Origin of the sequence: Streptomyces sp. NPDC056503 (genome assembly GCF_042794995.1) — a bacterium.
In the GTDB taxonomy this organism is placed as follows: Bacteria; Actinomycetota; Actinomycetes; order Streptomycetales; family Streptomycetaceae; genus Streptomyces.
The window spans coordinates 1-45,951 of the sequence record NZ_JBHTST010000056.1 but is presented as its reverse complement, the minus strand read 5'-3'; the positions used below and the strand labels follow the sequence as shown (position 1 = coordinate 45,951).

Genomic DNA, 45,951 nt, shown 5'->3' with positions numbered 1-45,951 from the left:
CCACGAGGCGGCCCGGGCCGGACGCCTGCGCGCGCCCGCGGCCGTACGCCCGGGCCCGCCGGGGAGGCTCCCCGGGCGAGCCGTACGCCCCCGCCCGCGGGGGCCGCGTGCCCGCCCGGCCTGTCGGCGCGCGCCAGTAGGGTGGGCGCATGGCCGACCCCACCAGCTATCGACCCGCGCCGGGGCAGATTCCCGACGTCCCGGGTGTCTACAAGTTCCGGGACGAGCACCGGCGGGTGATCTACGTCGGGAAGGCGAAGTCGCTGAAGCAGCGGCTGGCCAACTACTTCCAGCCGCTCGCGAGCCTGCACCCGCGGACCGCCACCATGGTGACCACGGCCGCCTCCGTGGAGTGGACGGTCGTCTCGACCGAGGTCGAGGCGCTCCAGCTGGAGTACTCCTGGATCAAGGAGTACGACCCCCGGTTCAACGTGAAGTACCGGGACGACAAGAGCTACCCCTACCTCGCCGTCACGCTGAACGAGGAGTTCCCGCGCGTGCAGGTCATGCGCGGCCAGAAGAAGAAGGGCGTGCGGTACTTCGGGCCGTACGCGCACGCGTGGGCGATCCGCGAGACCGTCGACCTGATGCTGCGGGTCTTCCCCGTACGGACCTGCTCGGCCGGCGTGTTCCGGAACGCCGCCTCCGCCGGGCGGCCCTGTCTGCTCGGCTACATCGGCAAGTGCTCGGCGCCCTGCGTCGGCCGGGTCGACCCCGAGGAGCACCGCGAACTGGCGGACGAGTTCTGCGACTTCATGGCCGGCCGCACCGGCGCGTACATCCGCCGCCTGGAGAAGCGGATGACGGTGGCGGCCGAGGACATGGAGTACGAGAAGGCCGCCCGGCTCCGCGACGACATAGAGGCGCTGCGCCGGGCCATGGAGAAGAGCGCCGTCGTCCTCGCCGACGCCACCGACGCCGACCTCATCGCCCTCGCCGAGGACGAGCTGGAGGCCGCCGTCCAGATCTTCCACGTCCGCGGCGGGCGCGTCCGCGGCCAGCGCGGCTGGGTCACCGACAAGGTCGAGGCCGTCGACACCGCCGGGCTCGTCGAGCACGCCCTCCAGCAGCTGTACGGCGAGGAGAGCGGCGAGGCGGTGCCCAAGGAGGTCCTCGTCCCGGCCCTCCCCGAGGACGCCGAGGCCGTCACCCAGTGGCTCTCCGGCCGCCGGGGGTCCCACGTCTCCCTGCGCGTCCCGCAGCGCGGCGACAAGAAGGACCTGATGGCGACCGTCGCCCGCAACGCCCAGCAGGCGCTCGTCCTGCACAAGACCAAGCGGGCCAGCGACCTCACCACCCGCTCCCGGGCCCTGGAGGAGATCGCCGAGGCCCTGGACCTGGAGTCGGCGCCGCTGCGCATCGAGTGCTTCGACATCTCCCACCTCCAGGGCGAGGACGTCGTCGCCTCCATGGTCGTCTTCGAGGACGGGCTGCCCCGCAAGAGCGAGTACCGCCGCTTCCAGATCAAGTCCTTCGAGGGCCAGGACGACGTCCGTTCCATGCACGAGGTCGTCGGCCGCCGCTTCCGGCGCTACCTCGCCGAGAAGGAGAGGACGGGGGAGTGGGGCGAGGACGGCGAGGTCGCGGTCGACGAGGCCGGCGACGACGGCCGGCCCAAGCGCTTCGCCTACCCGCCGCAGCTCGTCGTCGTCGACGGCGGACAGCCCCAGGTCGCCGCCGCCCGCCGCGCCCTGGACGAGCTCGGCATCGACGACGTCGCCGTCTGCGGGCTCGCCAAGCGCCTGGAGGAGGTCTGGCTGCCCGGCGAGGACGACCCGGTCGTACTGCCCCGTTCCAGCGAGGGCCTCTACCTCCTCCAGCGGGTCCGTGACACGGCTCACGATTTCGCCATCCGCTACCAGCGCTCCAAGCGGACCAAACGGCTCCGGAGCAGCCCCCTCGACGCCGTCCCCGGTCTCGGCGACACGCGCAAGCAGGCTCTGATCAAGCATTTCGGCTCGGTGAAGCGGCTCAGGCAGGCGACAATCGAGCAGATCTGCGAGGTCCCCGGCTTCGGCCGGAAGACCGCGGAGGCGGTCGCCGTGGCCCTGGCCCAGGCGGCCCCCGCCGCACCCGCCGTGAACACGGCCACAGGAGAGATCATGGAAGACGACGGGGGCACCACCGGATGACCGACCGCCACCCCGGCGACGGGCACGGACAGCACGACACGGACCGCGCGCACCACCCGCGCGACGGGCACCCCACGCACGACGGGCACCACCGAGAAGACGGAGCAGGACACGTGAGTACGGGCACGAAGGAGACCGCGGGCGACAACGGCGCCGAGGCGGCCATCCCCGAGCTGGTGATCATCTCAGGCATGTCCGGAGCCGGCCGGTCCACCGCGGCGAAGTGTCTGGAGGACCTCGGCTGGTTCGTCGTCGACAACCTGCCGCCCGCGCTGATCCCCACCATGGTGGAGCTCGGCGCCCGCTCCCAGGGCAACGTCGCCCGGATCGCGGTCGTCGTCGACGTCCGCGGCCGGCAGTTCTTCGACGCCCTGCGGGAGTCCCTCGCCGACCTCGACGCCAAGCAGGTCACCCGCCGGATCGTCTTCCTGGAGTCCTCCGACGAGGCCCTGGTCCGCCGCTTCGAGTCGGTCCGCCGCCCCCACCCCCTCCAGGGCGACGGCCGCATCACCGACGGCATCGCCGCCGAGCGCGACCTGCTGCGCGAGCTGCGCGGCGACGCCGACCTGGTCATCGACACCTCCAGCCTCAACGTCCACGAGCTGCGCGCCAAGATGGACGCCCAGTTCGCCGGCGACGAGGAGCCCGAGCTGCGGGCCACCGTCATGTCCTTCGGCTTCAAGTACGGCCTGCCCGTCGACGCCGACCTCGTCGTCGACATGCGCTTCCTGCCCAACCCGCACTGGGTCCCCGAGCTGCGCCCGTACACCGGCCTCAACGAGGAGGTGGCGAACTACGTCTACAACCAGCCCGGCGCCAAGGAGTTCCTGGACCGCTACACGGAGCTGCTCCAGCTGATCGCCGCCGGCTACCGCCGCGAGGGCAAGCGGTACGTGACCATCGCCGTCGGCTGCACCGGCGGCAAGCACCGCTCCGTCGCCACCGCCGAGAAGCTCGCCGCCCGCATCGCCGCCGAGGGCGTGGAGACGGTGGTCGTCCACCGCGACATGGGGCGCGAGTGAAGCCTTACCGCCGGCGTCCCGCCTCCACCCTCTCGGTGAAGCGGACGCTCCGCAGACGCGGCGCCCAGCCGAAGGTCGTCGCCCTCGGCGGCGGCATGGGCCTCTCCGCCTCCCTCGCCGCGCTGCGGCGGATCACCGGCGACCTCACCGCCGTCGTCACCGTCGCCGACGACGGGGGCTCCAGCGGCCGGCTCCGGGAGGAGCTGGGCGTGCTGCCCCCCGGGGATCTGCGCAAGGCGCTCGCCGCCCTCTGCGGCGACGACGACTGGGGCCAGACCTGGGCCCGGGTCATCCAGCACCGCTTCCAGTCCAAGGGCGAGATGGGTGGCCACGCCGTCGGCAACCTGCTGATCGTCGCCCTCTGGGAGCAGCTGGGCGGCGACCCGGTGCAGGCCCTCGACCTGGTCGGCCGGCTGCTCGGCGCGCAGGGCCGGGTGCTGCCCATGTCCGCCGTGCCGCTGGAGCTCCAGGCCCTGGTCAGGGGGCACGACCCGGAGCGCCCGGACGACGTGGACACCGTGCGCGGACAGGCCACCGTCGCGCTCACCCCGGGCGAGGTGCAGTCCGTCCACCTGGTCCCGCACGACCCGCCGGCCGTGCCGGAGGCCGTCGCGGCGGTCCTCGACGCGGACTGGGTGGTCCTCGGCCCGGGCTCCTGGTTCTCCTCGGTGATCCCGCACCTGCTCGTGCCGGAACTGCTCGACGCGCTGGTCGAGACCAAGGCCCGGAAAGTGCTCTCGCTGAACCTCGCGCCCCAGCCGGGAGAAACAGAGGGCTTCTCCCCGCAGCGTCATTTGGAGGTTTTGGGACGACACGCCCCTAAACTCGCCCTGGACGTGGTGCTGGCCGACGAGGCCGCCGTGCCCGACGTGTCAGCCAGAGAACCCCTCGTCGACGCCGCCAAGCGGCTCGGCGCCGCGCTCGAGCTGGCGCCGGTGGCCCGCGCCGACGGCTCTCCGAAGCACGACCCGGAGCGCCTGGCCGCCGCGTACGACCGTATTTTTCGGATGCATGGAAGGATCGGCCCATGGCGATGACGGCAGCGGTGAAGGACGAGATCTCCCGGCTCCCCGTCACCCGGACCTGCTGCAGGAAGTCGGAGGTCTCGTCGATCCTCCGGTTCGCGGGCGGTCTGCACCTGGTCAGCGGCCGGATCGTGATCGAGGCGGAGCTCGACACGGCGATGGCGGCCCGGCGGCTGAAGCGGGACATCCTGGAGATCTTCGGGCACAGCTCGGAACTGATCGTGATGGCCCCCGGCGGGCTGCGGCGCGGCTCCCGCTTCGTGGTGCGCGTGGTGGCCGGCGGTGACCAGCTGGCCCGCCAGACCGGCCTGGTCGACGGACGGGGCCGCCCCATCCGCGGCCTCCCCCCGCAGGTGGTCTCCGGGGCCACCTGCGACGCCGAGGCGGCCTGGCGGGGTGCCTTCCTCGCCCACGGCTCGCTGACCGAGCCGGGCCGCTCCTCCTCCCTGGAGGTCACCTGCCCCGGCCCGGAGGCCGCGCTCGCCCTGGTCGGCGCCGCCCGCCGGCTCTCCATCGCCGCCAAGGCCCGCGAGGTCCGCGGAGTGGACCGGGTCGTGGTCCGTGACGGCGACGCCATCGGCGCCCTGCTCACCCGGCTCGGCGCGCACGAGTCGGTGCTGGCCTGGGAGGAGCGGCGGATGCGCCGCGAGGTCCGCGCCACCGCCAACCGGCTCGCCAACTTCGACGACGCCAACCTGCGCCGCTCGGCACGCGCCGCCGTCGCCGCCGGCGCCCGGGTGCAGCGCGCCCTGGAGATCCTGGCGGAGGAGGTGCCCGAGCACCTCGCCGCGGCCGGCCGGCTGCGCATGGAGCACAAGCAGGCCTCTCTGGAGGAGCTGGGCGCGCTGGCCGACCCGCCGCTCACCAAGGACGCGGTGGCCGGCCGGATCCGCCGGCTGCTCGCCATGGCCGACAAGCGGGCGCAGGACCTGGGCATCCCCGGCACCGAGTCGAACCTGACGGAGGAGCTGGACGAGAGCCTGGTCGGCTGAGCCCGGAACCCGGCCCGCACGGCCCCCGCCCCTCGGGGACGGGGGCCGTTCCCGTACCCGGGGAACCGCGAGCTCCGGCGCGCGGGAACCGTGGACTCCCGCGTGGGGGAACGGGTGGACCCCGGCGCGGGGAACCGTGGGCTCCGGCACGGGGAATCACGAACTCCGGCGGGGGAGAACGTTTCTGATGTCCCACCAGTGTCCTTCCGTCCCACGGCCGTTGCCGCGAGGCGCCCTTGACAGTCGCATGGACGCCCATGAGCCTGGCATCCGTTCTTCTTCGTGACGGATCACACCAAGGGGGGCTCATGAGACGAAGAGCGCGGGCGATCCTCGCCGCCGCTTCGCTGCTGATCGCGGGAATCGCGGCGGCACCCGCCGCCGGAGCGCGACCGGCGGACCCGGAGGGCGGCGACGTCCTCTCCGTATGGCGGGCCACGGTCTCCGAGGAGCAGGTGCCGCTGCTCCTCGAAGCCGGGGCCGACGGCCACGAACTCACCGAGCGGGTGCCCGAGCACGGCACCGCCACCGTCGAGCTGTACCTGACCGAGGCGCAGGCCGGCGCCCTGCGCGGCCGGGGCGTCACCCTCGCCGAGCACGACCCGGGGCCCGCCGCCGCGAAGCGCTCGGCCGCCGCGGGCGACGGGGTCTTCCGCCCCTACGGCGGCCCGGGCGGTCTCAAGGAGGAGCTCCTCGCCACCGCCGCCGACCACCCCGGCCTCACCAAGGTCGTCTCCCTCGGCAAGACCCTCAGGGGCCAGGACATCCTCGCGGTCAAGGTCAGCAAGGGGGCCAGGACGGCGAAGGACGGCAGCAAGCCGGCCACGCTGTACGTCTCCAACCAGCACGCCCGGGAGTGGATCACCCCGGAGATGACGAGGCGGCTGCTCCACCACTACCTCGACCACTACGGCACCGACGAGCGGATCACCCGGATCGTCGACTCCACCGAGCTGTGGTTCGTGCTTTCCGCCAACCCCGACGGCTACGACTTCACCCACGCCGACCCGGCCAACCGCCAGTGGCGCAAGAACCTCCGCGACAACGACGGCGACGGGACCGTCGGCGGCGCCGACGGCGTCGACCTCAACCGCAACTTCGCCTACAAGTGGGGCTACGACGACGAGGGTTCGTCCCCCGACCCGGCCGACGAGACCTTCCGCGGCAAGGGCCCCATGTCCGAGCCGGAGACCCGGGCCCTGGACGCCTTCCAGAAGCGCATCGGCTTCTCGTACGGGGTGAACTACCACTCCGCGGCCCAGCTGCTGCTCTACGGCGTCGGCTGGCAGGTCGCCACCGACACCCCCGACGACACCGCGCTCAGGGCGCTCGCAGGGACCCCGGAGAAGTCCGCCGTCCCCGGCTACCGGCCGCAGGTCTCCTCCGAGCTGTACATCACCAACGGCGAGGCCGACGGACACGCCGCCAACGTCAACGGCATGCAGATGTTCACCCCCGAGATGTCCACCTGCGCCACCGCCTCCCGCGTCGACCCCCACGACGCCTGGGAGGCCGCCGACTGCGCCTCCGTCTTCACCTTCCCCGACGACGAGAAGCTGATCCAGGCCGAGTTCGCCAAGAACATCCCCTTCGCGCTCGCCGTCGCCGAGTCCGCCGCCCGCCCCGACGACCCGGTCTCCCCGGTCGGCGCCGAGGCCCCGGCCCTCACCCCCGACCCCTTCACCACCTCCTACGCCGCCGCGGGCGAGGAGCAGCGGGTCGCCGTCACCGCGCGGAAGTCGCTGCGCGCCAAGACCCTCCACTACCGGATCAACGGCGGCCGCGCCCACCGCGCCGGGGTCGAGGCCTGGGAGGGCGGCGAGACCTACGGCGGCGAGGACGACCTGTACTACGACCAGTACCGCGGCGAGGTGCGCGGCGCCCGGCCCGGCGACTCCGTCGAGGTCTGGTTCACCGCCCGCGGCCGCGACGGGAGGACCACCGCCACCACCCCCTTCACGTACAAGGTCGCCGAACGCGCCCGCGGGGACGTCCTCGTCCTCGCCGAGGAGGGCGGTACGAGCGCCGCCCGGCACGCCGGCACGTACACGGGGACGCTCGCCGCGACCGGCCGGAAGGCCGCCGTCTGGGACGTCGCCACCCAGGGCGTCCCGCACGCCCTCGGCGTCCTCTCCCACTTCCGCGCCGTCGTCTGGTACACCGGCGCGGAGCGTCCCTCCGGCGCCGTCCAGCTCGCCGTCCGCTCCTACCTCAACGAGGGCGGCAAGCTCCTCAACGCCGGCGAGAAGACCGGCGGACTCACCCGGATCGGCCGGGCCGAGTCCAACGACTTCGCCCAGTACTGGCTCGGCGCGTACCACCGGGCCGGCCTGAACGGCCCGGCCTCCTTCGCCGGTTCCGGCCGCCTCGCCGGCCCGCCCACCGGGCTCGCCGCCGCCGACGGCAACCCGCTCGACAACGCCGGCGCCTACACCGTCACCTCCGACACCCTCGACCCGGAGGAGTACCCGCAGTTCGCCTCCAGCGCCCCGGCCGGCGACTACCCCGGCGTGCGCACCCCCTTCGAACCGGCCGAGGGGAGCACCTTCGCCGCCGTGAAGCACGGCGACGACGCCTGGGCCCGGCTCTCCCGGACCGTCGACCTCACCGGCACCACCGCGGCCGACGCCCCCCGGCTCGACTTCCAGGTCAGCCACGACACCGAGCCCGGCTACGACAACCTCGTCGTCGAGGCCCGCACCGTCGGCCAGGACGACTGGACCACCCTGCCCGACCGCAACGGCGGCACCTCGGCCGAGCCGCCCGCCGACTGCGGGGAGGGCTACTACCTGAAGCTGCACCCGGCCCTCGGCCGCTACCTCACCCTCGGCGAGGACGGCTGCGCGCCCACCGGCACCACCGGCGCCTGGAACGCCTTCACCGGCCCCTCCAACGGCTGGCGGCAGGCCTCCGTCGACCTCGCCGCCTACGCGGGCAAGCGGGTCGAGCTCTCCCTCTCGTACGTCTCCGACCCCGGCACCGGCGAGACCGGCGCCTTCGTCGACGACGTCCGGCTGGTCACCGCGGCCGGCACCGAGCACGAGGGCTTCGAGAGCTCGTTCGGCGCCTGGACCGTGCCCGGCGCCCCGGACGGCAGCCCCGGCAACACCACCGACTGGGCCCGCTCGCAGGCCCTCTTCCACTCCGTCGCCGCCGTCACCACCCGTGACACCGTCCTCCTCGGCTTCGGTCTGGAACACGTCGGATCGGCCGCCGAACGGCGGCGGCTCCTCGACCGCGCCCTCACAGCGCTCCGCCGCTGACGGAGAGTAGTGGGGACAAAGGTCCCAAGACGGCCCGTACCCGCTGGTAGGTACGGGCCGTCGGCCATTTTCCGGTCACTTTCCGGGCTCGAACGGCTGCGCTCGATGTCACTCGGGCGCCCCCGGAGGGGTAGGGTCGTAAGCGGTCGGGGACATCCCAAAAAAATCAAGATCTCGCCGGTGTGACATATCACCCGGCGTTCTCATACGAGGAGATCGGTTCGTGACGATCCGCGTAGGCATCAACGGCTTTGGCCGTATCGGTCGCAACTACTTCCGCGCGCTCCTTGAGCAGGGTGCCGACATCGAGGTCGTGGCCGTCAACGACCTGGGCGACACCGCGACCACGGCCCACCTGCTGAAGTACGACACCATCCTGGGGCGCCTCAAGGCCGAGGTCTCCCACACCGCCGACACCATCACCGTCGACGGCCACACCATCAAGGTGCTCTCCGAGCGCAACCCCGCCGACATCCCGTGGGGTCGGCTCGGCGTCGACATCGTCATCGAGTCCACCGGCATCTTCACCAAGCGCGAGGACGCCGCCAAGCACCTCGCCGGCGGCGCCAAGAAGGTCCTCATCTCGGCTCCGGCCACCAACGAGGACATCACCGTCGTCATGGGTGTCAACCAGGACCAGTACGACCCGGCGAAGCACGACGTCATCTCCAACGCGTCCTGCACCACCAACTGTGTCGCCCCGATGGCCAAGGTCCTCGACGAGAACTTCGGCATCGTCCGCGGTCTCATGACCACGGTCCACGCGTACACCAACGACCAGCGCATCCTGGACTTCCCGCACAAGGACCTCCGCCGCGCCCGCGCCGCCGCGGAGAACATCATCCCGACCACGACGGGTGCCGCCAAGGCCACCGCCCTGGTCCTCCCGCAGCTCAAGGGCAAGCTGGACGGCATCGCCATGCGCGTCCCGGTCCCCACCGGCTCCGCCACCGACCTGGTCGTCACCCTGGACCGCGAGGTCACCAAGGACGAGGTCAACGCGGCCTTCAAGAAGGCGGCCGAGGACGGCCCGCTGAAGGGCATCCTCTTCTACACCGAGGACGCGATCGTCTCCTCGGACATCGTCAGCGACCCGGCGTCGTGCACCTTCGACTCCTCCCTGACCATGGTCCAGGACGGCAACAGCGTCAAGATCCTCGGCTGGTACGACAACGAGTGGGGCTACTCCAACCGTCTCGTCGATCTGACCACCTTCGTCGGCGACCAGCTCTGAGGTACTAGGGTTCAGCAGGGCAGGCTTTCGATGTGAGCAGGGCTCGGGCAGCGCGACGAAGCGCTGTGCGGGCCCTGTCTCGTGTGCTCCACCGCGTACCAAGGAGTCAGTGAACAGATGAAGACGATCGACGAGCTTCTCGGCGAGGGCGTCGAGGGCAAGCGCGTGTTCGTCCGCGCCGATCTCAACGTGCCGCTCGACGGCACCACCATCACCGACGACGGCCGCATCCGCGCCGTCGTCCCCACGGTCAAGGCGCTCGCCGACGCCGGCGCCCGGGTCGTGGTCGCCTCCCACCTGGGCCGCCCCAAGGGCGCCCCGGACCCGGCGTTCTCCCTCGCCCCGGCCGCCGCGCGCCTCGGCGAACTGCTCGGCGCCGAGGTGGCCTTCGCCACCGACACCGTCGGCGAGTCCGCCCAGGCGACCGTCGCCGGCCTGACCGACGGCCGGGTGGCCGTCATCGAGAACCTGCGCTTCAACGCCGGCGAGACCTCGAAGGACGACGCCGAGCGCGAGGCCTTCGCCGACCGGCTGGCCGCCCTCGCCGACCTCTACGTCGGCGACGGCTTCGGCGCCGTGCACCGCAAGCACGCCTCGGTGTACGACCTCCCGGGCAAGCTGCCGCACGCCGCCGGCTACCTCATCACCACCGAGGTCGGCGTCCTCAAGAAGCTCACCGAGGACGTCCGCCGGCCGTACGCGGTCGTCCTCGGCGGCGCCAAGGTCTCCGACAAGCTCGGCGTGATCGACCACCTCCTGGAGAAGGCCGACCGCATCCTCGTCGGCGGCGGCATGGCCTACACCTTCCTCAAGGCCCAGGGCCACGAGGTCGGCATCTCCCTCCTCCAGGAGGACCAGGTCCCGGCCGTCCAGGAGTACCTCAAGCGGGCCGAGGACCGCGGCGTGGAGTTCGTCCTCCCCGTCGACGTCCTGGTCGCCACGGAGTTCCCGGACCTCAAGACCAAGGCCCCGGCCCACCCCACCACGGTCGCCGCGGACGCCATCCCGGCCGACCAGGAGGGCCTGGACATCGGTCCGGAGACCCGCAAGCTGTACGCCTCGAAGCTCGCCGACGCGGCCACCGTCTTCTGGAACGGCCCGATGGGCGTCTTCGAGCACCCCGACTACGCCGAGGGCACCAAGGCCGTCGCCCAGGCACTCGTCGACTCCCCGGCCTTCTCCGTGGTCGGCGGCGGCGACTCCGCCGCGGCCGTCCGGATCCTGGGCTTCGACGAAAACGCTTTCGGCCACATCTCGACCGGTGGCGGCGCCTCCCTCGAATACCTCGAGGGCAAGCAGCTTCCCGGCCTCGTCGCACTGGAGGACTGACCCCCTTATGACCACGCGTACCCCGCTGATGGCGGGCAACTGGAAGATGAACCTCAACCACCTGGAGGCCATCGCCCACGTCCAGAAGCTCGCCTTCACGCTCACCGACAAGGACTACGACGCCGTCGACGTCGCCGTCCTCGTCCCCTTCACCGACCTGCGCTCCGTGCAGACCCTGATCGACGGTGACAAGCTGAAGATCAAGTACGGCGCCCAGGACCTGTCGGCCCACGAGTCCGGCGCGTACACCGGTGAGATCTCCGGCGCGATGCTGGCCAAGCTGAACACCGCCTTCGTCGCGGTCGGCCACTCGGAGCGCCGTCAGTACCACGCCGAGTCCGACGAGCTGTGCAACGCCAAGGTGAAGGCCGCCTTCGCCCACGGCATCACCCCGATCCTCTGCGTCGGCGAGGAGCTGGACGTGCGCGAGGCCGGCAACGCCGTCGCGCACACCCTCGCCCAGGTCGAGGGCGGCCTCGCGGGCGTCCCGGCCGAGCAGGCCGAGACGATCGTCGTCGCCTACGAGCCCGTCTGGGCCATCGGCACCGGCAAGGTCTGCGGCGCCGGGGACGCCCAGGAGGTCTGCGGGGCGATCCGCGGCAAGCTCGCCGAGCTGTACTCGCAGGACGTCGCCGACAAGATCCGCATCCAGTACGGCGGCTCCGTCAAGGGCGGCAACGTCGCCGAGATCATGGCGCAGCCCGACATCGACGGCGCCCTGGTCGGCGGTGCCTCGCTGGACTCGGACGAGTTCGTCAAGATCGTCCGCTTCCGCGACCAGTGACGATGTAGAGCGGCGGAGGGGATCCGTCGTACCCTTGCGGGGGTCGGGCAGGTGCCCGGCCCCCGTCCCTTTTCAAGCTCCGAGGAAGTTGGTCCCGCCGTGGTTATGGGGTTCTCGATCGCCCTGATCGTCTTCAGCGGCCTGCTGATGCTGCTGGTGCTGATGCACAAGGGGAAGGGCGGCGGCCTCTCCGACATGTTCGGTGGCGGCATGCAGTCCTCCGTCGGCGGCTCCTCGGTCGCCGAGCGCAACCTCGACCGGATCACGGTCGTGGTCGGCCTGCTCTGGTTTGCCTGCATTGTGGTACTTGGTCTGCTCATGAAGCTCGACGGGTAACTCCGCACACTGGACGCGCGTTGGGCCTTCCGTAGACTGGGGCATCTTCGAGCACCATCACGCAGGGAGTTACGACCGTGGCAAGTGGCAACGCGATCCGGGGAAGCCGGGTCGGAGCGGGGCCGATGGGGGAGGCCGAGCGGGGCGAGTCGGCACCGCGCCTCCGCATCTCCTTCTGGTGCTCGAACGGGCACGAGACCCAGCCGAGTTTCGCGAGCGACGCGCAGGTCCCGGACACCTGGGACTGCCCCCGCTGCGGTTTCCCGGCCGGCCAGGACCGGGACAACCCGCCGGACCCGCCGCGCACCGAGCCGTACAAGACCCACCTCGCCTACGTGCGGGAGCGCCGCAGCGACGCGGACGGCGAGGCGATCCTCGCCGAGGCGCTCGCCAAGCTGCGGGGCGAGATCTGAACACAGGACGAACACCGGCCGAAGGGCCCTGGACGCGAACCGGCTTCGCGCACAGGGCCCTTCGCCGTGTCCGGGACCAGTGGCGCGGATCGCCCCGCGCGATCAATTAGGTTGGAGGAGCAGCGGGGCAGAAACGTACGAGAAGAAGTGGGCGATGTCCGAAATGACCACTGAAGGACGCATCAGGCTCAACCGGCTGCCCGAGTGGGCGGCCCTCGGCAAGCACCGGGAGCAGCTGGGCGACACCCATCTGCGCGAGCTGTTCGCGGCCGACCCGGAGCGCGGCACCGGCTACACCCTGCGGGTCGGCGACCTCCACCTGGACTACTCCAAGCAGCTCGTCACCGACGAGACCCTGGACCGCCTGCGCGAACTGGCCGTCGCCACCGACGTCGCCGGACTGCGCGACGCCATGTTCCGCGGCGAGAAGATCAACACCACCGAGGACCGGGCCGTCCTCCACACCGCGCTCCGCGCCCCCCGCGGGGCCGTGATCGAGGTCGACGGCGAGAACGTCGTCCCCGGGGTCCACGCCGTCCTCGACAAGATGGCCGGCTTCTCCGACCGGGTCCGCTCCGGCGAGTGGACCGGCCACACCGGCAAGACCATCAAGAACGTCGTCAACATCGGCATCGGCGGCTCCGACCTCGGCCCCGCCATGGCCTACGAGGTCCTGCGCTCCTACACCCGGCGGGACTTGACGTTCCGTTTCGTCTCCAACGTCGACGGCGCCGACCTCCACGAGGCCGTCCGCGACCTCGACCCCGCCGAGACGCTCTTCATCGTCGCCTCGAAGACCTTCACCACCATCGAGACGGTCACCAACGCCACCTCCGCCCGCGACTGGCTCCTCGCCGGTCTCGGGGCCGGCCAGGAGGCCGTGGCCAAGCACTTCGTGGCCCTCTCGACCAACGCCGAGCGGGTCGAGGAGTTCGGCATCGACACCGCGAACATGTTCGAGTTCTGGGACTGGGTCGGCGGCCGCTACTCGTACGACTCCGCCATCGGCCTCTCCCTGATGATCGCCATCGGGCCCGACCACTTCCGCGAGATGCTCGACGGCTTCCACCTCGTCGACGAGCACTTCCGCACCGCACCGCCCGAGGAGAACGCCCCGCTCCTCCTCGGCCTCCTCGGCGTCTGGTACGGCGGCTTCTTCGACGCCCAGTCGCACGCCGTCCTGCCCTACTCCCACTACCTGTCCAAGTTCACCGCCTACCTCCAGCAGCTCGACATGGAGTCCAACGGCAAGTCCGTCGACCGCCAGGGCGAGCCGGTCGACTGGCAGACCGGACCGGTCGTCTGGGGCACCCCCGGCACCAACGGGCAGCACGCCTACTACCAGTTGATCCACCAGGGCACCAAGCTGATCCCCGCCGACTTCATCGGCTTCGCCCGGCCGGTCGACGACCTGCTGCCCGGCCTGGTCCCCCAGCACGACCTGCTGATGGCCAACTTCTTCGCCCAGACCCAGGCCCTCGCCTTCGGCAAGACCCCCGACGAGGTGCGCGCCGAGGGCGTCCCCGAGGAGCTGGTGCCGCACAAGACCTTCCAGGGCAACCACCCCACCACCACCATCCTCGCCGACGCCCTCACCCCCTCGGTGCTCGGCCAGCTGGTGGCGCTCTACGAGCACAAGGTCTTCGTCCAGGGCGCCGTCTGGAACATCGACTCCTTCGACCAGTGGGGCGTCGAGCTCGGCAAGGTCCTCGCCAAGCGGATCGAGCCCGTCCTCACCGGTGACGGCGACACCGACGGCCTCGACAGCTCCACCGCGGCCCTCGTCACCGCCTACCGCGCCCTGCGTGGTCGGAGCTGAGTGATGGCGGGGGAGAGCGCGGTGCGGCTGCGGCCGCCCGGGAACGCGGTCGACCGCAGGGCGATCGGCTGGTGGAGCGCCCAGTGCCTCCTCGCCACCGCCGTCCCGGTCGCCGTCCTGGCCGTGCTCGGCGTCCTGGTCGAACCGGCCAGGACCTGGCTGTTCACCGCGGCCGGCGCGCTGGCCGCGGTCGGGCTGGCCTGCACCGCGTTCTTCCCCGCCTGGTGGTACCGGGTGCACCGCTGGGAGGTCACCGACGAGGCCGTGTACGTCCGCACGGGCGCCCTCTGGCAGGAGTCGCGGATCGCCCCGATGTCCCGGATCCAGACCGTGGACACCGTACGCGGCCCCCTGGAGCAGCTCTTCGGGCTCGCCACCGTCACCGTCACCACCGCCTCCTCCAAGGGCGCGCTCCGGGCGGAGGGGCTCGACCACGAGCTCGCCGCCGAGCTCGCCGAACGGCTCACCGCGCTCACCCGGGACACCCCCGGGGACGCCACGTGAGCGCCGGACCCGAAGGGGAGTGGCGACGGCTCGCCCCCCGCACCCTCCTCGTCAGCGCCGCCGTGTTCTGCGGGATCGCGGTCGGCGCCGGGGTGCCGGTGACCGCCGGACTCGCGGGCGGCCGGCCGCTGGGGGAGGCCCTCGCCTGGGTCCTCGCCGGCGCCCTCCTCGTCGTCGGCGGCGGCACCGCCGCCGACTGGGTCCGCTGCCGGCGCACCCGCTACCGGATCGGCCCCGACCGGGTCGAACTCCACACCGGTCTGCTCCTCCTCAAGCGCCGCTCGCTGGCCCGCGACCGGATCCGCACCGTCGACCTCACCGCCAACCCGCTCCAGCGCGTCCCCGGCCTCGTCAAGGTCCGCATCGGCACCGGCGAGTCCACCGGCGGCGGCGAGTCCACCCTCGAACTCGAACTCGTCACCCGCGCCGAGGGCGAACGGCTCCGCCGGGAGCTCCTCACCCGGCCCGAAGCCCCCGGCGGCGACCCCGCCCGCGACGGCACCCTGGCCGCCCTCGACCTCCGCTGGATCCGCTACGCCCCCGTCTCCTTCGTCGCCCCCGCCCTCGGCGGCGCCGCCGCCGGAGCGGTCATGCAGGTCAGCGAGTGGTTCGGCGCCCAGGCCGAGGTCATCGACTGGATAGGGGACCGCTTCGAGTCGGTCTCGCTGCCGTGGATGATCGTCGACCTGTTCCTCCTCGCCACCCTCGCCGGCGCGGTCGGCGCCCTCGGCCTCTGGGTCGAGATGTGGTGGGGCTTCCGGCTCGAACGCGAACCCGGCGGCACCCTCCGGGTCCGCCGCGGCCTCCTCACCGCCCGCTCGGTCACCCTGGAGGAGCGCCGGCTGCGCGGCGTCGAACTCGTCGAGCCCCTCGGCGTCCGGCTCTTCGGCGCCGCCCGGGTGGACGCCGTCGCCACCGGCCTGACCGAGGACGACGACGAGAAGCACACCGACCTCAGGTCGCTGCTGCCGGCCGCGCCCCGGGCCGTCGCCGACCGGACCGCCGCCGAGGTCCTGCGCGAGACCGAGCCGCCCACCTCCGCCCCGCTCGCCGCCCACCCCCGCGCCGCCCGGACCCGCAGACTGCGCTGGGCCCTCGGCGCCGTCCTGCTCCCCGCCGCCGTCCTCGCCCTCCTCGGGGCGCTCCTCACCCCGGTCCTGCTCCACGTGGCGGCCGGCTGGACCGTGGTGTCGGCGCCGCTCGCCGTGCTCCTTGCCCGGGACGCGTACCGCTCCCTCGGGCACACCGTCAGCGGCGGCTATCTGGTGACCCGTTCGGGCACGGTGCGGCGGGCCACCGTCGCCCTCCAGCGGACCGGGATCATCGGCTGGACGGTCAAGCAGTCGTACTTCCAGCGCCGCGCCGGGATCCTCACCGTCACCGCCACCACGGCCGCCGGAGAGGGCGCCTACGACGTCCTGGACGCGGGGGAGTCCCAGGGCCTCGCCCTCGCCGACCGGGCCGTACCGGGGCTGCTCGCGCCCTTCCTCGTACCGGTGGAGACGCCGGGAACGACGGAGGCCCGGTCCACCGAGCGGTGAACCGGGCCTCCGCGAGGGCCTAGGAAAGCTCCGAGGCCGCCGCCGTGTCCATCAGCCACAGCGTGCGCTCGGTGCCGCGGGCGCCGGACGCCGGGACGCTCGCCTCGTCCGCCTCGCCGGAGAGCGCGAGGGCCGCGGCCTTCGCCTTGTCCTCGCCGGCCGCGAGCAGCCAGACCTCCCGGGCCGCCCGGATCGCCGGGAGGGTCAGGGAGACGCGGGTCGGCGGCGGCTTGGGCGCGTCGTGCACCCCGACCACCGTCCGCCCGGTCTCCCGGACCGCCGGGAGCTCCGGGAAGAGCGAGGCCACATGGGTGTCCGGGCCGACGCCGAGCATCAGCACGTCGAAGGCCGGCACCCGGGCGCCCGGACCGGCCGCCGCGGCCAGTTCGGCCGCGTAGGCCGCCGCGGCGGCGTCGGCGTCGTCCCCGTGGGGGCCGTCCGAGGCGGGCATGGCGTGCACCCGGGCCGGGTCCAGCGGGACCCGGTCGAGCAGCGCCTCGCGGGCCTGGGTGACGTTCCGCTCCGGGTCGCCCTCGGGCAGGAACCGCTCGTCGCCCCACCACAGGTCGAGCCGCGACCAGTCGATCGCGTCCCGGGCGGGCGCCTCGCCGAGCGCGGCGAGCAGCCCGTTGCCGTTGCGGCCGCCGGTCAGCACGACCGAGGCGGTGCCCCGGGCGGACTGGGCGTCCACGACCGCGGTGATCAGCCGGGCCGCGGCGGCCTCGGCCATCAGTTCCTTGGACCGGTGGACCACCAGCCGCGGGGCGCTCACTTGGCGGCCGCCTTCTTCGCCGGGGCCTTCTTGGCGGGAGCCTTCTTCGCGGGCTCCGGGGAGGGCTCCGCGGAGGGCTCCGCCGTGACGTCCGGGGCGGGATCCTCCGGCGCGGGGGCGGTGGTGGCCGCCTCCTCGTCGAGCCGCTCCAGGCCGAACTTCAGCGAGGCCGCGTAGGTGTCGTCCGGGTCGAGCCGGCGCAGCTCCTCGGCGATCAGCTCGGCCGTCTCGCGCCGCTTGAGCGCCACCGCGCGGTCCGGCTGCCCCTCTATGGAGAGGGTCGCGAGCGAGCCGTCGGGCCGGTCGAGCACGATCGGTCCGGCGCTGGTCTCCAGCCGTACGGAGGTGAGGCCGGGGCCGGTCGACCGGGAGCGCCGCACCGGCACCTGCAGCCGCTCGGCCAGCCACATCGCGAGCAGTTCGACGCTCGGGTTGAACTCCTCGCCCTCCACGTCGGCCGAGGTCACCCTGCAGTGGACCTGGTCGAGCGCGGCGGCCAGCATCGAGCGCCACGGGGTGATCCGGGTCCACGACAGGTCCGTGTCGCCGGGGGTGTAGGTGTCCGCGCGCGCGGTCAGCTCCTCGATGGGCTGCTCGGCGGCGTACGTGTCGGTCACCCGGCGCTGGGCGAGGGCGCCCAGCGGGTCGTTCGCCGGATCGGTCGGCGCGTTCACCGGCCACCAGACGACGACGGGGGCGTCCGGGAGGAGCAGCGGCAGCACCACCGACTGGGCCTTGTCGACGACCTCGCCGTACAGCCGGAGGATCACCGTCTCACCGGAGCCGGCGTCGGCGCCGAGGCGGACCTCGGCGTCGAGCCGGGTGTTGGCACGGTCCCGCGGTGAGCGCGAGACCCGCTTGATCACCACGAGGGTCCGCGAGGGGTGCTCGCGGGACGCCTCACTGGCCGCCTTCAGCGCGTCGTAGGCGTTCTCCTCGTCGGTGACGATGACGAGGGTGAGCACCATGCCGACGGCCGGGGTGCCGATCGCCCGCCGCCCGAGCACCAGCGCCTTGTTGATCTTGGAGGACGTGGTGTCCGTCAGGTCGGTCTTCATGGCCGGCGCCAGCTCCTGCCGTCTCGTGCGAGCATCTCGTCCGCCTCGACCGGACCCCAGGTCCCGGACTCGTACTGGGCGGGCTTGCCGTGCTTGTCCCAGTACTGCTCGATCGGGTCGAGGATCTTCCAGGACAGCTCGACCTCCTCCACGCGCGGGAAGAGGTTGGAGTCGCCGAGCAGGACGTCCAGGATGAGCCGCTCGTACGCCTCGGGGCTGGACTCGGTGAAGGACTCGCCGTAGGCGAAGTCCATCGACACGTCCCGGATCTCCATCTGGGTGCCGGGCACCTTGGAGCCGAAGCGGACGGTGACGCCCTCGTCCGGCTGGACCCGGATGACGATGGCGTTGCGGCCCAGCTCCTCCGTCGACGTGTGGTCGAAGGGGGAGTGCGGGGCGCGCTGGAAGACCACCGCGATCTCGGTGACCCGGCGGCCGAGGCGCTTGCCGGTGCGCAGGTAGAAGGGGACGCCCGCCCAGCGGCGGTTGTCGATCTCCAGCTTGACCGCCGCGTAGGTGTCGGTCTTCGACTGGGGGTCGATGCCCTCTTCCTGGAGGTAGCCGACGGCCTTCGCGCCACCCTGCCAGCCGGCCGCGTACTGACCGCGGACGGTGGACTTCGAGAGGTCCTTGGGGAGCCGGACGGCGCCCAGCACCTTGGTCTTCTCGGCGGCGAGCGCGTCGGCGTCGAAGGAGGCGGGCTCCTCCATCGCGGTCAGCGCGAGCAGCTGGAGCAGGTGGTTCTGGATGACGTCACGGGCGGCGCCGATGCCGTCGTAGTAGCCGGCGCGGCCGCCGATGCCGATGTCCTCGGCCATGGTGATCTGCACGTGGTCGACGTACGACCGGTTCCAGATCGGCTCGAAGAGGGTGTTGGCGAAGCGGAGCGCCAGGATGTTCTGGACGGTCTCCTTGCCGAGGTAGTGGTCGATGCGGAAGACCGCCTCGGGCGGGAAGACCTCGTGGACGACCTCGTTGAGCTCCTTGGCGGAGGTCAGGTCGTGGCCGAAGGGCTTCTCGATGACGGCGCGGCGCCAGGAGCCGTTCTTCTGGTCGGCCAGGCCGTGCTTCTTCAGCTGCTGGACGACCAGGGGGAAGAACTTCGGCGGCACGGACAGGTAGAAGGCGAAGTTGCCCCCCGTGCCCTGCGCCTTGTCCAGCTCCTCGATGGTGTCCTTCAGCTGCTCGAAGGCCTCGTCGCTGTCGAAGTCGCCCTGGACGAAGCGCATCCCCTGGATGAGCTGCTGCCAGACCTCCTCGCGGAAGGGGGTGCGGGCGTGCTGCTTGACCGCGTCGTGGACCTCCTGCGCGAAGTCCTCGTCCTGCCACTCCCGGCGGGCGAAGCCGACGAGCGAGAAGCCCGGCGGCAGCAGGCCGCGGTTGGCCAGGTCGTAGACGGCGGGCATCAGCTTCTTACGGGACAAATCGCCCGTGACGCCGAAGATGACCAGGCCCGACGGCCCCGCGATGCGCGGGAGCCGTCGGTCGGCGGCGTCACGGAGCGGGTTGGCTCCGTCGACGGTGCTCACAGTGGTCAGGCCTCCGAAGGGACGCGGCGCGCGAGCTCCGCCTCGGTCGAGCCGAGCAGGTCGTTCCAGGACGCCTCGAACTTCTCGACGCCCTCGTCCTCCAGGAGCTGGACGACCTCGTCGTAGCCGATGCCCAGCTTCTCGACGGCCGCCAGCTCGGCGCGGGACTGCTCGTACGTGCCGCGGATGGTGTCGCCGGAGACCTCGCCGTGGTCGGCGGTGGCCTCCAGGGTGGCCTCCGGCATGGTGTTCACCGTGCCGGGGGCGACCAGGTCCACGACGTACAGCGTGTCCTTGTAGGCCGGGTCCTTGACGCCGGTCGAGGCCCACAGCGGACGCTGCTTGTTGGCCTGCGCCTTGTCCAGGGCGGCCCAGCGCTCCGAGGAGAAGACCTCCTCGTACGCCTCGTAGGCCAGACGGGCGTTGGCCAGGGCGGCCTTGCCCTTGAGCGCCTTGGCCTCGTCGGTGCCGATGCCGTCCAGGCGCTTGTCGATCTCCGTGTCCACGCGGGAGACGAAGAAGGACGCCACCGAGTGGATCTTCGACAGGTCGAGGCCGCGCTCGCGGGCCTTCTCCAGGCCCGCCAGGTAGGCGTCCATGACCGCGCGGTAGCGCTCCAGGGAGAAGATCAGCGTCACGTTCACGCTGATGCCCAGGCCGATGACCTCGGTGATCGCCGGCAGGCCGGCCTTGGTCGCCGGGATCTTGATGAGGGTGTTCGGGCGGTCCACCAGCCACGCCAGCTGCTTCGCCTCGGCGATCGTCGCCGCCGTCTCGTGGGCGAGCCGCGGGTCGACCTCGATGGAGACCCGGCCGTCCTGGCCGTCGGTCGCGTCGAAGACCGGGCGCAGGATGTCGGCGGCGTCACGGACGTCCGCCGTCGTGATCATGCGGATGGCCTCGTCCACGGTCACCTTGCGGGCGGCCAGGTCGGCGAGCTGCTGCTCGTAACCGTCGCCCGAGGTGATCGCCTTCTGGAAGATCGACGGGTTGGTGGTCACACCGACCACGTGCGACTGGTCGATCAGCTCGGCCAGGTTGCCGGAGGTGATCCGCTTGCGCGACAGGTCGTCCAGCCAGATCGCGACGCCTTCGTCGGAGAGGCGCTTGAGAGCGTCTGTCATGAGAGTTGCATCTCCAAAAAGTCGTACGTATCCGCGTCAGCGCGCGGCGGCGGCGATCGATTCCCGGGCGGCGGCGGCCACGGCCTCCGGCGTGAAACCGAACTCACGGAAGAGGACCTTGGCGTCGGCCGAGGCGCCGAAGTGCTCCAGCGAGACGATCCGGCCGGCGTCGCCGACGTACTTGTGCCAGGTCAGGCCGATACCGGCCTCGACCGCGACACGAGCCTTCACCGACGGCGGCAGGACCGCGTCCTTGTACGCCTGGTCCTGCTCCTCGAACCACTCCACGGACGGCATCGAGACCACCCGGGTCGGGACGCCCTCGGCCTGGAGCGCCTCGCGGGCCTCGACGGCCAGGTGCACCTCGGAGCCGGTCGCGATGATCACGACCTGCGGTTCGCCGCCCTCGGCGTCGAACAGCACGTAGCCGCCCTTGACCGCGCCCTCGTTCGGCGCGTAGGTCGGCACGCCCTGACGGGTCAGCGCCAGACCGTGCGGCGCGCCCTTCAGGTACTCGCGGGTGTGCCGCTTCATGATCTCGCGCCAGACGATCGCCGTCTCGTTGGCGTCGGCCGGGCGGACCACGTTGAGCCCCGGGATCGCGCGCAGCGCGGCCAGGTGCTCCACCGGCTGGTGGGTCGGGCCGTCCTCGCCGAGACCGATCGAGTCGTGCGTCCACACGTAGGTCACCGGCAGGTGCATCAGGGCCGACAGGCGCACCGCGTTGCGCATGTAGTCCGAGAAGACCAGGAAGGTGCCGCCGTAGATGCGGGTGTTGCCGTGCAGCGCGATGCCGTTCATCTCCGCGGCCATGGCGTGCTCGCGGATGCCGAAGTGGATCGTGCGGCCGTACGGGTTCGCCTCCGGCAGAGGGTTGCCCTCGGGGAGGAAGGACGACGCCTTGTCGATCGTCGTGTTGTTCGAGCCCGCGAGGTCGGCCGAGCCGCCCCACAGCTCGGGGACGACCTCGCCCAGCGCCTGGAGCACCTTGCCCGAGGCGGCGCGGGTGGCGACGCTCTTGCCCGCCTCGAAGACCGGGAGCTTCTCCTCCCAGCCGGCCGGCAGCTCGTTCGCCTGGATCCGGTCGAACTCGGCGGCCCGCTCCGGGTTGGCCGTACGCCACTCGGCGAGCTGCTTCTCCCACGCGGCGCGGGCCTCGCGGCCCCGGTCGCCCAGCGTGCGGGTGTGGCCGATGACCTCGTCGGTGACCTCGAAGCTCTGCTCCGGGTCGAAGCCCAGGACGCGCTTGGTGGCCGCGACCTCCTCGGCGCCGAGCGCCGAGCCGTGCGCGGCCTCGGTGTTCTGCGCGTTCGGCGCCGGCCAGGCGATGATCGAGCGCATCGCGATGAAGGACGGACGCCCGGTCTCGGCCTCGGCGGCGCGGATCGCCGCGTACAGCCCGGCCGGGTCGAGGTCGCCGTTGGCCTGCGGCTCCACGCGCTGCACGTGCCAGCCGTACGCCTCGTACCGCTTCAGCGTGTCCTCGGAGACGGCCGTCTCGGTGTCGCCCTCGATCGAGATGTGGTTGTCGTCCCACAGCAGGACCAGGTTGCCGAGCTTCTGGTGGCCCGCGAGCGAGGACGCCTCGGCGGAGATGCCCTCCTGGAGGCAGCCGTCGCCGGCGATCACGTAGACGTTGTGGTCGAAGGGGGAGGTGCCGGGGGCCGCCTCCGGGTCGAAGAGGCCACGCTCGTAACGGGCGGCCATCGCCATGCCCACCGCGTTCGCCACACCCTGGCCCAGCGGACCCGTGGTGGTCTCGACGCCGGCCGTGTGGCCGTACTCGGGGTGACCCGGGGTCTTCGAGCCCCAGGTGCGGAACGCCTTGAGGTCGTCCAGCTCCAGACCGAAGCCACCCAGGTACAGCTGGGTGTACAGGGTCAGGGAGGAGTGGCCCGCGGAGAGCACGAACCGGTCCCGGCCGACCCACTCGGGGTCGGACGGGTCGTGGCGCATCACCTTCTGGAAGAGGGTGTACGCGGCCGGCGCGAGGCTCATCGCCGTACCGGGATGGCCGTTGCCGACCTTCTGTACGGCGTCCGCGGCCAGGATGCGGGCGGTGTCGACGGCCCGCTGGTCCAATTCGGTCCACTGGAGGTCTGTGGTGGTCGGCTTAGTGCTCACCCTGGGTCAGGGCTCCTCTCCACATGTCTGTAGCCGGTGACTGAGGGTGTACCGGCGTTGTCGAGCCTACCCCCGAAAAAGCACCCTCTTTTCGTGTCCATGCCCCTCAAATGAGCGGACAGAGCAAGAGTGCCGGTGGCCGTGGCGGTTCGCCTCCCGAACGGCGCGCCGAACCGTGTCCGCCCCTTGATACGAGAAGGGATGCGCGCCCACGGGTGAGCCCCGCCAACACGACCCCACCCCCGCGAAGATCGGCGTCTGGGCAACGTCTACAGTGGCGTGGTACGCGCAAGTTTCACCCCGCCCTTATGCGGGGAACTTGCTGGGAATTTCTCTGTCAGGGGTGTGCGTGACGGCCGTCGAGTCCCGACCCGCAGGGGTCGTCTTGGCTACCGGCCCGGGGGGCCATCGGCCGTTCGGGGCCCGCGCCAAGGCATTCGTGGCGCTGACCAAGCCGCGGATCATCGAGCTGCTGCTCATCACCACCGTTCCGGTGATGTTCCTCGCGGAACAGGGCGTGCCCGATCTGTGGCTGGTGCTCGCCACGTGCTTCGGCGGCTACCTGTCGGCGGGCGGCGCCAACGCGCTCAACATGTACATCGACCGCGACATCGACGCGCTGATGGACCGCACCTCGCAGCGACCGCTGGTCACCGGCATGGTCTCGCCGCGCGAGGGCCTGGTCTTCGGCATCACCCTCGCCGTCGTCTCCACCCTCTGGTTCGGCCTGCTCGTCAACTGGCTCTCCGCCTGGCTCTCCCTCGGCGCGCTCCTCTTCTACGTGGTCGTCTACACGATGATCCTGAAGCGGCGCACCGCGCAGAACATCGTCTGGGGCGGCATCGCCGGCTGCATGCCCGTCCTCATCGGCTGGTCCTCGGTCACGAACTCGATGTCCTGGGCCGCCGTCATCCTCTTCATGGTCATCTTCTTCTGGACGCCGCCGCACTACTGGCCGCTGTCGATGAAGGTGAAGGAGGACTACGCGCGCGTGGGCGTGCCCATGCTGCCCGTCGTCGCCTCCAACAAGGTCGTCGCCAAGCAGATCGTCGCCTACAGCTGGGTCATGGTCGCGGTCTCGCTGCTGCTCACCCCGCTGGGCTACACCGGCTGGTTCTACACCGCCGTCGCCCTGGCCACCGGCGGCTGGTGGCTCTGGGAGGCGCACGGCCTGCTCAACCGCGCCAAGGCCGAGGTCACCGGCGCGAAGCTCAAGGAGATGCGCCTCTTCCACTGGTCCATCACCTACGTCTCGCTGCTCTTCGTGGCGGTCGCGGTGGACCCCTTCCTGCGCTAGCGCGATCGTTCCCGGTGACGGCCGGGTCGTGTGGGCTGTCCCACGCGGCCCGGCCGTCGTCAGTCGATCTACCCCTGGGTAGCATCCTTCTCATGGCAGACACCAAGGAAGACACCACGGCCGTGTCCCCGCGCGCCGAGCGCAAGGCGGCCAAGCTGGCCAAGGAGATCCGCGCCTTCGGCAAGGAGCACGGCGGCGTCGAGGGCCAGCTCGCCCACATCGGCCAGGCCGGCACCCGGATCGTCCTCGTCGGCGAGGACGGCGGCTGGGGCGACCTGGTGGCCCCCACCGACGCGATCGCCCGGCAGGCCGCGGAGAAGGCCGAGCTGACCCTGCACGACGAGTTCGACGGCGAGTTCGCCGCCAAGGTCGTCACCGGGCCCTACGAGTGGACCCGGATGGCCGGCATCCAGCTCGGCGGCCCCGCCAACCGCTGACCCCGGCGCCACCGCCACCGCCTCCGCCACCACCAGGCGCGGAGGCGCGGAGGCGCGGTGGCGCGGAGGCAACAACCTCACACGGGGCTCACCCGTTAGGACGTGTGGAGACACGCCCACACAGGGAGCCCCCGAGATGATCGACACGCCGCGCCTGGTGGACCAGTACTGCCACGGGGTGCTCCGGACGGAGCTGGGTCTCGGCACCTTCGAGGCCCACCTGGGCCCGGCCGCCGTCCTGCCCGCCTCCGGCACCACCTTCTTCGACACCCAGACGGGCTTCGCCGTACGGCGCTGGTGCCCGCCGCTCCTCGGCCTCGAACCGCACTGCCCGCCCGCCCGCTACCTCGCCCGGCGCCGCGAGCTCGGCGTCGCCGAGACCGGACGCCGGCTGCTGCGGGGCGCCGGCATCGCCACGTACCTCGTCGACACCGGCCTCCCCGGAGACCTCACAGGACCCGCCGAGCTGGCCGCCGCCGGCGAGGCGCGCGCCCACGAGATCGTCCGCCTGGAACCCCTCGCCGAGCAGGTCGCCGACACCTCGGGCACCGTCGACTCCTTCCTCGCCAACCTCACCGAGGCCGTCCAGGACGCCGCCGTGCGCTCGGTGGCCTTCTCCTCGGTCTCCGCCGCGCGCTGCGGCCTCGCCGCCGACGCGGAGCCCCCCGGGCGCGCCGAGACCCGCCGGGCCGCCGGGCGCTGGCTCGCGCAGCGGACCGCCGGCGGGCCCCTCGACTCCCCGGTGCTGCTGCGCCGGCTGCTGTGGATCGCGGTGGGCGCGGGCCGGCCGCTCCAGCTGCACACCGGGGACCGGGACCCGTCGGGTCTGGCGGGCTTCGCCGCCGCCACCGCCGGGCTCGGCGCCGACCTCGTCCTGCTGCACGGCTCGCCGCACCACCGGACGGCCGCGCGGATGGCGGCCGTCTTCCCGCACGTCCACGCGGATCTGGGCGCCGCCCTGGCGCACACCGGGGCGCGGGCGGCGGACGTCCTCGCCGAGGTCCTCGAACTGGCCCCGTTCGGCAAACTGCTCTACTCCAGCGGCGCCCGCGCGCTGCCCGAGCTGCACGTGGTCGCCGCCAGCGCCTTCCGCGCCGCCCTCGGCCGGGTGCTCGGCGCCTGGGTCCTGGACGGCGCCTGGTCCCGTGCCGACGCGCAGCGGGTCGCCGCGATGATCGCGGCGGGGAACGCGGCGCGGGTCTACCGGCTGGGGTGAGCCGGGATCACGCCGCGGCGAGCTCCGGGTCCGCCTGGGCCGGGATCTCCGCCGTGGGCAGCGGGCGCTCGCGCAGGCTCAGGGCGAGGCGCAGCACCGCGATCCACATCAGCGAGGAGCCGAGCATGTGGGCGGCGACCAGGAGCTCGGGGACGCCCGTGAAGTACTGGACGTAACCGATGCCCCCCTGGGCGACCAGCACGATCAGCAGGTCGCGGGCGCGGGCGCGGGTGTCGTCCGGGGCGTCGACCACGCGCAGCACCAGCCACATCGCCACGGCGAGGGCGCAGACGGCCCACGCGGCGATGGCGTGGAGGTGGGCGGCGTCGGTCCAGTCCCACGGCATGCGGGGCACGTCGCTGCTGTCGCCCGCGTGCTTGCCGGCGCCGGTCACCGTGGTGCCGAGCGCGATCAGCAGGGCCGAGACGATCGTGATCGCCCAGGACAGCTTCCGGACCGGACCGGGCACGCGCGGGCGGGGGGCGGTGTCGCCCTCGCCGGTCCGGTGCCAGGTGATCACGGCGACGGTGAGCAGCGCGTTCGCGGCCAGGAAGTGCCCTGCCACGGTCCACGGGTTGAGGCCCATCCAGACCGTGACGCCGCCGATGACGGCGTTGCTCATCACGATCCAGAACTGGGCCCAGCCCCACCGGGTGAGGCCGCGCCGCAGCGGCTTCGTCGAGCGGGCGGCGATGATCGCCCAGCCGACGGCCGCCGACAGGACGTAGGTCAGCATGCGGTTGCCGAACTCGACGAAGCCGTGGAAGCCCTGCTCGGCGGTGACGATCAGGCTGTCGTCCGTGCACTTCGGCCAGGTGTCGCAGCCGAGACCGGAACCGGTCAGCCGGACCGCCCCGCCCGTGACGATGATGAGCACGCTCATCACGACGGCGGAGAGCGCGGCGCGCCGGAGGATCCGGGGAGACGGGGTCCAGCGCTGGGCGATGAAGGCGAGGGGGGTCTGCACGGGCCCTATCGTAGGCGGGGGCTTGTGCACGCTTTCACGAGGGGTGGCTTGTCGGGAAACGTCACCCTCTGAACCCCCTCGGCTACTCCCAGCGGAAGAACCTCGCCGCCGCGCCGAGCCCCAGGACGGCCCAGGCGGCCAGGATCCCGGCATCGCCCCACGGCATCCCCGCGCCGTCCCGCAGGACGTCCCTGAGGCCGTCGGAGAGGGCGGAGATCGGCAGCAGCGCCAGGACGTCGCCGGCCGCGCCGAACTTCTCCAGCGGGACGATCACCCCGCCGCCGACCAGGAGCAGCAGGAAGACCAGGTTGGCGGCGGCGAGGGTCGCCTCCGCCTTGAGCGTGCCGGCCATGAGCAGCCCGAGCCCGGAGAAGGCGGCGGTGCCGAGGACCAGCAGGAGCAGGACGGCGAGCGGGTTGCCGTGCGGGGACCAGCCGAGGCCGAAGGCGATGGCGGTCAGGAGCACGATCTGGAGGACCTCGGTGACCAGGACGGCGAGCGTCTTGGCGGTCATCAGGGCCTGGCGGGGCAGCGGGGAGGCGCCGAGCCGCTTGAGGACGCCGTAGCGGCGCTCGAAGCCGGTGGCGATGGCCTGGCCGGTGAAGGCGGTGGACATCACGGCGAGGGCGAGGACGCCGGGGGCGAGGAAGTCCACGGCCTCGCCGCCGCCGGTGTCGACGATGTCGACGGTCGAGAAGAGGGCCAGGAGGAGGGAGGGGATGATCACCGTGAGGAGGAGCTGCTCGCCGTTGCGGAGCAGCATCCGGGTCTCCAGGGCGGTCTGGGCCGCGATCATCCGCCCGACGGGGGCGGCCCCCGGCTTCGGCGCGTACGTACCGCCGCTCATGCGCGCAGCTCCTTGCCGGTCAGTTCGAGGAAGACGTCTTCGAGGGTGTGGCGCTCGACCGCGATGCGGTCCGGCATCACGCCGTGCTGGGCGCACCAGGTGGTGACGGTGGCGAGCAGCTGGGGGTCGACGCCGCCGGTGATCCGGTAGGTGCCGGGGAGCGGCTCGGCGGCCTCGGTGCCGTCCGGGAGCGCCTTGAGCAGGGAGCCGAGGTCGAGGCCGGGGCGGCCGGTGAAGCGGAGGGTGTTCTCGGCGCCGCCGCGGCAGAGCTGCTCGGGGCTGCCCTGGGCGGCGACGCGGCCGGCGTCGACGATGGCGACGTCGTCGGCGAGCTCCTCGGCCTCCTGCATGAAGTGGGTGGTGAGGACGGTGGTGACGCCGTCGGCGCGCAGCTCGCGGACGAGGTCCCAGGTGGCGCGGCGGGCCTGCGGGTCGAGGCCGGCGGTGGGCTCGTCGAGGAAGACGAGCTCGGGGCGGCCGACGACCGCCATGGCGAGGGCGAGCCGCTGCTGCTGGCCGCCGGAGAGCCGCCGGTAGGTCGTACGGCCGCAGGAGCCGAGACCGAGGCGTTCGATCAGGGCGTCGACGTCGAGCGGGTGGGCGTGGAGCTTCGCCATGTGGCGGAGCATCTCGTCGGCGCGGGCGCCGGAGTAGACGCCGCCCGACTGGAGCATCACGCCGACGCGGGGGCGGAGGGCGGCGGCGTCGGCGAGCGGGTCGAGGCCGAGGACGCGGACGGTGCCGGCGTCCGGCCTGCGGTAGCCCTCGCAGGTCTCGATGGTGGTGGTCTTGCCGGCGCCGTTGGGGCCGAGGACGGCGGTGACGGTGCCGGTGCGCACGTCGAGGTCGAGGCCGTCGACGGCGGTCTTGGTGCCGTACCGCTTGACCAGGCCGCGGACGCGGACGGCGGTGTCGGCGGACTCGTTCTGCATGCCGGGAAGTCTAAGGACCCACCGGGACGGGCCGGGCCTCGGCCCCGGCGGGGCGCCTTCTGCCCGGAGGGGGCGGACGCGTACGTCCGTTTCCACGACGATCCGGGGGGTCGAGGCGCCCCGTGACGCGACTGTTTTCCGGGACCCGATGAGCGCGGCGGGGAGGCCGGTGGCCGTGCCGGCGGTAGTCCCGGAAGAAGGGGAACCGGCTGGTCAGGACGGCCTTGATTCATCCCACCAATGATCCTTTTCGCAGGTCAGGTAAGCCTTGCCTGAGTGATGCACGCCATCGTCACCGCTTCGGGCGCCGCTTGTCACTGCCTGATTAATTACGCAACAATGGCGTTGTGAAAAACCTTGGCGCGGCTCCTGTGGAGGAACTCGCGACCCGAGAGCGGTCGACACGCAACCGGGTCGCGCGCTCCATCCTGGATCACGGGCCGTCGACCGTCGCCGACCTCGCGGAGCGGCTCGGCCTCACCCAGGCCGCCGTCCGCCGGCACCTCGACGCGCTCGTCGCCGAGCAGGTCGTCGAGGCCCGCGAGAAGCGCGTCTACGGCACCCGCACCCGGGGCCGCCCCGCCAAGGTCTTCGCCCTCACCGACTGCGGGCGGGACGCCTTCGACCAGTCGTACGACTCCCTCGCCGTCGAGGCGCTCCGCTGGATCGAGCGCAACGCCGGAGGAGAGGCGGCCGTCGCCGCCTTCGCCCGCGACCGGATCGAGGCCCAGGCCGAGACCTACCGCGAGGCCGTCGAGTCGGTCGAGCCCGAACGGCGGGCCGAGGCGTTGGCCAAGGCCTTGACGGCGGACGGGTACGCTGCCACTGCGCGCAACGCGCCGGTCGGCGAGCAGCTCTGCCAGCACCACTGCCCGGTCGCCCACGTCGCCGAGCAGTACCCCCAGCTGTGCGAGGCGGAGACGGAGATCTTCTCCCGCCTCCTCGGAACGCATGTCCAGCGCCTGGCCACCATCGCCCACGGCGACGGCGTCTGCACCACGTTCATTCCGCACAGCACCCCGCAGACCACTGAGACAGCATCCGTAAGCACGGCCGGGAGGAAGCCCGCATGACCACCGAGATCAGCCACCCCGAGCTTGAGGGCCTGGGTCGGTACGAGTACGGCTGGGCCGACTCCGACACCGCCGGCGCCACCGCCAAGCGCGGCCTGAACGAGGACGTCGTCCGCGACATCTCCTCGAAGAAGAACGAGCCCGAGTGGATGCTGAAGCTCCGTCTCAAGGGCCTCCGTCTCTTCGGCAAGAAGCCCATGCCGACCTGGGGCTCCGACCTCGGCGGGATCGACTTCGACAACATCAAGTACTTCGTGCGGTCCACCGAGAAGCAGGCCGAGTCCTGGGAGGACCTGCCGGAGGACATCAAGAACACGTACGACAAGCTCGGCATCCCGGAGGCGGAGAAGCAGCGCCTCGTCGCCGGTGTCGCGGCCCAGTACGAGTCCGAGGTCGTCTACCACCAGATCCGCGAGGACCTGGAGGAGCAGGGCGTCATCTTCGTCGACACCGACACCGCGCTGAAGGAGCACGAGGAGCTCTTCAAGGAGTACTTCGGCACCGTCATCCCGGTCGGCGACAACAAGTTCGCCTCGCTGAACACGGCCGTGTGGTCCGGCGGCTCCTTCATCTACGTGCCGAAGGGCGTGCACGTCGAGATCCCGCTCCAGGCCTACTTCCGCATCAACACGGAGAACATGGGCCAGTTCGAGCGGACGCTGATCATCGTCGACGAGGACGCCTACGTCCACTACGTCGAGGGCTGCACCGCCCCGATCTACTCCTCCGACTCGCTGCACTCCGCGGTCGTCGAGATCATCGTGAAGAAGGGCGGCCGCTGCCGCTACACGACGATCCAGAACTGGTCGAACAACGTCTACAACCTGGTGACCAAGCGCGCCGTCGCCTACGAGGGCGCCACCATGGAGTGGGTCGACGGCAACATCGGCTCCAAGGTCACCATGAAGTACCCGGCCGTCTACCTGATGGGCGAGCACGCCAAGGGCGAGACGCTCTCCATCGCCTTCGCGGGCGAGGGCCAGCACCAGGACGCCGGCGCCAAGATGGTCCACCTGGCCCCGAACACCTCGTCGTCCATCGTCTCCAAGTCGGTGGCGCGCGGTGGCGGCCGCACCTCCTACCGCGGCCTGATCGAGATCGGCGAGGGCGCCCCCGGTGCCAAGTCGAACGTCCTCTGCGACGCGCTGCTGGTCGACACGATCTCCCGCTCCGACACGTACCCCTACGTGGACGTGCGCGAGGACGACGTGACCATGGGCCACGAGGCCACCGTCTCCAAGGTCTCCGAGGACCAGCTCTTCTACCTGATGCAGCGCGGTCTGACCGAGCAGGAGGCCATGGCGATGATCGTCCGCGGCTTCGTCGAGCCGATCGCCAAGGAGCTGCCGATGGAGTACGCGCTGGAGCTGAACCGGCTGATCGAGCTGCAGATGGAAGGCGCGGTCGGCTAAGCGCCCCCGCCCCTCCGTACCGCAGCGAACGATTCTTTACGCAGGAAGAGAGCAAGACGACAGCCATGGCTGAGGCTCAGAACATCCCCGCGGGCTCCACCACCGCGGGCTCGATCGCGGTGGCCGCCGAGTCCACCGTCGCCACCCGCATGAGCGCGCCGCCGTCCTTCGACGTCGCGGACTTCCCCGTGCCGCACGGCCGCGAGGAGGAGTGGCGCTTCACCCCGCTCGCCCGCCTCCGCGGTCTGCACGACGGCACCGCCGTCGCCACCGGCGAGGGCGTCCGGGTCGAGATCGAGGCCCCCGAGGGCGTCACCGTGGAGACCGTCGGCCGCGACGACGCCCGCCTCGGCAAGGCGAAGCCGGTCGACCGGGTCGCGGCCCAGGCGTACTCCTCCTTCGAGAAGGCCGGCGTCGTCACCGTCGCCAAGGAGGCCGTGCTCACCGAGCCGATCCGGATCGCCGTGCACGGCGAGGGCGGCGTCGCCTTCGCCCACCAGGTGATCGAGCTCGGCGCCTTCGCCGAGGCCGTCGTCGTCATCGACCACACCGGTGACGCGGTGCTCGCCGCCAACGTCGACTACGTGCTCGGCGACGGCGCCAAGCTCACCGTCGTCTCCGTCCAGGACTGGGACGAGAAGGCCGTCCACGTCGCCCAGCACAACGCCCTCGTCGGCCGCGACGCCTCCTTCAAGTCGGTCGTGGTGACCTTCGGCGGCGACCTGGTGCGCATCCACCCGCGCGTCGAGTACACCGCCCCCGGCGGCTCGGCCGAGCTCTTCGGCCTGTACTTCACCGACGCCGGCCAGCACCAGGAGCACCGCCTCCTGGTCGACCACAACACCCCGCACTGCACCTCGAACGTCGCCTACAAGGGCGCGCTCCAGGGCCAGGACGCGCACGCGGTGTGGATCGGCGACGTCCTCATCCAGGCCGCCGCCGAGGGCACCGACACCTACGAGCTCAACCGGAACCTCGTCCTCACCGACGGTGCCCGGGTCGACTCCGTGCCGAACCTGGAGATCGAGACCGGCGAGATCGCCGGCGCCGGCCACGCCTCCGCCACCGGCCGCTTCGACGACGAGCAGCTCTTCTACCTGATGGCCCGCGGCATCCCGGAGACCGAGGCCCGCCGCCTCGTCGTCCGCGGCTTCTTCGCCGAGCTGGTCCAGCAGATCGGTCTGCCGGACGTCGAGGAGCGTCTGATCGCCAAGGTCGAGGCCGAGCTGGAGGCTTCCGTCTGATGGCCTTCGTCCGAGTCTGCGCGCTGGGCGAGCTGGAGGCCGACACCCCGAAGCGGGTCGAGGTCGACGGCACGCCGGTGTCGGTCGTCCACACCGAGGGCGAGGTGTTCGCGATCAACGACATCTGCTCGCACGCCAACGTCTCCCTCTCGGAGGGCGAGGTCGAGGACTGCGCCATCGAGTGCTGGCTGCACGGTTCCAGCTTCGACCTCCGTACCGGCAAGCCGTCCGGCCTTCCCGCGACGCGCCCCGTCCCCGTGTACCCCGTAAAGATCGAAGGGGACGATGTGCTCGTCTCCGTCACCCAGGAGTCCTGAGTCACCCATGGCAACGCTCGAAATCCACGACCTGCACGTCTCCGTCGAGGCGGAGAACGGCCCCCGCGAGATCCTCAAGGGCGTCGACCTGACCATCAAGCAGGGTGAGACCCACGCGGTCATGGGCCCCAACGGCTCCGGCAAGTCGACCCTGGCGTACTCCCTGGCGGGTCACCCCAAGTACACGGTCACCGGCGGCACCGTCACCCTCGACGGCGAGGACGTCCTGGAGATGTCCGTCGACGAGCGCGCCCGCGCCGGCGTCTTCCTCGCCATGCAGTACCCGGTCGAGGTCCCCGGCGTCTCGGTCTCCAACTTCCTGCGCACCTCCGCCACCGCCATCCGCGGCGAGGCCCCCAAGCTGCGCACCTGGGTGAAGGAGGTCCGCGAGGCCATGGACAAGCTGTCCATGGACCCGGCCTTCGCCGAGCGCAACGTCAACGAGGGCTTCTCCGGCGGTGAGAAGAAGCGCCACGAGATCCTCCAGCTGGAGCTCCTCAAGCCGAAGATCGCGATCCTCGACGAGACCGACTCCGGCCTCGACGTCGACGCCCTGCGCATCGTCTCCGAGGGCGTCAACCGCGTCCGCGAGTCCGGTGAGGTCGGCACCCTCCTCATCACCCACTACACGCGCATCCTGCGCTACATCAAGCCCGACTTCGTGCATGTGTTCGCGAACGGCCGCATCGTCGAGTCCGGCGGCGCCGAGCTCGCCGACCAGCTGGAGAACGAGGGCTACGACAAGTACGTGAAGGGTGGCGCATCCGCGTGACTTCCGCCCATCAGGGGCTGACCGGCCTCCTCGACACCGAGGCGATCCGCAAGGACTTCCCGCTCCTGGATCGCACGGTCCACGACGGCAAGAAGATCGTGTACCTGGACTCCGCGGCCACCTCGCAGAAGCCGCGCCAGGTCCTCGACGCGCTCAACGCCTACTACGAGCGGCACAACGCCAACGTCCACCGCGGCGTCTACACGGTCGCCGAGGAGGCAACCGCGCTGTACGAGGGCGCCCGCGACAAGGTCGCCGCCTTCATCAACGCGCCGAGCCGCAACGAGGTGATCTTCACCAAGAACGCCTCCGAGTCGCTCAACCTCGTGGCCAACATGCTGGGCTGGGCCGACGAGCCCTACCGCGTGGACCACGAGACCGAGATCGCCATCACGGAGATGGAGCACCACTCCAACATCGTCCCGTGGCAGCTGCTCTCGCAGCGCACCGGCGCGAAGCTGAAGTGGTTCGGCCTCACCGACGACGGCCGTCTCGACCTGTCGAACATCGAAGAGGTCATCACGGAGAAGACGAAGATCGTCTCCTTCACGCTGGTCTCCAACCTGCTCGGCACCCAGAACCCGGTCGAGACCATCGTCCGGCGCGCCCAGGAGGTCGGTGCGCTCGTCTGCATCGACGCCTCGCAGGCGGCCCCGCACCAGGTCCTGGACGTGCAGGCGCTCCAGGCCGACTTCGTGGCCTTCACCGGCCACAAGATGTGCGCCCCGACCGGCATCGGCGTGCTGTGGGGACGGCAGGAGCTCCTGGAGGACCTCCCGCCCTTCCTCGGCGGCGGCGAGATGATCGAGACCGTCTCGATGCACTCCTCCACCTACGCCCCGGCCCCGCACAAGTTCGAGGCGGGTACGCCCCCGATCGCCCAGGCCGTCGGCCTCGGCGCGGCCGTGGACTACCTGTCGGCGATCGGCATGGAGAAGATCGCGCGCCACGAGCACGCGATCACCGAGTACGCCGTCCGCCGCCTCCAGGAGGTCCCGGACCTGCGGATCATCGGCCCCAACACGGCCGAGGACCGCGGCGCGGCGATCTCCTTCACGCTCGGCGACATCCACCCGCACGACGTGGGCCAGGTCCTCGACGAGCAGGGCATCGCGGTCCGGGTCGGCCACCACTGCGCGCGGCCGGTCTGCCTGCGGTACGGAATTCCTGCGACCACGCGGGCGTCGTTCTATCTGTACTCCACCCCGGCCGAGGTCGACGCCCTGGTCGAGGGTCTGGAGCACGTCCGGAACTTCTTCGGCTAGGGGACGCTGTGAAGCTGGATTCGATGTACCAGGACGTCATCCTGGACCACTACAAGCACCCGCACGGGCGGGGCTTGCGGGACGGCGACGCCGAGGTGCACCACGTCAACCCGACGTGCGGCGACGAGATCACGCTTCGCGTGAAGTACGACGGCGAGCGCATCGAGGACGTGTCGTACGAGGGCCAGGGCTGCTCGATCAGCCAGGCCTCGGCCTCGGTCCTCAACGACCTGCTCGTCGGCAAGGAGCTGTCCGAGGCGCGGAAGATCCAGGAGACCTTCCTGGAGCTGATGCAGTCCAAGGGGCAGGTCGAGCCCGACGACGCCATGGAGGAGGTGCTGGAGGACGCGGTCGCGTTCGCCGGCGTCTCCAAGTACCCGGCCCGGGTGAAGTGCGCGCTGCTCAGCTGGATGGCGTGGAAGGACGCGACCGCCCAGGCCCTGGGCGGAGACGACCAGAAGTCTGTGAGGAAGTCGGCATGACCGAGAACGCGACCGAGAACGCCGAGGCGGCCACGATGAAGCCGGCCTCCGAAGAGGAGATCCGCGAGGCGCTCTACGACGTCGTCGACCCCGAGCTGGGCATCGACGTCGTCAACCTCGGCCTGATCTACGGCATCCACATCGACGACTCCAACGTCGCGACGCTGGACATGACGCTGACCTCGGCGGCCTGCCCGCTGACCGACGTCATCGAGGACCAGGCCCGCTCCGCCACCGACGGCATCGTCAGGGAGCTGCGGATCAACTGGGTCTGGATGCCCCCGTGGGGCCCGGACAAGATCACCGACGACGGCCGCGAGCAGCTGCGCGCGCTCGGCTTCAACGTCTGAGCGGTGACCGTACGAGGAGAGGCCCCCGGCAGTGTGCCGGGGGCCTCTTCCCGTGCCGGGGTCAGCCCCGCGCCGCCGTCCGGGCCAGGACCGGGCCCAGGTTCTCCTTGCGGATGCGCTGGTCGACGTAGAGGAGGCCGGAGGTCAGGGGCTGGAGGGGGCCCAGGAGCGCCTGGGTCAGGAGCTGGAGCAGGCCGGAGGTGGCCGCCATGGTGCCGACGGCCGCGAAGACGGTGCCGGGGGTGGCGTGCTGGGCGAGCGGGGTCGCGAAGACGGAGACCTGCGTCACCAGGGAGACGGACATCTGCACCACGAACGTGATGCCGCCGACGATCAGCAGCATCACCAGCGTGTAGCCGAAGACCCGCCACCAGGAGCCGCGGACCAGCTGCGCCGAACGGCGCATGGCGGTCAGGGCGCCGGCCGACTCGACGACGGCGGCCGTCGGGGCGAGGCTGAACTTCACCCAGATCCAGATGGCCAGCGGCATCGTCCCGAAGGCGAGGAGGAGGACGAGCAGGCCGGTGAGGGCCCATCCGGTCCCGTTGTCGGCGTGGCCGCCCTGGTCCGCCCCGATGCTCGCGATCATCGCGCCCAGCATGAGGCAGAGGCCGACCAGGAAGAGCAGCACCGGCACGAGTCCGGCCAGGGCCGACAGGACGACCGAGCCGAGCACCGAGCCGAGCCGGGACCACGCCCGGCGCCACACCGTCCCGAAGCCGACCGGACGGCCGAGCACCGCCTCCTGGACCACGACCGCGACGGCGGCGTGCAGCAGCCCGGTCGCCAGCAGCAGCCCCACCGAGCAGGCCAGCCAGAGGGCGCCGAGGACGAGGAAGAACGGCATGAGGTCCCAGAGGTCGGGATCCCCGGGGGCCGGGGTGGCCGTCCACCGGTCGGCGAGGGCGGCCCACGCGGCCGCGCCCAGCCCGACGACCACCACGGCGGCCACCGCGTAGGCGGCCACGGTGATGCCCAGCAGGACCTTCCAGTGACGGCGGTACGCGACGAAGGCGCCCGACAGGACGTGGTTCAGGTCGAGCGGCGCCAGGGGTATCACGCCGGGCTTGGGCGGTGGCGGGGCGGGCGCGTAGCCGTACCCGTACGGCCCCGGGGCATAAGTCATGCGCCATACGGTAACGGCAGCCGTTGCGTACGCCCGTACACAGTCATGTGTACCCTCGTCCGCATGGGTTACGGACTCCTCGCCGGGGCCATCGCGGCCGAGATCATCGCCACCACCTCCATGAAGTACAGCGAGGGCTTCTCCAGGCTCTGGCCCTCGCTGATCACCGGGGCCGGGTACGTCATCGCCTTCGCGCTCCTCGCCCAGGCCCTCAAGACCCTCCAGGTCGGCACCGCCTACGCGATCTGGTCCGGGGTCGGCACCGCCGCCGTCGCCGGCATCGGGGTCCTCTTCCTCGGCGAGACCCTGAGCCTCGCCAAGATCGCCGGCATCCTCCTCATCGTCGGCGGGGTCGCCGTGCTCAACCTCGGCGGGGCGCACTGATGGCGCGCCCCCGGCGGTACGACCCCGAGCGCCGGGCGCGGCTCGTGGACGCCGCCCTGCGGGTGGTGCGGCGGGACGGGATCGGCGGACTGAGCCACCGCACGGTCGCCGCCGAGGCCGATGTGCCGCTCGGCTCCACCACGTACCACTTCTCCTCCCTCGACGAACTCCTCGTCGCCGCCCTGCGCGAGCTCGACGCCGGCTTCGCGGACGGGCTGCGGACCGGCGCCGCCCTCGCCGGGGACGACCTGGCCGGCGGGCTCGCCCGGCTCCTGGGGGAGTGGCTCGGGGCCGAGCGGAGCCAGGTGGAGCTGGCCTACGAGCTCTACCTCGCCGCGCTGCGCCGCCCCGCGCTGCGGCCCGTCGCCGCCGAATGGACCGAGGAGGTCGTCACCGCCCTCGCCCCGCGCACCGGACGGGGCACCGCCCGCGCCCTGGCCGCCCTCATGGACGGCATCGGCCTCCAGGTCCTGCTCACCGGCGCGCCGTACGACGAGGCGTACGCCCGCGAGATGATCGCCCGGGTCCTGAACGAAGCCCCGAAGGAGCGGGCCGGGGGCTCGTCGGAAGCTCCGGAAGGCCCGACCGGCACCTGAGACCGGTTGGCCCGCGCGCCGCCCGGCCCGTTAGGTTTTCCGTCATGACCACCACTGCTCCTCGCACCACCGGCGCCGTCGCCGCCGGCCTCGCCACCATCGCCGGCGACGGCACCGTCCTCGACACCTGGTTCCCCGCCCCCGAGCTCACCGAAGAGCCCGGCCCGGCCGGCACCACGCGGCTCTCCCCGGACGAGGCGGTGAACGCCCTCGGAGAAGGTGCCGCCAAGGCCCTCGGCGTGGACGCCCGCCGCGGCGTCGAGGTGGTCGCCGTCCGCACCGTCATCGGCTCCCTCGACGAGAAGCCGCTCGACGCCCACGACGCGTACCTCCGCCTCCACCTGCTCAGCCACCGGCTGGTGAAGCCGCACGGCCAGAGCCTGGACGGCGTCTTCGGCCTGCTCGCCAACGTCGCCTGGACCTCGCTCGGCCCCGTCGCCGTCGACGACATCGAGAAGGTGCGGCTCAACGCCCGCGCCGAGGGCCTGCACCTCCAGGTGACCTCGATCGACAAGTTCCCCCGCATGACCGACTACGTCGTGCCCGCCGGCGTCCGCGTCGCCGACGCCGACCGCGTCCGTCTCGGCGCCCACCTCGCCGCCGGCACCACCGTCATGCACGAGGGCTTCGTCAACTTCAACGCCGGCACGCTGGGCACCTCCATGGTCGAGGGCCGCATCTCCGCCGGTGTCGTCGTCGGCGACGGCTCCGACATCGGCGGCGGCGCCTCCACCATGGGCACCCTCTCCGGCGGCGGCAACGTCGTCATCTCCATCGGCGAGCGCTGCCTGATCGGCGCCGAGGCGGGCGTCGGCATCGCGCTCGGCGACGAGTGCGTCGTCGAGGCCGGCCTGTACGTCACCGCCGGCACCCGGGTGACCATGCCCGACGGCCAGGTCGTCAAGGCCCGTGACCTCTCCGGCGCCTCGAACATCCTCTTCCGCCGCAACTCGGTCACCGGCGCCGTCGAGGCCCGCCCGAACAACGCGGTGTGGGGCGGCCTCAACGACATCCTGCACAGCCACAACTGACGCCCCGACCGCCCCCCGGCCGCCCTCAGACGGCCGGGAGGGCGGTCAGCCGTTCCCCGTGGAGCGCCATCAGGCGCGTGCCCGCCGCCGCGACGTACCACTGGTCGAGCGCCTTGCTGCCGTCGTTGTACCGCCAGCGCAGCTCCCCGTTCCGGGCGTCGAAGGCGAGGATCCCGCCCTTGTCGTCCAGCTCCGTCGCCGCGTAGAGCGTGTGGCCCACCGTGGCGAACTGCCCCGGGTAGGCCACGTCCAGGAGCGCCTCGGTGCGCCAGCTCTCCCGGCCCGTCGCGGCGTCGACCGCCCGCACGACGTGGCCCGAGTCGGCGGCGTACAGCACCCCGTCGGCGACCCCGATGCCGTGGAAGCGGGTGAACTCCCCTGACGCCAGGGACCACTTCTCCGCCCCGTCGGCCAGCGCGAACGCGCGCAGCCGCCCCGCGTCGGCGACGATCACCCGTCCGTCGTGGACGGCGAGCCGGCCGCTGTTGGAGCGCCCGATCTTCTTCGTCCAGAGCTGACGGCCGGTGTCGGTGGAGCGGACCGTCACGTTCTCCCGGTAGTCCGTGTAGACGAGGTACCGCCCGACGGCGTCCGCGGCGATCCCGAACTCCTCCGTCCCCGCGTCGCGCAGCTCCTGCCAGGCCACCTTGCCCGTCGAGGCGTCGATCGCCGCGATGACGTTCCTCCCGACGCGGAAGTCCTTCTCCAGGATGCCCGCGAGGACGTACACCCGGTGCTCGTCGGCGGCGATCGGCCGCGGCTGCGCGAACCGCTTGCCGAGCCGGCTCCGCCAGGTCTCCCGGCCGGTCGCCGGATCGAGGCCGACGACGTCCCCGTCGTACTCGGCGCTCGCCAGGTAGAGCGTGCCGCCGCGCACCAGCATCCGCGCCCCCGGCACGGCGGCCTCCTCGCGCCGCCAGCGTTCCGCGCCGGTGGCGGTGTCCCGTCCGATCAGCGGGTCGTTCGAGACGAGGACCACGTCGCCCGCGACGGCGAGCGCGTCCATGCCGAGGGTGCCCTTCGCGGTGCGCTGCTGCCACAGCGGCTCCGGGGCGGTGCCGGGCGGCGGGGTGGTGAAGGCGTCCCCGCCGCCGGCCGGCGACCCCGACGGGGCGTTCGACGGGGCGGAGGGCGCGGCCGCACCCGGGTCCTCGACCGGACCGCAGCCCCAGGCGCCCGCGCCGAGGGCCGCGAGGCCCAGCCCCGTGCCCGTCCGCCGCAGCACCGTCCTGCGGGAGACCCCGCGCCCCTCGTGCAGCCTCATCCGTCCGCCCCGCCCCTCACCTGGTCCGATTGCCTGTTCGACGGCGGGGAGCCTAGCGACCCGGCCGGGCGGCGCCCGGCTTCGGGACACGACGGGGACAGGACCGTGAACCTCGTGACGACACGGCAACCCTTTTGATCACGGAGCGTTGTCACGGGGGGCGCAGTGCTCCACAGAGAGACGAGGCGAGGAGTCGACATGAGGACGAAGCCCATGGTCGCCGGGGTGCTCACCGCGGCGGCCGTGCTGCTGCCGGCGGGCGCCGCCCGGGCGGACGAGACGCACACGCACAACGGGCCGGCGGTGACCAACGGCCCCAGTCTCAACCTCCACACCGGGCAGATCGACGATCCCCTGGAGGACGTCCTGGAGCACGCGGCGATCCTGGGGCGGACTCACACCACCGATTCCGCCTGAAGCAGCTCCAGGAGCGCCCGCAGTCCGTCGGCCGTCTCCCGGTCGGCGGGCCGCAGCGGTTCCCGGACCGGACCGCCGAGCAGCGCCTTCGCGGTGACCGTGCCCGGCAGGCCCGCGGCCATCATCCCCTCGACGAGCGGGAGCGTCCGGGCGTGCAGCCGGGCGGCCAGGGCCGTGTCGCCGGCGTCGTACGCGTCGAGGACGGCGGCGAGCGGGCGCGGCGCCACGTTGGCGACCGTGCTGACGTAGCCGGCGCCGCCGACCGCGTACAGCGGGAGGTTCAGCTCCTCGCTGCCGGAGTAGTACGCGAGGGGGGTCTCGGCGATCAGCCGGGCGGCGGTCAGCAGGTCGTTCGAGCAGTCCTTCACGGCTGTGATCCGCGGGTGTTCGGCCAGTCGGCGCATGGTGTCGGGCTCGACGCGGGTGCCGGTGCGGCCGGGGATGTCGTAGACCATCAGCGGCAGGCCGGTGGCGTCCGCGACCTTCAGGAAGTGGGCGGCGACGGCGTCCTGCGGCGGGCGGCTGTAGTACGGGGTGACGACGAGCAGCCCGTCGGCGCCGGCCGCCTCGGCCCGGCGCGCGAGTTCCGCGGTGTGCCGGGTGTCGGCGGTGCCCACGCCCGCGACCAGCGTGGCCGCCGGGCCGACCGCCTCCCGCACCGCGCGGACCAGCGCCGCCTTCTCGGCGTCCGTGGTGGTCGGGGACTCCCCGGTGGTGCCGTTGAGGACCAGACCGTCGCAGCCGTCCCCGAGCAGCCGGGCGGCCAGCTTCCCGGCGGCGTCGAGGTCGAGGTCGCCGGAGTCGGTGAAGGGGGTGACCATCGCGCAGAGGGAGCGGCCGAAGGGCCGGTGCGTGGCTGGAGTGCTCATGAGGGCAGTCTGGGCGGGTTCCATCGTTCAGGTCCACTTAGATCTGCTTGGCCGGAACGTTCAGTTCGGGTGAAGGGATCCCGGGTCAGAGCGGCAGCTTGAAGCCTTCGTGGCTGCGCGCGTAGCCGAGCGAGGCGTAGAAGCGGTGGGCGTCGGCGCGCTCCTTGCCGCTGGTCAGCTGGACGAGGGCGCAGCCGCGTCGTCGGGCCCGGTCCGCCGCCAGCTCCATCAGCCGGCGGCCGAGGCCCGCCCCCCGGCGGTCGGCCCTGATCCGGACGGCCTCGATCAGCGCCCGCTCGGCGCCGCCCTTGCCGAGGCCCGGGACGTAGGTGGCCTGGAGGCAGCCGAGGACCACGCCGTCCGCGCCGGCCAGGACCAGCATCTCGTTGCGCGGATCGGCCTCGATGGCCGCGAAGGCGCGCTCGTACGCCTCGGTGACCGGGACCGTCGCGGGGTCGACGACCCGCTCCTCGTCGGCGAGGAGGGCGAGGACGGCGGGCAGTTCGGCGCGGGTGGCGGGGCGAAGGATCATGGTGCGCAGTCTTCCACGGTGAAACCCCTTGACCTCGACCAAGGTCGAGGAAGGAGGGTCGGGTCATCCGCACCGAGCAGGAGGAGAAACCCCGTGAACGCCGTCGCCGTGCCCGGCATCGAGCGGCTGGAGCTCCGCCGCTACGGGCCGGTCCACCGCTCCACCGAGCGCCGCGCGACGAGCACGGGGGAGCTGCCCGGGATCGTCGTGATCGTCGAGGCGGACTTCGAAGGGGCCGGGTCCGGCGCGGGGCTCCGGGAGGAGTGGGTGGACGGCGTGTTCGCCGCCCTGGACGAGGACGCGGCGACGCGGCCCGCGCCCGGCGGGATCAGCGGCCGGTTCCCTCTCTCCGTCGACGGCGGCCGGGCCCTGAACTACGCCGGGTGGGAGAGCGGGCGGGCCCACGTCGACTGGCTGGCGGACGGCACCCCGCCGAGCGGGGCCTGGCGGCGGGTGCACCACCACCCGGGGCTCGTGGGCGGCCGGGTGCGCGGGTACGCGCCCGCGCTCAGCCTGAGCGCGGGCGCGTGATCCGGAGCGCGGGCGCGTGATCCGGAGTCCGCCGGTTACGGGCGGAAGCGCAGGACCTGCGGGTCGTGGTCGCTGTCCTGGTCCGCGAACTCGGCGTTGATGTGCACGCTGTCGTACGCGAAGTGGTGCACGCCGGGGCTGGTCAGGATCTGGTCGAGGACCTGGCTGTTGCCCTGGTAGACGTACGAGTAGCGCTCGGAGCGCGGCAGCGACTTCACGGCCGGGTAGAGCGCGTCGCCGTCGGTCAGCGCCTCGGTCGTGCCGGAGAACTCGAAGTCGTTGATGTCGCCGACGACGAGGACGTCCGCCTGCTTGTCGACCGCGATGATCTCCTTCACGAAGGCGTTCACGGCCTGCGCCTGGAGGAGGCGCTTGGCCTCGGAGGAGCGGTTCGGCGGCTGGTGGTGCGAGACGATCGACTCGTCGCCGCCCTTCGAGCCGAAGTGGTTCGCGATGACGAAGACCGTGCGGCCGCGGAAGGTGAACTCGCCCGCCAGCGGCTTGCGGCTGGCCTCCCAGGCGGCGTTCGACGGGTCGATCCGGCCGGGGGAGAGGGTGAGGGCGGCGCGGCCCTTCGAGCCCGTGACGCCGGTCGCGGTGGTCGCGTCGCCGCCCGAGCGGTCCACGAAGGAGACGCGCTCGGGGTTGAAGAGGAAGACCTGGCGGATGTTGCCGCCGGGCTCGCCGCCGTCCTTGTTGTTCTCCGGGTCGATCGAGCGCCACTCGTACGCCGGGCCGCCGGCCGCCACGATCGCGTCCGTGAACTTCTTCAGGGTCTGGCCGGCCGAGACCGTGCCGTCGTTCTTGGCGCCGTTGTCGTCCTGGATCTCCTCCAGGGCGACGACGTCCGGCGAGGCGAGGTTCTCGACGACCGCCTTCGCGAGGGCGTCGAACTTCTCCTGCGGGTCGCTCGGGTCGAGGTTCTCCACGTTGTACGTGGCCACGGCCAGCTCGTTCTTGTGCTGCTTCCCGGTGACCTCGCGCTCCAGGCCGCCGTCCTCGACGGTGCCGAGGGTGCGGGCGGTCAGGGTGTAGCCGCCGAACTGGTTGAAGTCGAGCGGGCCCTCGGTCGAACCGGTCAGCCAGTCGCCGACGTTCGCCTTCGGGAAGGTCTGCTGGGCGAGCGGGATCAGCGACTGGATCTGGAGCCGGCCGGTGTTCTGGGACTCGTACGAGCCGTAGACCGTGCCGCCCCGCCGGTTGCGGTTCTCCCAGGGCTTCACCGTGACCCACAGCTCGGAGTACGGGTCGGTGGCGCCGACGACCCGGGAGGAGCCGACGCGGACGTTGGTGCCCTCCAGCGACTCGTAGTAGTCCAGGGCGTAGGTGTCGGGGTCGAGCGTCAGGCCGTTGACGGAGCCGCCGTTCGCCGGGTCGCCCTCGGGGGCGTACGCGTCCGGCACCGACCAGGGGGCGATGGTGACCGCGGTGGGCAGCGCGTTGTCCTTCGAGACCACGGTGACCTTGGGGCGGGAGAGCTGGGTCAGCGACTGGTTGCCGGAGTTGAGGCCGCCGGGGACGTACTCGGTGACCGTGCCGTCGACGCTGACCGCGTCGCCGACCGCGACCGTCGGGTTGGAGCTCGTGAAGACGAACAGGCCCTCGCTGGTGGCCGGGTTCTCGTCGCCCTGCGGGTCCTGCATCCAGAAGCCGCGCGAGGAGCCGTAGGCGCGGACGCCGGTGACGATGCCCGTCACCCCGGTGACCTGCTTGCCGGCCAGCGGCGAGACCCGCGTCGTGCCCTGGACGTCGTGGATGCGGACCGCGGCGGTGTCCTCGGCCGCGGCGCTCTGCGAGCCGGCGAGCAGTCCGGCCGCGAGGGCGGCCGCGACGACCGCGGAGACGGCGGCGGTTCTCGGTATGGAGGAAGACATCAGGAGGCTCCGAGGGTGCTTGGAGGAACGGCAGAGGGATCTACGCGCGTCAATCTCTTGCGAGAGCGCACCACTTGTCAAGGGTCGACGGGTGTACGAAGGCTGACGGGCCCGTGAACCGGCGGGCGGCCCCCCGGATGCGATTACGCTGAGGACGCCGGCCCCAACGGCCCCCACCGGTCCACACCGCGATCCCCACCGATCCGCGCACGCGTCGAGGAGTCCCCCACATGGCTGCGGAGCACCCCACCCTTCCCCCCGTTCGGCTGCCCTCGGACGCGGAGCTGGCTCGGGACGCCCTGGCCGCCCCCCTCCTCGCCCACGCCGTGCGCCTCGCCCGCTGGGCCGGCCCCGGCACCCGGGTCGGCGCGGGCGGCGAACTCGTCGACGAGCAGCTGCCGGACGCCGCCGGGGTCCTCGGCCTCGGTGACGACGAGGACGCCGAGTTCTGGGCCGGCGACGCCTGGCGGCTCGCCGTCGACACCGGCCTCGTCGACGTCGAGGACGGCGCCGACGACGACACCCCCGGCACCGCCGCCCCCGGAGAGAACCTCGCCGTCGTCACCGGCGGCGCGCCCCGGGACGTGCTCGCGCTCTGGCTCGACGCCTTCGAGGCCGTCTTCGCCGACGCCGTCGCCCCCGTCCTCGACGACCTGGAGCCGCTGCTCGACGAGGACGGCGGCCTCGACCTCGACACCCTCGACTGGGACCCCGAGGCGGAGGCCGACTTCCTGGAGGGTGTTCTCGGCAACCTCTACCTGCTGACCGTCAGCGAGGGCGGCCCCGGCGACGGGCCCGTGCCGCTGCCCGCGCTCGCCGCCTCCATGGTCGTCCCCGACGACATGGGCGAGCCCACCGACGACGTCCTGGAGCAGGTCTCCGACGCGATGATGCGGCTCGACGAGCAGTTCCGGCTCCTGGAGCCGATCGGCCTCGTCGAGTACCAGCCCGTCGACGAGGCCCTGATGGCCGAGGAGGGCGAGGAGCCCGCGCCGTCCGTCGACGACGAGGACGTCTCCCGCTACGGCATGGTCCGGCTCACCCCGCTCGGCCTCTACGGCGTCCGCACCCGCATGGTCGAGGCCGGCGTCGACGCCCCGGCCGTCGGCGACCTCGCCGAGAAGGACGCCGAGACCCTCCTCACCGGTCTCACCGGCTACCCCGAGGCCGCCGCCCGCGCCGAGACCGAGGCCTGGCTCGTCGGCCGCGAGCCGGTGCCCGCCGCCGCCGAACTCCTCGCCGCCGCCCGCGGCTCCGACCCCGACTCCCCGCTCCGCCGCCTCCACTGCCAGCAGGCCCTCGCCCTCGTCGGCCCCGAGGCCGAGCCGGTGGTCCGCGCGGTCCTCGACGACCCCGAACTCGGCGGCCTCGCCCGCGTCTGGCTCGCCGAGCGCGGCGCCGCGGACGTGCCCGCCCCGCCGGAGTCCATGATCTTCTGGCTCGCCGTGGACACCATCGCGGCCCAGCTCGACGCCGGCGGCGACCTGGCGGAGCTCCAGGAGCTCGTCGAGGGCCTGACGAGCCGCCACACCGGCTTCCTGGAGACCGCCTGGCGGGTCGAGCACCCGTACACGGCCGAGGTCCTCGACGCGATGGGCCGGCTCCACCCGGACAAGGCCGCCGCCAAGGAGGCCCGCAAGGCCGCCTTCAAGGCCCGCTCGCGCGCCGGCTCGGCCTGACCCCACCCTCTCCGCCGGCCGCGGAGCGCCTTTCCC

At 72.1% G+C, this 45,951-nt stretch carries 43 protein-coding genes; 30 read left to right on the top strand and 13 right to left on the bottom strand.

Annotated features, from left to right (window positions below):
* The first annotated feature begins 149 nt into the window (after positions 1 to 149).
* The 13 genes from uvrC to ACFQ8C_RS18700 all read left to right on the top strand — a co-directional run bounded on the left by uvrC (position 150) and on the right by ACFQ8C_RS18700 (position 16,394).
* Positions 150 to 2,132, top strand: a complete 1,983-nt coding sequence (gene uvrC / locus ACFQ8C_RS18760) for an excinuclease ABC subunit UvrC (RefSeq protein ID WP_383458526.1) — start codon at positions 150 to 152, stop codon at positions 2,130 to 2,132.
* On the top strand, positions 2,129 to 3,154 hold the full coding sequence (gene rapZ / locus ACFQ8C_RS18755; protein ID WP_383458524.1) for an RNase adapter RapZ: 1,026 nt from the start codon (positions 2,129 to 2,131) through the stop codon (positions 3,152 to 3,154). The genes uvrC and rapZ overlap by 4 nt, the downstream gene beginning before the upstream one ends.
* Positions 3,151 to 4,191 (top strand): uridine diphosphate-N-acetylglucosamine-binding protein YvcK, encoded by a 1,041-nt coding sequence (gene yvcK, locus ACFQ8C_RS18750; protein ID WP_383458521.1) that lies wholly within the window; start codon positions 3,151 to 3,153, stop codon positions 4,189 to 4,191. Before rapZ ends, yvcK begins: the two co-directional genes overlap by 4 nt.
* On the top strand, positions 4,182 to 5,171 hold the full coding sequence (gene whiA / locus ACFQ8C_RS18745; RefSeq protein ID WP_383458518.1) for a DNA-binding protein WhiA: 990 nt from the start codon (positions 4,182 to 4,184) through the stop codon (positions 5,169 to 5,171). Before yvcK ends, whiA begins: the two co-directional genes overlap by 10 nt.
* A gap of 308 nt (positions 5,172 to 5,479) precedes the next feature.
* Positions 5,480 to 8,434, top strand: coding sequence for a M14 family zinc carboxypeptidase (locus tag ACFQ8C_RS18740; protein ID WP_383458515.1), 2,955 nt, complete (start codon positions 5,480 to 5,482; stop codon positions 8,432 to 8,434).
* Between the two features lie 223 nt (positions 8,435 to 8,657).
* Positions 8,658 to 9,668 carry a type I glyceraldehyde-3-phosphate dehydrogenase gene (gene gap / locus ACFQ8C_RS18735; RefSeq protein WP_383458513.1) on the top strand — a complete coding sequence of 337 codons (1,011 nt, stop codon included), beginning with the start codon at positions 8,658 to 8,660 and terminating at the stop codon, positions 9,666 to 9,668.
* A gap of 117 nt (positions 9,669 to 9,785) precedes the next feature.
* Entirely contained in the window at positions 9,786 to 10,997 is a 1,212-nt protein-coding gene (locus ACFQ8C_RS18730; protein ID WP_383458511.1) for a phosphoglycerate kinase, read from the top strand.
* Positions 10,998 to 11,004: 7 nt separating this feature from the next.
* Complete coding sequence (tpiA, locus tag ACFQ8C_RS18725) at positions 11,005 to 11,781, top strand: triose-phosphate isomerase (protein ID WP_383458508.1); 777 nt, start codon at positions 11,005 to 11,007, stop codon at positions 11,779 to 11,781.
* A 105-nt stretch (positions 11,782 to 11,886) separates the two neighbouring features.
* A complete protein-coding gene (gene secG / locus ACFQ8C_RS18720; protein ID WP_017238647.1) occupies positions 11,887 to 12,117 on the top strand; it encodes a preprotein translocase subunit SecG in 231 nt (76 codons plus the stop codon).
* A 77-nt stretch (positions 12,118 to 12,194) separates the two neighbouring features.
* A complete protein-coding gene (locus tag ACFQ8C_RS18715) occupies positions 12,195 to 12,530 on the top strand; it encodes an RNA polymerase-binding protein RbpA (RefSeq protein WP_003957010.1) in 336 nt (111 codons plus the stop codon).
* A gap of 154 nt (positions 12,531 to 12,684) precedes the next feature.
* A complete protein-coding gene (gene pgi, locus ACFQ8C_RS18710) occupies positions 12,685 to 14,349 on the top strand; it encodes a glucose-6-phosphate isomerase (protein WP_383458505.1) in 1,665 nt (554 codons plus the stop codon).
* 3 nt (positions 14,350 to 14,352) lie between these two features.
* Positions 14,353 to 14,853: a PH domain-containing protein gene (locus ACFQ8C_RS18705; protein WP_383458502.1), complete on the top strand. Its 501-nt coding sequence runs from the start codon at positions 14,353 to 14,355 to the stop codon at positions 14,851 to 14,853.
* The gene (locus ACFQ8C_RS18700; protein ID WP_383458499.1) at positions 14,850 to 16,394 is read left to right on the top strand and encodes a PH domain-containing protein; all 1,545 of its coding nucleotides are present in this window, start codon (positions 14,850 to 14,852) and stop codon (positions 16,392 to 16,394) included. Before ACFQ8C_RS18705 ends, ACFQ8C_RS18700 begins: the two co-directional genes overlap by 4 nt.
* Before the next feature lie 19 nt (positions 16,395 to 16,413).
* Here the strand turns inward: ACFQ8C_RS18700 and pgl are convergent, their stop codons facing one another.
* From pgl to tkt, 5 genes are read right to left on the bottom strand one after another with little or no spacing between them, the layout of a single operon-like run.
* Positions 16,414 to 17,166: a 6-phosphogluconolactonase gene (gene pgl / locus ACFQ8C_RS18695; RefSeq protein ID WP_383458497.1), complete on the bottom strand. Its 753-nt coding sequence runs from the start codon at positions 17,164 to 17,166 to the stop codon at positions 16,414 to 16,416.
* Positions 17,163 to 18,224 (bottom strand): glucose-6-phosphate dehydrogenase assembly protein OpcA, encoded by a 1,062-nt coding sequence (gene opcA, locus ACFQ8C_RS18690; protein WP_383458494.1) that lies wholly within the window; start codon positions 18,222 to 18,224, stop codon positions 17,163 to 17,165. The genes pgl and opcA overlap by 4 nt, the downstream gene beginning before the upstream one ends.
* Positions 18,221 to 19,753, bottom strand: a complete 1,533-nt coding sequence (gene zwf / locus ACFQ8C_RS18685) for a glucose-6-phosphate dehydrogenase (RefSeq protein WP_383458491.1) — start codon at positions 19,751 to 19,753, stop codon at positions 18,221 to 18,223. Before zwf ends, opcA begins: the two co-directional genes overlap by 4 nt.
* Positions 19,754 to 19,758: 5 nt before the next feature.
* Complete coding sequence (gene tal / locus ACFQ8C_RS18680) at positions 19,759 to 20,877, bottom strand: transaldolase (RefSeq protein ID WP_383458488.1); 1,119 nt, start codon at positions 20,875 to 20,877, stop codon at positions 19,759 to 19,761.
* 36 nt (positions 20,878 to 20,913) lie between these two features.
* A complete protein-coding gene (tkt, locus tag ACFQ8C_RS18675) occupies positions 20,914 to 23,001 on the bottom strand; it encodes a transketolase (protein ID WP_383458485.1) in 2,088 nt (695 codons plus the stop codon).
* A 343-nt stretch (positions 23,002 to 23,344) separates the two neighbouring features.
* Here tkt and ACFQ8C_RS18670 point away from each other — a divergent pair, with 343 nt between their 5' ends.
* From ACFQ8C_RS18670 to ACFQ8C_RS18660, 3 genes are all read left to right on the top strand, one after another.
* Complete coding sequence (locus ACFQ8C_RS18670; protein ID WP_383458532.1) at positions 23,345 to 24,298, top strand: heme o synthase; 954 nt, start codon at positions 23,345 to 23,347, stop codon at positions 24,296 to 24,298.
* A 92-nt stretch (positions 24,299 to 24,390) separates the two neighbouring features.
* A complete protein-coding gene (locus ACFQ8C_RS18665; RefSeq protein WP_383458482.1) occupies positions 24,391 to 24,735 on the top strand; it encodes a hypothetical protein in 345 nt (114 codons plus the stop codon).
* Positions 24,736 to 24,871: 136 nt separating this feature from the next.
* Positions 24,872 to 25,951 (top strand): amidohydrolase family protein, encoded by a 1,080-nt coding sequence (locus ACFQ8C_RS18660; RefSeq protein ID WP_383458479.1) that lies wholly within the window; start codon positions 24,872 to 24,874, stop codon positions 25,949 to 25,951.
* Between the two features lie 7 nt (positions 25,952 to 25,958).
* Here ACFQ8C_RS18660 and ACFQ8C_RS18655 read toward each other — a convergent pair whose 3' ends face one another.
* From ACFQ8C_RS18655 to ACFQ8C_RS18645, 3 genes are all read right to left on the bottom strand, one after another.
* Positions 25,959 to 26,927: a heme A synthase gene (locus ACFQ8C_RS18655; protein ID WP_383458529.1), complete on the bottom strand. Its 969-nt coding sequence runs from the start codon at positions 26,925 to 26,927 to the stop codon at positions 25,959 to 25,961.
* A gap of 73 nt (positions 26,928 to 27,000) precedes the next feature.
* Positions 27,001 to 27,765, bottom strand: coding sequence for an ABC transporter permease (locus ACFQ8C_RS18650; RefSeq protein ID WP_383458476.1), 765 nt, complete (start codon positions 27,763 to 27,765; stop codon positions 27,001 to 27,003).
* A complete protein-coding gene (locus ACFQ8C_RS18645; protein ID WP_383458473.1) occupies positions 27,762 to 28,697 on the bottom strand; it encodes an ABC transporter ATP-binding protein in 936 nt (311 codons plus the stop codon). The genes ACFQ8C_RS18650 and ACFQ8C_RS18645 overlap by 4 nt, the downstream gene beginning before the upstream one ends.
* 347 nt (positions 28,698 to 29,044) lie before the next feature.
* Here ACFQ8C_RS18645 and ACFQ8C_RS18640 point away from each other — a divergent pair, with 347 nt between their 5' ends.
* The 8 genes from ACFQ8C_RS18640 (at position 29,045) to ACFQ8C_RS18605 (ending at position 35,612) form a co-directional block, all read left to right on the top strand.
* Positions 29,045 to 29,770, top strand: a complete 726-nt coding sequence (locus tag ACFQ8C_RS18640; protein WP_383458470.1) for a helix-turn-helix transcriptional regulator — start codon at positions 29,045 to 29,047, stop codon at positions 29,768 to 29,770.
* Positions 29,767 to 31,182, top strand: a complete 1,416-nt coding sequence (gene sufB / locus ACFQ8C_RS18635; protein ID WP_383458468.1) for a Fe-S cluster assembly protein SufB — start codon at positions 29,767 to 29,769, stop codon at positions 31,180 to 31,182. Before ACFQ8C_RS18640 ends, sufB begins: the two co-directional genes overlap by 4 nt.
* Positions 31,183 to 31,247: 65 nt before the next feature.
* Positions 31,248 to 32,426 carry a Fe-S cluster assembly protein SufD gene (sufD, locus tag ACFQ8C_RS18630; protein ID WP_383458465.1) on the top strand — a complete coding sequence of 393 codons (1,179 nt, stop codon included), beginning with the start codon at positions 31,248 to 31,250 and terminating at the stop codon, positions 32,424 to 32,426.
* On the top strand, positions 32,426 to 32,743 hold the full coding sequence (locus ACFQ8C_RS18625) for a bifunctional 3-phenylpropionate/cinnamic acid dioxygenase ferredoxin subunit (RefSeq protein ID WP_383458463.1): 318 nt from the start codon (positions 32,426 to 32,428) through the stop codon (positions 32,741 to 32,743). Before sufD ends, ACFQ8C_RS18625 begins: the two co-directional genes overlap by 1 nt.
* Positions 32,744 to 32,750: 7 nt before the next feature.
* The gene (sufC, locus tag ACFQ8C_RS18620; RefSeq protein WP_360600684.1) at positions 32,751 to 33,515 is read left to right on the top strand and encodes a Fe-S cluster assembly ATPase SufC; all 765 of its coding nucleotides are present in this window, start codon (positions 32,751 to 32,753) and stop codon (positions 33,513 to 33,515) included.
* On the top strand, positions 33,512 to 34,780 hold the full coding sequence (locus ACFQ8C_RS18615; RefSeq protein WP_383458460.1) for a cysteine desulfurase: 1,269 nt from the start codon (positions 33,512 to 33,514) through the stop codon (positions 34,778 to 34,780). The genes sufC and ACFQ8C_RS18615 overlap by 4 nt, the downstream gene beginning before the upstream one ends.
* Positions 34,781 to 34,788: 8 nt before the next feature.
* Entirely contained in the window at positions 34,789 to 35,262 is a 474-nt protein-coding gene (gene sufU, locus ACFQ8C_RS18610; protein WP_383458457.1) for a Fe-S cluster assembly sulfur transfer protein SufU, read from the top strand.
* Entirely contained in the window at positions 35,259 to 35,612 is a 354-nt protein-coding gene (locus ACFQ8C_RS18605; protein WP_383458454.1) for a metal-sulfur cluster assembly factor, read from the top strand. Before sufU ends, ACFQ8C_RS18605 begins: the two co-directional genes overlap by 4 nt.
* 61 nt (positions 35,613 to 35,673) lie before the next feature.
* On the opposite strand, the gene ACFQ8C_RS18600 is transcribed toward ACFQ8C_RS18605, so the two are convergent.
* Positions 35,674 to 36,738, bottom strand: coding sequence for an oxidoreductase (locus ACFQ8C_RS18600; protein WP_383458451.1), 1,065 nt, complete (start codon positions 36,736 to 36,738; stop codon positions 35,674 to 35,676).
* A 63-nt stretch (positions 36,739 to 36,801) separates the two neighbouring features.
* Here ACFQ8C_RS18600 and ACFQ8C_RS18595 point away from each other — a divergent pair, with 63 nt between their 5' ends.
* From ACFQ8C_RS18595 to dapD, 3 genes are read left to right on the top strand one after another with little or no spacing between them, the layout of a single operon-like run.
* Positions 36,802 to 37,122 (top strand): DMT family transporter, encoded by a 321-nt coding sequence (locus ACFQ8C_RS18595; protein WP_383458448.1) that lies wholly within the window; start codon positions 36,802 to 36,804, stop codon positions 37,120 to 37,122.
* On the top strand, positions 37,122 to 37,718 hold the full coding sequence (locus ACFQ8C_RS18590; RefSeq protein ID WP_383458445.1) for a TetR/AcrR family transcriptional regulator: 597 nt from the start codon (positions 37,122 to 37,124) through the stop codon (positions 37,716 to 37,718). Before ACFQ8C_RS18595 ends, ACFQ8C_RS18590 begins: the two co-directional genes overlap by 1 nt.
* A gap of 44 nt (positions 37,719 to 37,762) precedes the next feature.
* On the top strand, positions 37,763 to 38,749 hold the full coding sequence (gene dapD / locus ACFQ8C_RS18585; RefSeq protein ID WP_383458442.1) for a 2,3,4,5-tetrahydropyridine-2,6-dicarboxylate N-succinyltransferase: 987 nt from the start codon (positions 37,763 to 37,765) through the stop codon (positions 38,747 to 38,749).
* 25 nt (positions 38,750 to 38,774) lie between these two features.
* Here the strand turns inward: dapD and ACFQ8C_RS18580 are convergent, their stop codons facing one another.
* Positions 38,775 to 40,013 (bottom strand): PQQ-binding-like beta-propeller repeat protein, encoded by a 1,239-nt coding sequence (locus ACFQ8C_RS18580; RefSeq protein WP_383458440.1) that lies wholly within the window; start codon positions 40,011 to 40,013, stop codon positions 38,775 to 38,777.
* Between the two features lie 198 nt (positions 40,014 to 40,211).
* Here ACFQ8C_RS18580 and ACFQ8C_RS18575 point away from each other — a divergent pair, with 198 nt between their 5' ends.
* Positions 40,212 to 40,430, top strand: a complete 219-nt coding sequence (locus ACFQ8C_RS18575; protein ID WP_383458437.1) for a hypothetical protein — start codon at positions 40,212 to 40,214, stop codon at positions 40,428 to 40,430.
* Here the strand turns inward: ACFQ8C_RS18575 and dapA are convergent.
* On the bottom strand, positions 40,409 to 41,299 hold the full coding sequence (gene dapA / locus ACFQ8C_RS18570; RefSeq protein WP_383458434.1) for a 4-hydroxy-tetrahydrodipicolinate synthase: 891 nt from the start codon (positions 41,297 to 41,299) through the stop codon (positions 40,409 to 40,411). The genes ACFQ8C_RS18575 and dapA overlap by 22 nt on opposite strands.
* 85 nt (positions 41,300 to 41,384) lie before the next feature.
* Positions 41,385 to 41,831 (bottom strand): GNAT family N-acetyltransferase, encoded by a 447-nt coding sequence (locus tag ACFQ8C_RS18565; protein WP_383458431.1) that lies wholly within the window; start codon positions 41,829 to 41,831, stop codon positions 41,385 to 41,387.
* 93 nt (positions 41,832 to 41,924) lie between these two features.
* Between ACFQ8C_RS18565 and ACFQ8C_RS18560 the strand changes: the two genes are divergently transcribed.
* Complete coding sequence (locus tag ACFQ8C_RS18560; RefSeq protein WP_383458428.1) at positions 41,925 to 42,362, top strand: hypothetical protein; 438 nt, start codon at positions 41,925 to 41,927, stop codon at positions 42,360 to 42,362.
* A gap of 35 nt (positions 42,363 to 42,397) precedes the next feature.
* Here the strand turns inward: ACFQ8C_RS18560 and ACFQ8C_RS18555 are convergent, their stop codons facing one another.
* Positions 42,398 to 44,236, bottom strand: coding sequence for an endonuclease/exonuclease/phosphatase family protein (locus ACFQ8C_RS18555; protein ID WP_383458425.1), 1,839 nt, complete (start codon positions 44,234 to 44,236; stop codon positions 42,398 to 42,400).
* Between the two features lie 230 nt (positions 44,237 to 44,466).
* On the opposite strand from ACFQ8C_RS18555, the gene ACFQ8C_RS18550 reads away from it, so the two are divergent.
* Positions 44,467 to 45,915, top strand: a complete 1,449-nt coding sequence (locus ACFQ8C_RS18550; protein WP_383458424.1) for a hypothetical protein — start codon at positions 44,467 to 44,469, stop codon at positions 45,913 to 45,915.
* Positions 45,916 to 45,951: the final 36 nt, after the last annotated feature.

Excerpts from the sequence above, each read along its gene's own strand:
- ACFQ8C_RS18580 (WP_383458440.1), bottom strand. The coding sequence starts at position 40,013 with ATGAGGCTGCACGAGGGGCGCGGGGTCTCCCGCAGGACGGTGCTGCGG.
- ACFQ8C_RS18625 (WP_383458463.1), top strand. The coding sequence starts at position 32,426 with ATGGCCTTCGTCCGAGTCTGCGCGCTGGGCGAGCTGGAGGCCGACACC.
- ACFQ8C_RS18740 (WP_383458515.1), top strand. The coding sequence starts at position 5,480 with ATGAGACGAAGAGCGCGGGCGATCCTCGCCGCCGCTTCGCTGCTGATC.
- secG (WP_017238647.1), top strand. The coding sequence starts at position 11,887 with ATGGGGTTCTCGATCGCCCTGATCGTCTTCAGCGGCCTGCTGATGCTG.
- rapZ (WP_383458524.1), top strand. The coding sequence starts at position 2,129 with ATGACCGACCGCCACCCCGGCGACGGGCACGGACAGCACGACACGGAC.
- tpiA (WP_383458508.1), top strand. The coding sequence starts at position 11,005 with ATGACCACGCGTACCCCGCTGATGGCGGGCAACTGGAAGATGAACCTC.
- ACFQ8C_RS18600 (WP_383458451.1), bottom strand. The coding sequence starts at position 36,738 with ATGACTTATGCCCCGGGGCCGTACGGGTACGGCTACGCGCCCGCCCCG.
- ACFQ8C_RS18550 (WP_383458424.1), top strand. The coding sequence starts at position 44,467 with ATGGCTGCGGAGCACCCCACCCTTCCCCCCGTTCGGCTGCCCTCGGAC.
- ACFQ8C_RS18645 (WP_383458473.1), bottom strand. The coding sequence starts at position 28,697 with ATGCAGAACGAGTCCGCCGACACCGCCGTCCGCGTCCGCGGCCTGGTC.
- ACFQ8C_RS18555 (WP_383458425.1), bottom strand. The coding sequence starts at position 44,236 with ATGTCTTCCTCCATACCGAGAACCGCCGCCGTCTCCGCGGTCGTCGCG.
- ACFQ8C_RS18595 (WP_383458448.1), top strand. The coding sequence starts at position 36,802 with ATGGGTTACGGACTCCTCGCCGGGGCCATCGCGGCCGAGATCATCGCC.
- ACFQ8C_RS18705 (WP_383458502.1), top strand. The coding sequence starts at position 14,353 with ATGGCGGGGGAGAGCGCGGTGCGGCTGCGGCCGCCCGGGAACGCGGTC.
- ACFQ8C_RS18575 (WP_383458437.1), top strand. The coding sequence starts at position 40,212 with ATGAGGACGAAGCCCATGGTCGCCGGGGTGCTCACCGCGGCGGCCGTG.
- ACFQ8C_RS18730 (WP_383458511.1), top strand. The coding sequence starts at position 9,786 with ATGAAGACGATCGACGAGCTTCTCGGCGAGGGCGTCGAGGGCAAGCGC.
- ACFQ8C_RS18565 (WP_383458431.1), bottom strand. The coding sequence starts at position 41,831 with ATGATCCTTCGCCCCGCCACCCGCGCCGAACTGCCCGCCGTCCTCGCC.
- ACFQ8C_RS18605 (WP_383458454.1), top strand. The coding sequence starts at position 35,259 with ATGACCGAGAACGCGACCGAGAACGCCGAGGCGGCCACGATGAAGCCG.
- ACFQ8C_RS18650 (WP_383458476.1), bottom strand. The coding sequence starts at position 27,765 with ATGAGCGGCGGTACGTACGCGCCGAAGCCGGGGGCCGCCCCCGTCGGG.
- opcA (WP_383458494.1), bottom strand. The coding sequence starts at position 18,224 with ATGAAGACCGACCTGACGGACACCACGTCCTCCAAGATCAACAAGGCG.
- ACFQ8C_RS18590 (WP_383458445.1), top strand. The coding sequence starts at position 37,122 with ATGGCGCGCCCCCGGCGGTACGACCCCGAGCGCCGGGCGCGGCTCGTG.
- pgi (WP_383458505.1), top strand. The coding sequence starts at position 12,685 with ATGTCCGAAATGACCACTGAAGGACGCATCAGGCTCAACCGGCTGCCC.
- sufC (WP_360600684.1), top strand. The coding sequence starts at position 32,751 with ATGGCAACGCTCGAAATCCACGACCTGCACGTCTCCGTCGAGGCGGAG.
- dapA (WP_383458434.1), bottom strand. The coding sequence starts at position 41,299 with ATGAGCACTCCAGCCACGCACCGGCCCTTCGGCCGCTCCCTCTGCGCG.
- tal (WP_383458488.1), bottom strand. The coding sequence starts at position 20,877 with ATGACAGACGCTCTCAAGCGCCTCTCCGACGAAGGCGTCGCGATCTGG.
- dapD (WP_383458442.1), top strand. The coding sequence starts at position 37,763 with ATGACCACCACTGCTCCTCGCACCACCGGCGCCGTCGCCGCCGGCCTC.
- sufB (WP_383458468.1), top strand. The coding sequence starts at position 29,767 with ATGACCACCGAGATCAGCCACCCCGAGCTTGAGGGCCTGGGTCGGTAC.
- ACFQ8C_RS18660 (WP_383458479.1), top strand. The coding sequence starts at position 24,872 with ATGATCGACACGCCGCGCCTGGTGGACCAGTACTGCCACGGGGTGCTC.
- whiA (WP_383458518.1), top strand. The coding sequence starts at position 4,182 with ATGGCGATGACGGCAGCGGTGAAGGACGAGATCTCCCGGCTCCCCGTC.
- sufD (WP_383458465.1), top strand. The coding sequence starts at position 31,248 with ATGGCTGAGGCTCAGAACATCCCCGCGGGCTCCACCACCGCGGGCTCG.
- ACFQ8C_RS18665 (WP_383458482.1), top strand. The coding sequence starts at position 24,391 with ATGGCAGACACCAAGGAAGACACCACGGCCGTGTCCCCGCGCGCCGAG.
- uvrC (WP_383458526.1), top strand. The coding sequence starts at position 150 with ATGGCCGACCCCACCAGCTATCGACCCGCGCCGGGGCAGATTCCCGAC.